Annotated in this window: 42 protein-coding genes (2 of these 42 only partly in view); 26 read left to right on the top strand and 16 right to left on the bottom strand. The window is 67.6% G+C overall.

Features of this window, described 5'->3' with window-relative positions:
• A protein-coding gene (locus tag ACWPXV_RS05045) for a S8 family serine peptidase (RefSeq protein WP_454084204.1) crosses the window boundary here: on the top strand, positions 1–3,269 show its 3' portion. Its footprint begins 1,000 nt before the window's first position; only the last 3,269 of its 4,269 coding nucleotides appear in the window; the start codon falls outside the window, past its left edge; the stop codon is at positions 3,267–3,269.
• Between the two features lie 80 nt (positions 3,270–3,349).
• Here ACWPXV_RS05045 and ACWPXV_RS05040 read toward each other — a convergent pair whose 3' ends face one another.
• Complete coding sequence (locus tag ACWPXV_RS05040) at positions 3,350–4,612, bottom strand: NAD(P)/FAD-dependent oxidoreductase (protein ID WP_454084203.1); 1,263 nt, start codon at positions 4,610–4,612, stop codon at positions 3,350–3,352.
• Positions 4,613–4,626: 14 nt separating this feature from the next.
• Entirely contained in the window at positions 4,627–5,064 is a 438-nt protein-coding gene (locus ACWPXV_RS05035; protein ID WP_454084202.1) for a hypothetical protein, read from the bottom strand.
• A 90-nt stretch (positions 5,065–5,154) separates the two neighbouring features.
• Here ACWPXV_RS05035 and ACWPXV_RS05030 point away from each other — a divergent pair, with 90 nt between their 5' ends.
• Positions 5,155–5,829: a helix-turn-helix transcriptional regulator gene (locus tag ACWPXV_RS05030; RefSeq protein ID WP_454084201.1), complete on the top strand. Its 675-nt coding sequence runs from the start codon at positions 5,155–5,157 to the stop codon at positions 5,827–5,829.
• 42 nt (positions 5,830–5,871) lie between these two features.
• On the opposite strand, the gene ACWPXV_RS05025 is transcribed toward ACWPXV_RS05030, so the two are convergent.
• From ACWPXV_RS05025 to ACWPXV_RS05015, 3 genes are read right to left on the bottom strand one after another with little or no spacing between them, the layout of a single operon-like run.
• Positions 5,872–6,696 (bottom strand): alpha/beta fold hydrolase, encoded by an 825-nt coding sequence (locus ACWPXV_RS05025; protein WP_454084200.1) that lies wholly within the window; start codon positions 6,694–6,696, stop codon positions 5,872–5,874.
• 12 nt (positions 6,697–6,708) lie between these two features.
• Entirely contained in the window at positions 6,709–7,494 is a 786-nt protein-coding gene (locus ACWPXV_RS05020) for a hypothetical protein (protein ID WP_454084199.1), read from the bottom strand.
• Positions 7,495–7,496: 2 nt separating this feature from the next.
• On the bottom strand, positions 7,497–8,726 hold the full coding sequence (locus tag ACWPXV_RS05015) for a toxic anion resistance protein (RefSeq protein ID WP_454084198.1): 1,230 nt from the start codon (positions 8,724–8,726) through the stop codon (positions 7,497–7,499).
• Between the two features lie 1,031 nt (positions 8,727–9,757).
• Between ACWPXV_RS05015 and ACWPXV_RS05010 the strand changes: the two genes are divergently transcribed.
• The 14 genes from ACWPXV_RS05010 (at position 9,758) to ACWPXV_RS04945 (ending at position 36,687) form a co-directional block, all read left to right on the top strand.
• Entirely contained in the window at positions 9,758–9,958 is a 201-nt protein-coding gene (locus ACWPXV_RS05010; RefSeq protein WP_454084197.1) for a helix-turn-helix domain-containing protein, read from the top strand.
• Positions 9,959–10,037: 79 nt separating this feature from the next.
• Positions 10,038–10,625, top strand: coding sequence for a DUF1819 family protein (locus tag ACWPXV_RS05005; protein WP_454084196.1), 588 nt, complete (start codon positions 10,038–10,040; stop codon positions 10,623–10,625).
• 71 nt (positions 10,626–10,696) lie between these two features.
• A complete protein-coding gene (locus tag ACWPXV_RS05000) occupies positions 10,697–11,224 on the top strand; it encodes a DUF1788 domain-containing protein (RefSeq protein WP_454084336.1) in 528 nt (175 codons plus the stop codon).
• A gap of 3 nt (positions 11,225–11,227) precedes the next feature.
• A complete protein-coding gene (gene brxC, locus ACWPXV_RS04995) occupies positions 11,228–14,692 on the top strand; it encodes a BREX system P-loop protein BrxC (RefSeq protein ID WP_454084195.1) in 3,465 nt (1,154 codons plus the stop codon).
• Positions 14,692–18,147 (top strand): BREX-1 system adenine-specific DNA-methyltransferase PglX, encoded by a 3,456-nt coding sequence (gene pglX / locus ACWPXV_RS04990; RefSeq protein WP_454084194.1) that lies wholly within the window; start codon positions 14,692–14,694, stop codon positions 18,145–18,147. The genes brxC and pglX (ACWPXV_RS04990) overlap by 1 nt, the downstream gene beginning before the upstream one ends.
• Positions 18,144–19,727 (top strand): KAP family P-loop NTPase fold protein, encoded by a 1,584-nt coding sequence (locus ACWPXV_RS04985; protein WP_454084193.1) that lies wholly within the window; start codon positions 18,144–18,146, stop codon positions 19,725–19,727. Before pglX (ACWPXV_RS04990) ends, ACWPXV_RS04985 begins: the two co-directional genes overlap by 4 nt.
• Before the next feature lie 2 nt (positions 19,728–19,729).
• On the top strand, positions 19,730–23,116 hold the full coding sequence (gene pglX, locus ACWPXV_RS04980; protein WP_454084192.1) for a BREX-1 system adenine-specific DNA-methyltransferase PglX: 3,387 nt from the start codon (positions 19,730–19,732) through the stop codon (positions 23,114–23,116).
• Positions 23,116–24,360, top strand: coding sequence for a Shedu immune nuclease family protein (locus ACWPXV_RS04975; RefSeq protein WP_454084191.1), 1,245 nt, complete (start codon positions 23,116–23,118; stop codon positions 24,358–24,360). Before pglX (ACWPXV_RS04980) ends, ACWPXV_RS04975 begins: the two co-directional genes overlap by 1 nt.
• Positions 24,357–26,852 (top strand): BREX-1 system phosphatase PglZ type A, encoded by a 2,496-nt coding sequence (pglZ, locus tag ACWPXV_RS04970; protein ID WP_454084190.1) that lies wholly within the window; start codon positions 24,357–24,359, stop codon positions 26,850–26,852. Before ACWPXV_RS04975 ends, pglZ begins: the two co-directional genes overlap by 4 nt.
• A gap of 11 nt (positions 26,853–26,863) precedes the next feature.
• Positions 26,864–29,017, top strand: coding sequence for a BREX system Lon protease-like protein BrxL (gene brxL, locus ACWPXV_RS04965; protein WP_454084189.1), 2,154 nt, complete (start codon positions 26,864–26,866; stop codon positions 29,015–29,017).
• Between the two features lie 631 nt (positions 29,018–29,648).
• On the top strand, positions 29,649–30,671 hold the full coding sequence (locus tag ACWPXV_RS04960; protein WP_454084188.1) for a methionine ABC transporter ATP-binding protein: 1,023 nt from the start codon (positions 29,649–29,651) through the stop codon (positions 30,669–30,671).
• Complete coding sequence (locus ACWPXV_RS04955) at positions 30,671–31,339, top strand: methionine ABC transporter permease (RefSeq protein WP_454084187.1); 669 nt, start codon at positions 30,671–30,673, stop codon at positions 31,337–31,339. Before ACWPXV_RS04960 ends, ACWPXV_RS04955 begins: the two co-directional genes overlap by 1 nt.
• Positions 31,340–31,359: 20 nt before the next feature.
• Positions 31,360–32,205 carry a MetQ/NlpA family ABC transporter substrate-binding protein gene (locus tag ACWPXV_RS04950; protein WP_454084186.1) on the top strand — a complete coding sequence of 282 codons (846 nt, stop codon included), beginning with the start codon at positions 31,360–31,362 and terminating at the stop codon, positions 32,203–32,205.
• Positions 32,206–32,616: 411 nt separating this feature from the next.
• Positions 32,617–36,687, top strand: coding sequence for a LamG-like jellyroll fold domain-containing protein (locus tag ACWPXV_RS04945; RefSeq protein ID WP_454084185.1), 4,071 nt, complete (start codon positions 32,617–32,619; stop codon positions 36,685–36,687).
• A gap of 383 nt (positions 36,688–37,070) precedes the next feature.
• Here the strand turns inward: ACWPXV_RS04945 and ACWPXV_RS04940 are convergent, their stop codons facing one another.
• Positions 37,071–37,706: a hypothetical protein gene (locus ACWPXV_RS04940; RefSeq protein WP_454084184.1), complete on the bottom strand. Its 636-nt coding sequence runs from the start codon at positions 37,704–37,706 to the stop codon at positions 37,071–37,073.
• Between the two features lie 190 nt (positions 37,707–37,896).
• Between ACWPXV_RS04940 and ACWPXV_RS04935 the strand changes: the two genes are divergently transcribed.
• Entirely contained in the window at positions 37,897–38,910 is a 1,014-nt protein-coding gene (locus ACWPXV_RS04935) for a DUF3253 domain-containing protein (protein WP_454084183.1), read from the top strand.
• Between the two features lie 5 nt (positions 38,911–38,915).
• On the opposite strand, the gene ACWPXV_RS04930 is transcribed toward ACWPXV_RS04935, so the two are convergent.
• On the bottom strand, positions 38,916–40,196 hold the full coding sequence (locus tag ACWPXV_RS04930; protein ID WP_454084182.1) for an MATE family efflux transporter: 1,281 nt from the start codon (positions 40,194–40,196) through the stop codon (positions 38,916–38,918).
• A gap of 184 nt (positions 40,197–40,380) precedes the next feature.
• The gene (locus ACWPXV_RS04925) at positions 40,381–41,037 is read right to left on the bottom strand and encodes a methyltransferase domain-containing protein (RefSeq protein ID WP_454084181.1); all 657 of its coding nucleotides are present in this window, start codon (positions 41,035–41,037) and stop codon (positions 40,381–40,383) included.
• Positions 41,038–41,131: 94 nt separating this feature from the next.
• Here ACWPXV_RS04925 and ACWPXV_RS04920 point away from each other — a divergent pair, with 94 nt between their 5' ends.
• Positions 41,132–41,491 (top strand): ArsC/Spx/MgsR family protein, encoded by a 360-nt coding sequence (locus ACWPXV_RS04920; RefSeq protein ID WP_454084180.1) that lies wholly within the window; start codon positions 41,132–41,134, stop codon positions 41,489–41,491.
• A gap of 26 nt (positions 41,492–41,517) precedes the next feature.
• Positions 41,518–41,874 carry an iron chaperone gene (locus ACWPXV_RS04915; RefSeq protein WP_454084179.1) on the top strand — a complete coding sequence of 119 codons (357 nt, stop codon included), beginning with the start codon at positions 41,518–41,520 and terminating at the stop codon, positions 41,872–41,874.
• A gap of 294 nt (positions 41,875–42,168) precedes the next feature.
• Here the strand turns inward: ACWPXV_RS04915 and ACWPXV_RS04910 are convergent, their stop codons facing one another.
• Both ACWPXV_RS04910 and ACWPXV_RS04905 read right to left on the bottom strand, forming a co-directional pair.
• A complete protein-coding gene (locus ACWPXV_RS04910) occupies positions 42,169–42,990 on the bottom strand; it encodes a phosphoenolpyruvate hydrolase family protein (protein ID WP_454084178.1) in 822 nt (273 codons plus the stop codon).
• Between the two features lie 21 nt (positions 42,991–43,011).
• The gene (locus ACWPXV_RS04905) at positions 43,012–44,238 is read right to left on the bottom strand and encodes a Tm-1-like ATP-binding domain-containing protein (protein ID WP_454084177.1); all 1,227 of its coding nucleotides are present in this window, start codon (positions 44,236–44,238) and stop codon (positions 43,012–43,014) included.
• 151 nt (positions 44,239–44,389) lie between these two features.
• Between ACWPXV_RS04905 and ACWPXV_RS04900 the strand changes: the two genes are divergently transcribed.
• The 4 genes from ACWPXV_RS04900 to ACWPXV_RS04885 all read left to right on the top strand — a co-directional run bounded on the left by ACWPXV_RS04900 (position 44,390) and on the right by ACWPXV_RS04885 (position 48,257).
• Positions 44,390–44,620, top strand: a complete 231-nt coding sequence (locus ACWPXV_RS04900; protein WP_251838150.1) for a FitA-like ribbon-helix-helix domain-containing protein — start codon at positions 44,390–44,392, stop codon at positions 44,618–44,620.
• Positions 44,607–45,005 carry a type II toxin-antitoxin system VapC family toxin gene (locus tag ACWPXV_RS04895; RefSeq protein ID WP_454084176.1) on the top strand — a complete coding sequence of 133 codons (399 nt, stop codon included), beginning with the start codon at positions 44,607–44,609 and terminating at the stop codon, positions 45,003–45,005. The genes ACWPXV_RS04900 and ACWPXV_RS04895 overlap by 14 nt, the downstream gene beginning before the upstream one ends.
• Before the next feature lie 81 nt (positions 45,006–45,086).
• Positions 45,087–46,469, top strand: coding sequence for an MFS transporter (locus ACWPXV_RS04890; RefSeq protein ID WP_454084175.1), 1,383 nt, complete (start codon positions 45,087–45,089; stop codon positions 46,467–46,469).
• 183 nt (positions 46,470–46,652) lie between these two features.
• Positions 46,653–48,257, top strand: coding sequence for a peptide chain release factor 3 (locus tag ACWPXV_RS04885; RefSeq protein ID WP_454084174.1), 1,605 nt, complete (start codon positions 46,653–46,655; stop codon positions 48,255–48,257).
• A 124-nt stretch (positions 48,258–48,381) separates the two neighbouring features.
• Here the strand turns inward: ACWPXV_RS04885 and ACWPXV_RS04880 are convergent, their stop codons facing one another.
• Complete coding sequence (locus ACWPXV_RS04880) at positions 48,382–49,008, bottom strand: TetR/AcrR family transcriptional regulator (protein WP_454084173.1); 627 nt, start codon at positions 49,006–49,008, stop codon at positions 48,382–48,384.
• Positions 49,009–49,098: 90 nt separating this feature from the next.
• Here ACWPXV_RS04880 and ACWPXV_RS04875 point away from each other — a divergent pair, with 90 nt between their 5' ends.
• Positions 49,099–49,398, top strand: coding sequence for a hypothetical protein (locus ACWPXV_RS04875; RefSeq protein WP_454084172.1), 300 nt, complete (start codon positions 49,099–49,101; stop codon positions 49,396–49,398).
• Positions 49,399–49,504: 106 nt separating this feature from the next.
• Here the strand turns inward: ACWPXV_RS04875 and ACWPXV_RS04870 are convergent, their stop codons facing one another.
• The 4 genes from ACWPXV_RS04870 to ACWPXV_RS04855 all read right to left on the bottom strand — a co-directional run bounded on the left by ACWPXV_RS04870 (position 49,505) and on the right by ACWPXV_RS04855 (position 55,024).
• Entirely contained in the window at positions 49,505–49,813 is a 309-nt protein-coding gene (locus ACWPXV_RS04870) for a hypothetical protein (protein ID WP_454084171.1), read from the bottom strand.
• Between the two features lie 2 nt (positions 49,814–49,815).
• Positions 49,816–50,346: a hypothetical protein gene (locus tag ACWPXV_RS04865; RefSeq protein ID WP_454084170.1), complete on the bottom strand. Its 531-nt coding sequence runs from the start codon at positions 50,344–50,346 to the stop codon at positions 49,816–49,818.
• Positions 50,347–50,403: 57 nt separating this feature from the next.
• Positions 50,404–51,303: an Ltp family lipoprotein gene (locus tag ACWPXV_RS04860; RefSeq protein ID WP_454084169.1), complete on the bottom strand. Its 900-nt coding sequence runs from the start codon at positions 51,301–51,303 to the stop codon at positions 50,404–50,406.
• Between the two features lie 241 nt (positions 51,304–51,544).
• On the bottom strand, positions 51,545–55,024 hold the full coding sequence (locus tag ACWPXV_RS04855) for a S8 family serine peptidase (RefSeq protein ID WP_454084168.1): 3,480 nt from the start codon (positions 55,022–55,024) through the stop codon (positions 51,545–51,547).
• 205 nt (positions 55,025–55,229) lie between these two features.
• Here ACWPXV_RS04855 and ACWPXV_RS04850 point away from each other — a divergent pair, with 205 nt between their 5' ends.
• Together ACWPXV_RS04850 and ACWPXV_RS04845 are read left to right on the top strand one after the other, a co-directional pair.
• The gene (locus ACWPXV_RS04850) at positions 55,230–55,883 is read left to right on the top strand and encodes an SDR family oxidoreductase (protein WP_454084167.1); all 654 of its coding nucleotides are present in this window, start codon (positions 55,230–55,232) and stop codon (positions 55,881–55,883) included.
• A gap of 91 nt (positions 55,884–55,974) precedes the next feature.
• A complete protein-coding gene (locus ACWPXV_RS04845) occupies positions 55,975–56,382 on the top strand; it encodes a DUF1801 domain-containing protein (protein ID WP_454084166.1) in 408 nt (135 codons plus the stop codon).
• Between the two features lie 60 nt (positions 56,383–56,442).
• Here ACWPXV_RS04845 and ACWPXV_RS04840 read toward each other — a convergent pair whose 3' ends face one another.
• On the bottom strand, positions 56,443–57,671 hold the 3' portion of the coding sequence (locus ACWPXV_RS04840) for a M14 family zinc carboxypeptidase (RefSeq protein ID WP_454084165.1). 577 nt of this gene lie beyond the right edge of the window; only the last 1,229 of its 1,806 coding nucleotides appear in the window; the start codon falls outside the window, past its right edge; it ends in the stop codon at positions 56,443–56,445.

Below are 57,671 nucleotides of genomic sequence, written 5' to 3'. Positions count from 1 at the left end.
TGGACCAGGCTATCGCCGACGGTGTCGACGTCCTCAACTACTCGATCGGCGGTTGGGAGCCCTCGGCCGCCTGGTCGGACCCGGAAGCCCTCGGCTTCCTCGCCGCCCGCGCCGCCGGCATCTTCGTCGCGACCGCCGCCGGCAACGACGGACCGTGGTCCGAGACGATCGGCACGCCCGCGGACATCCCGTGGATCACCACGGCCGGCGCATCGACGCACGACCGCTCCTACGTCAACGCCGTCACCGACCTCACCCGGGCGGACGGCACCGGGCTCCCCGACCTCGAGGGGCTCGGCTTCACCGCCGGGTACGGACCGGCGCCGATCGTCGACGCGGGAGACTACGGCAACCCGTGGTGTGAGCCGGGAAGCTTCCGGAACCGCACCTTCAACGGCGAGATCGTCATCTGCGAGCGCGGCTTCGTCGACCGGCTCGAGATGGGCGAGGTCGTCTCCAACGCGGGCGCCGGGGGGATGATCCTCGCGAACGACGAGGAGAGCGGGGACTCGCTCACCGGTGACGCGCACGAGCTCCCCGCCGTCCACATCACCTACGACGACGCCGTCGCGCTGAGGGAGTGGCTGGCGGAGGGCACCGGCCACACCGGCACCATCGCCGGCGCCACCCTGTCCGAGGACCCCACGAAGGGGGACGTCACAGCCGACTTCTCCAGCCGCGGCCCGAACCGCGCGATGGACCTCATCTCCCCCAGCGTCACCGCGCCCGGCGTCGACATCCTCGCCGCCTTCGGCGCGTCGACCCCCGAGGCCGAGGTCGCTCCACAGTGGGGATTCTCCTCCGGGACCTCGATGGCCAGCCCGCACGTGGCCGGCGCCGGTGCACTCCTCAAGGTGCTCGAGCCGGAGTGGACGCCGGCCGAGATCCAGTCCGCCCTCATGACGACGGCGACGACGGACGTCACCAAGGAGGACGGCTCCACCCCGGCCGACCCGTTCGACATGGGATCGGGCCGGATCGACCTCGACGCCGCAGCGAACGCGGGCCTCGTCCTCGACGAGACGCTGGCCAACTACCAGGCCGCGGACCCGAGCCTCGGCGGCGACCCCGCCGCCCTCAACCTCGCGAGCATGGCCACCAGCCAGTGCCTGCACGACTGCACGTGGACGCGCACTGTCACCGGCGTCGCCGACGGCACCGTCGAGTGGACGGCAAGCGTCGAGTCGTCGCCGGACGTCACGCTGTCGGTCGAGCCCGCGACCTTCACCCTCGCCGAGGGCGAGACTCAGGAGATCGTCGTGTCCGCCGATGTGCGCGGCGCGAGCACCGGCACCTGGCAGTTCGGGCGAGTGACGCTCACGCCGTCGGACGGAGACGTCTCGACGGCCGGTCTGCCGGTCGCGGTCATGCCCTCGACCGGTGTGCTGCCGGCCGAGGTCGTCATCGACACCCGCCGCGACGCGGGCTCGCAGCTCGTGGAGGGTGTGCGGGCGATCGAGCTCACCGACCTGAGCGTCGACGTTGCGGGCCTCACCCCGGCCGAGACACAGGAGCTCGCCCTCCCCCAGGACCCGACGGACTTCGACCCCTTCGACGGGCCGGAGGGCACGGAGGTGGTCCTGGTCGAGGTCCCGGAGGGTACGAGCCGCCTCGTCGTGGAGGTCACCGACGCGACTGCACAGGACATCGACCTTTTCGCCGGGCCCGGCGACACCCCGGGCGAGGAGACCCTCGAGTGCGCGAGCGCGTCGTACGGGTCCGACGAGAGGTGTGACCTGACCGCGCCGGAGCCGGGCACCTGGTGGGTGGTGGTCCAGAACTGGCAGTCCTCGGAGGAGGACGCGACCGACACCCTCACCCTGGGGACCGCCGTCGTCGGGAGCGATGCCGGGAACATGTGGGTCGAGGGCCCGCAGGCGCAACCCGTCGGCGAGCCGTTCGACCTGCGCGTGTTCTACGACGAGCCGGCCCTGGCCGCCGGTCAGCGCTGGTACGGCGCCCTCAGCCTCGGCTCCTCGCCGCAGTCCCCGGGCGACATCGGCATCATCCCGGTGGACCTCAACCGGTTCGCCGACGACGTCACCAAGACCGCCGACGTCGAGACCGCCGCACCGGGTGACACCGTCACCTACGAGCTCACCGTGCAGCCCAACGTCAGCGCGGAGGACCTCGCCTACACCATCACCGACGCCATCCCGGAGGGCATGACGTACGTCGAGGGCTCGGCCACGGAGGGCGCGACCGTCACCGACGGTGTCCTCACGTGGGAGGGCATCTCCCCGACGCCGGCCGGCGTCGAGGGCGAGTACGTCATCACGCGCAGCGACGCCGACCCGCTGTGCGTGAACCCCCTGTCGGAGGACGGCGGTTACGTCGACCTCGAGGAGCTCGGCTTCCTCGCCGACCCCGAGATCGCCGGGGACACCGTGGCGTTCAACGTCGGCGCGGGTGCTCCGTTCAGCTTCTACGGCGTGGACTACGACGGGATGTGGCTGACCGATGACGGGTTCGTCGTCTTCGACGCCGCGACGCACTACGACGGTGAGCCCTGGGTTCCCCAGACGCTGCCCGACCCGCAGGCACCGAACAACCTGCTGGCGATGCTGTGGCAGGACATGGAGATCGTCTACGACGAGGCGACGAACAGGGGCGTCACCGTCGTCGAGGGCGAGACCGAGGTCGGCGGCCTGATCGTCGTCGAGTACGACGACGTCCAGCTCGTCGAGGACCCGGAGAGCACCTACGACGTCCAGCTCGTCGCGTTCCGCGGGCAGGACGACACGGAGGGCAGCTACGAGTTCTACGTGGCCTACGACAACGTCACCGGTCCGGTGGACGGTCCGTTGACGGTCGGCACGGAGAACGCGGACGGCACCTCGGGCCAGACGCTCGTCAACCACGACTCCGGCGAGGGCGTCGTCGCGGACGGCAACGTCGTCTGCTTCAACTACGCCGGCGCGTCGTTCGCCCCCGTCACGGTCCGGTACGAGGTGACGGTCGACGACGACGGGAGCCTGAGTGACGGCGACGTCCTCACCAACGAGGCCACCCACGTCACCGACAACCCCGGTGCCCAGCCGGTGACCGTGGGTGTGGACGTGACGATCGAAGGGGTCGAGCAGCCCACCGAGGAGCCCACGGCCAGGCCCACCGCGGAGCCCACCCCGGCACCGTCCGGTCCTCCAGGCCGACCGGGAGGCGGCCACCTTCCCAGCACGGGCGTCGACCCCGGGCTCCTCGCCGTCGTCGTCCTGCTCCTGCTCGGAGCCGGCGCGGGGGCGGTGCGGATGCGCCGGGCGACGGACTGACGCGGCGACGGCCCGGTCGCAGCAGTGCGACCGGGCCGCGCCAGTGGTGCGGGTCTGCTCGTCCCCCCGGGCGAAGCGGTCTACACCGACGACGCGATCCCGGACTCGACCCGCTCGCCCATCTCGCGTCCGATCTCGCCGAGCGGTACCCGCGTGTCGCGCAGGGCGCGCAGGTCCACCTTCCCAGTCGTGACGATCCGGCGGATGTGTCTCGTCGCTTCCCAGTCGTTCATGTGCATCCCCGCAACCACCTGGCCGCGGCGGAGCCAGAACGCCGTGAACACCCGCGCGTCCTTGTCGCCGCGCACGAGGACGTGGTCGTACCCCTCCGGACCGGGGTCGCCCACGTACTCGATCCCGACGTCGTACTGGTCGGTGAAGAACGTCGGGAGCCGGTCCGCGGGCCGCCCCTCCCCCAGGATGCTGCGCGCCACCGCCTTCCCGTGCGCAACGGCGGTGTCCCAGTGCTCCACCCGCACGCGCCGACGCAAACGCGGATGGTAGGCCCGCGCGACGTCACCCGCCGCGAGGACGTCCGGGTGGGAGGTGCGCAGCCACTCGTCGACGACGATGCCGTCGTCCACCAGCAGTCCCACCTCCTCCGCGAGGGAGGTGTCCGGCAGCGCCCCGACCCCGAGGACGACGAAGTCCGCCTCCACCATGGAGTCGTCGGCGAGCCGGACGGTCGCCCGCCCGCCCTCCTCCTCGACGCCCGCCACCGAGACGCGGGTCCGCAGGCCCACGCCGCGGGAGATGTGCAGGTCCGCGAAGACCTCGGCCACCTCGGCCCCGTGGACGCGCTGGAGCGGCCGCTCACAGGCCTCGAGCACGACGACGTCGCACCCCAGGGTGCGTGCGACGGCCGCCACCTCCAGCCCGATCCAGCCGCCGCCGATGAGCACGATGCGGCGGCCGGGCCGCAGCTGGGCGTGGAGGCGGTCGCTGTCCTCGATCGTCCGCAGGTAACCGACGGTGTCGCCCGACGGGGCGAAAGGAAGGTACCGGGGACGGCAGCCGGTGGCCAGGACCAGCCTGTCGTACCCGACCTGCCCGGCGGAGGTGGCCACGGTGTGGCCTGTAAGGTCCAGCGCCGTGGCGCGGGTGCCGAGCAGGAGCTCGACGTCGTGGTCCTCGTACCAGCTCGCCGGGTGAGCGAGGACGCTGTCCCGCTCGTCGTTCCCCATGAGGTAGCCCTTGGACAGCGGCGGGCGCTCGTAGGGAGCGGTGGCCTCCTCGCCCACGATGGTGAGCTTTCCGTCGAACCCTCCGGTGCGGAGTCCGTCCACGGCCTTCGCCGCGGCGAGACCACCTCCGACGATGACGACGGACCTGGGTGCGTCCACGATGTCCCCCTCGGTCAGCCGAGCCGGTCGCCGGCGCGGACGGGGTGCGGCGCGGCAGCGAGCCGGGCAAGGGCGAGCGCCGCGAGCAGCAGCCCGAAGTCCCGCAGCGCGATGTCGTAGTAGGTGCCCATGCTGAGGAGGTTGACGATGATCCCCAGCAGCCAGGCGGCGACGACGTACCCGCCGATGGCCGGGCGCACGGCGACGAGGATGCCCGCCGCGATCTCCACCACCCCGACAATCATCATCGCCTGGCCGGCGTCACCCGGCACGAGGCGGTCGATCCACGGGGCGAGGTAGTGCTCCCACTCGGTGAGGATGTTGAAGAACTTGTCCAGTCCGAAGAGCACCGGGGCGACGGTGAAGCCGACCCGGAGGATGAGGAACGCCTGATCCACAGCGGTGGTCGACGCGTGGGGCGCAGTGGTCCGCTGGACCGATGTCTTGCTCACGAGAACCTCCCTGTTCTAACGGCTAGTGTCATTGACGATAGACCTGTGAGACTCTACAGACAAGACCTGTGACCGATAGAAGGAGGACCGGTGCGCGACGACGATCTCGCCACCCAGCTCGCCGGCGTCGGCTCCCTCACCGAGCCGACCCGCCGCGCGCTGTACCTCTACGTCGCCGCCCAGCCGGACGCCGTCGGGCGCGAGGCTGCCGCGGCTGCCGTGGGAGTCCCGACGCACACGGCGAAGTTCCACCTGGACCGCCTGGTGGAGGAAGGACTCTTGGACGTCGAGTTCCGGCGCCTCACCGGCCGGACCGGGCCGGGTGCCGGGCGGCCGGCGAAGCTCTACCGCCGCTCGGCGCGCGAGCTCTCAGTCTCCCTGCCGGGACGGCGCTACGACCTCGCGGGGGAAGTGCTCGCGGCAGCGGTCGACCGCGCCGCCCGCACGGGCGAGCCGGTCGCGCAGGCGGTGCACGACGTCGCCGGGGAGACGGGCCGGCGGATGGCGGCAGACGCCGACGGCGAGGAGGACGACCTCGACCGAGCGGCCAGCGTCCTCGCCAGGTACGGGTACGAACCGCGGACGGCAGAGGACGAGATCTGCCTCGCCAACTGCCCGTTCGACCGCCTGGCCGCCACGCACACCACCTTGGTCTGCGGGATGAACCTCTCCCTCATCGAGGGCGTCGTCGACGAGCTCGGCGTCGCCGCGACGCCGGAGCTGGCGCCGCAGCCAGGGTTCTGCTGCGTGCGCGTGCGGCGCTGACTGCGCGCCCCGCGCGCAATTCACCGCCGCGGCCAGCGATATCTATGGACGGCGACGGACGAACTCGACCGTCATCTCGGCGAGCTCGCGAGGGTGGGTAACAGTCACCAGGTGCCCGGCTCCGACGACAGTCCCATGCTCAGCCCTCGGCAGCCCCTGCACGAGCAGCTCCTGTCCCTCGCGGAACCACGCATCGCTCTCGCTGCCGCCGACGACCATCACCGGACAGCGGACGACTGCGAGCTCTGCCGGGTCGGCTCGCCAGGCCAGCAGCGCAGGCAGGTCGACGGCGAAGAACGTCTCGGCATCACGCCCCAGGGCGGCAACCGTGCCGGGATCTCCGAACTCCGGCGCCTCGCGCCACGGCTCCCCGTAGAGCAGGGGCATGAACTCATCGAGCGCCACTGCCGTGCCTCCCGTCGTCGCCGTGGTGATGAGCCCGGCTGTCACCGCCCGGAACTGCTCAGCTCCGGGGCCGTCGATCGGTGGCGGCTCGACGAGTGTCAGGGACCGCACGTAGGACGGCGCCATGGTCGCCAGCGCCAGGGCGACCGCACAGCTGAAGCTCGCACCGACGACATGGGCGGGTTCGGCGCCCAGCCCCTCGATGGCGTCGCAGCAGTCCGTAGCCATGTCGGCGATCGTCGTCCCGGGCTTCCCGGGACCGCTGACGGTGCCGTAACCGCGGCGGCCGACGTGAACCGCCCGCAGGCCCGTCCCGTGCGCGAGCAGCTCGGTGAACGGGAGGAGCTCTTCGCCGGTGAGGGCGGTCTGGATGACGGCCACCGGCTCACCGGTGCCGTAGCTGACTACCTCGAGCGCTGCACCGTCGGCGGTCGTCACCATCCCCCGCGTCCCGGCAGTCATGCGGGTCGCGCCCTACTTGACCCCGAAGTCGAACGCTTCGCGGTGGAGGTTCCCGTACTTCTCACGCAGGAAGTTCCCCGTGGTGGTCAGCTGTGCCGCGATCCGGCTGTGCCGGCTCGCGTGCAAGGCCTCGGCCTGGCCCGCGAGGAGCTGGAGCTGCTCGGTGAGCTCCTCGTTGGGAGTGCGCCCGTTGGGCTGGCGGGTCTCCACCATGTCCGGCGGGATGGCGAGGTAGCTGCGCAGGACCCCGGGCAGGTACTCCCGCACCATGGCGTCCAGCTCGTACTCGAAGCGTGCGTCGCGCGACGGCTCACGCCGCTCCGCGTCGACGACGGCGCCCAGCAGCCGGTGTGTCCGCTCGAAGGCGACGTAGGCGTTGGAGGGAAGCCGCATCCGGCTCTGCTTGGCGAGCGCACCGACCCAGCCCAGCGCCGCAGCGCGGCCGTCTGCACCCTCGACCGCCGCCTCCGGCGGAGGAGAGGCCTCGACCAGCTCTTGCGACGGGGCCCCGGTGAACCGGTGCCACCACCGCCGCCGGGCAGGGAGCCACAGGTCGCGCAGGTGCCAGGAGCGCATGGCCGACACACCCATCGAGGCCAGGGCAAGCACGCCGCCGAGGCCGATGATGTCGAGCACGAAGATGCCCGCCGTGAAGCCGGCGGCGTACAGCAGGCCCTCGAGGATGACGCCAGCCTTCTTCTTCACCCCGCCGATGAGCAGCACGAGGTAGGCGATGAGGGGAAGGAAGACGACAACGGCCCCCACCTTGAGGACATTGCCCAGAGTCAGCCGCGACATCGTCAGCTCCTTGGCTCGGGATCGGTGGTCGAGGCGTCGGAGGAGTGACTGCGCTCGAGCTGCAGCCGGGCACGGTCAACCTGCCCTTCGAGCGCCTCCACCGTCTGCTTGATCGACCGCGTGGCCTCAACCTTGTACCGGTCGATCTCGTCCATCGCCTGGAAGACGTTGTCGAAGGCCTGCTGGAGCTTGGCCGGGTCGACCGTCGCGCGCGACGCCTGCTGCTGGATGGCGGTGCCCTGGGAGCGCAACAGCTCCGACGTGGAGACGATCATGTCCGCGGTCGTCGAGTTGAGGGCCTCGATCTGCGCCAGCGTGATCTGCTGCTGCGCGAGCGCCTGGGACACGATGACGGCCACCCGCAGCGCGGCGATCGTGGTGTCGAGCGCGCGGTCCACACCCTTGATGAGCTCGGTGTTGTTCTTCTTGACGACGTCGAGGGCCAGGTAGCCCTGGACCGAGACCGCCATCTGGGTCATGAGGTCCTGGTGGCGCTGGCGGACGTAGAACAGGGCGTCGGTCTCAAGGGTGGTCGCCTCGTCCGTCTTGCCCTCGGCGCGGAGGCCGGCGATCCGCTGCTCGAGCTCATCACCCAGGTGGCGGGCGAGGACGGCGTAGTTCGCGAGCTGCCCGAGCGCCGCCCACAGCGCGTCGCGCTCGGTCTGGATGGCGGCGTTGTCCATGCGCAGCTCGTCCTGGCCGCCCTTGAGCGCCTTGGTGATGGCGTCGAGCTGGTCCTGCGCGGACTCGTACTTGCGGAAGTACCGCTCGATCGCGTTCCCCCCGGGCAGGAACTTGAGGAGCCGCTTGCCGCCGGTGAGGTCGTGGCGCTTGGGGTCGAGGTCGGAGACGATCTGCCGCAGCTCGGCCAGGCTCGCACCCGTTCTCGACGCCGGATCCTCACCGGACGCCGACGCTGCGGCTGCCGGCCGCTGCAGCATCCGGTTGGAGGAGTCCCCCGCCTGCCGCATCGTGTCCTCGCCGAGCTTGGTCAGCTGCGCGACCTTCGTCTGGAACTCCGGGCTGTGCAGCGGCGCGGCGAGCAGGTCGTCGAGGAACTCGCGGGCGGTGTCCGCGTGCTTCTGCTGCGTCTCCGCGTCCACGAGGATGACGCCGCCGACCTTCTCCGGCTCGCGCACCTCCACCTCAGCAGCCGGCGCAGGCGGCTCGAGCTGCAGCGGGTTCTCGACGGCGGGGGTCTGGTTCTGGCCAAGGTCGAGCGGGTTCGACATGCGATGCACTCCTCGAGCTGGGGGCTAGCAGGCATTCTCTCAGGATCTGCCGACCGTGTGGGGCGAAGGGCTGCCCCGTCGTCCACGCGCGGATGGTCTATGGAGGAAGCGACGTCACATGGCCGGGCCCTTTCTGTCATCGAGGCGGCGGCGACCCCGCCCAATAGCTCACGGGCATCCAACGGGCCAGACGGTGCCCATCGCCACACCTCCACCTTCGCAGCCACGCCCGCCCGAGTTCAGCCCGCGCCCGCCCGGCTTCCAGGAGAGCATGTCGTCCGCGGTGCGCTCGCCGCCCCCTGCCTACGTCGCGGACGAAGCGAGCGCCTCCGGCAGCCCGGCAACGATCGTCGGCACAGCGTCGGCACTGAGGCTCGAGTGGTAGTACATGTCGATTTTCCCCGTCTCGTAGCGCCGCTCACGGGCGCCAATCGAGTGTCGGATAGACCGAGCGGACCGCCCTGCCCAATACCCACGAGTCTCATGAGCGAGGCCTTGACCCGCACCCCTATGACGGGGAGATCACGTCACGCTGTAAAGCGCACGCGACGGTGCCGCGTGAGGCCGGCGTGCCAGATTCCGTGATGGTGGCCTCCTGGAGGAGGCGGTGAGCAGAGGTGTCTACGGCGGTCGTGACCGCCGTCAACGGCGACGGGGCGTTGACCGTGCCTCGAGGCACGCCGGGACCCGCCGGACGAACTCGTCCACTGGCTGAGCCCGGGATGCTAGGCGGGACCGCCGCCCTCGTCGGCGCAGGGGACGCCCAGCACCGCGGCGCATTCCCCGCAGGGCGTGACAGAACTGGTCCGCTCGATGGCCTCGGGAGCCGCCCGGGCGCGCGTCTAGGTCATCCCAGCGTGGAGTGACCGAGTGGGTGAATCCGGCGAGCCGGCCCCGTAGCGGGTCCCAGTCGGCGATGGCCATGTCTGGCCGAGTTGGCCAACAGACCCCAGAAAACCGGCTCAAACCTCCAGTAGGCTCTGACACACCCAACAAGGACCGGTTTCGCTAGAGGGAAGGCCCACGTCGCCATGTCCGAGCCTTGGCTGTCTGCCGACGACATCGCCGCTCACCTCGGCGTCACGAAGGACACCGTCTATTCGTGGATCTCCGACAAGACGATGCCAGCCCACAAGGTGGGGCGCCTCTGGAAGTTCCAGGCGAGCGAGGTCGATGCCTGGGTCCGGAGTGGAGGCGCGACGGTCGCTGGAGACGCACCCCCTCCTGGCTGAAGCAGTCCATCCGACGGTTCTGTCGGACGATCCAGATATGCTGATCGACTTTGCCTAGGCCAGAGAGGAGCCACACGTCATGACCGCAGCCGGGCGCTATGCGCTGTCGTTCACCAGCGGTGCCCTTCTCGTGCGTGAAGCCCTGGTTGCCGCGCCGCTATACCTGCGAGTCCAGGATTGGTCGACGGTCCGTGAACTGATCGAGGAGGACAATCTTCTCCAAGCCCGAACCCGCTCGTCGAGCTTCCGGCTCGCCCGTGAGGTCACTCAGCGACTCTCCGTGCTCACTGACGCCGAGCTCGAACTGCTCATCGACGCCACGCCGACCGAGCGTGGTTATCTGCTGTGGGCCGCTGCCTGCCGCCGTTACCTCCTCATCGGCGAGTTCGCCGATGAGGTCGTGCGCGAGCGGTATCTCGTTCTCGCCCAAACGCTCGGCCACGACGACTTCGACAGTTTCATCCGGGGCAAGGCCCTCTGGCATGAAGAAGTGGCCAACCTCAAGGACACCACCTTGCGCAAACTCCGCTCCACCTTGTTCCGGATGCTCGTCGAGGCGGGCCTGATCGCCGACGACGGTCGTATCAATCAGGCCGTCCTCTCCACGCGGCTCACGGACGCCCTGTCCGACGACCTCCGCTTCTTTCCGATGGGCAGCACCGCGTGACGGGGACCGCTGATCTCCACAGGCAGGAAGAACACCTGTTCGCCGTCCTCAACGGCAAGCGCTTCCTCCAGATGGAGGGCCTGAGCAACGAGGTCCCGTTCTTCATCTACCCGTACCCACCGGAAGCCGCGCTCGAGGTCGCCCAGGTGAAGAAGCGGGTGAAGAATAAGCTCAGCCAGAGCGGCATCACCCTCCGCGAGGTCAACCTCTACGACCTATCGGTCGAGATTCTTAAGGAGCGTGGGGTCTGGGAGCGCGTCCTCGCAGCGGAGCCCGAAATGGACAAAGACGACTTCCGCGAAATGCTCCAGGGGATGCTCGATCCCCAGCTCCACCTGGCGCCGGCGATCCGCTCCCGGGTCGAGGACGGCGCCTTCGACATCTTCTTCCTCACCGGCATCGGTGAGGTATTCCCATACATCAGATCGCACAACGTGCTGAACAACCTCCAGAGCGTTGTGACCGGCAAACCAATGCTCATGTTCTTCCCCGGCCGCTACGAGCAGTCCGACACCCTCGGGTCATCGCTCGTGCTCTTCGGCCGGTTGAAGGACGACCAGTACTACCGAGCCAAGAACATCCTGGAACAGGAAGCGTGACCGATGCTGCTCAACGACATCTTCGCCAAGGACGTCCAACGCCCCATTGAGGGCGTCATCAAGGCCGACGACATGGCGCACCTGGGCACCGAGGTCGAGGAGTACGTCCTCACAAACGAGGCCGCCAAGGGCCTCGAACTCCTCCTGGAGGCGTACACCAACTACACCAACGCCAACGGAGTATGGATCTCCGGCTTCTTCGGCTCCGGTAAGTCCCACTTGCTCAAAATGCTCGCTCACCTGCTTGGCGACGTCGAAGGTCAAGAGTTCGACCGTGCACAGGTCTCCGAGAGCTTCCGCTCTAAGGCGACGGGCGCATTCCTGCCCGCCCTACTGACTAAGGCTAAGCGCATCCCGGCCAAGAGCCTCCTGTTCAACATCGACCAGAAGGCAACGCTCATCGCCAAGGACCAGACCGATGCCTTGCTCAAGGTCTTCGTGAAGGTATTCGACGAGAGTCTGGGCTATTACGGCAACCAGGGCCACGTTGCCCGCTTCGAGCGCGACCTCGACAAGCGAGGCCAGTACGACGCGTTCAAGGCGGCGTTCGAGCGCATCGCCGGTATCCCGTGGTCGCAGGGTCGGGAGCAGAGCGCTCTCGAGGGAGCGAACATCGACGCCGCCTTCGCCGAGGTCGACGGCCAGGCCACTAGTGGCATCATCAAGCAGTACCAGGCCTCCTATGCCGTCTCCATTGAGGACTTCGCCGACGAGGTAAAGGCATGGCTCGATCAGCAGGTCGACGGCTCTCGTCTGAACTTCTTTGTTGACGAGGTTGGCCAGTTCATCGGTTCCGACACGAAACTGATGCTCAACCTGCAGACCATCGCCGAAAGCCTCAACACCAAGTGCGCCGGCCGCGCGTGGGTGATGGTCACCTCGCAGGAAGACATGGACAAGGTCATCGGTGATCGCACCAAGCAGCAGGGCAACGACTTTTCCAAGATCCAGGCTCGCTTCAAGACCCGGGTGAAGCTCACCAGCGCCGATGTTGAGGAGGTGATCCGCAAGCGCCTGCTGGAGAAGAACGACGGCGGCACTGCCTCGCTCACGGCGATCTACGCGAAAGAGTCGGCGAACTTTAAGACGCTCTTCGACTTCACCGACGGCGCCAAGACCTATCGCAACTACGCCGACGAGGCGCACTTCGTCGGCACGTACCCCTTCGTCAGCTACCAGTTCCCTCTGTTCCAGGCCGCGATCGAAGGCATCTCCGACCACAACGTCTTCGAGGGCCGCAACAGCTCAGTGGGTGAACGCTCGATGCTCGGCGTCGTGCAGCAGGTCGCCAAGGACATCGGTAACGTCGAGGTCGGCACCCTGGCCACCTTCGACCACATGTTTGCCGGCATCCGCGCCTCCCTGAAGTCCGCAGCGCAGCGATCCATCGATGTCGCTGAGCGCAACCTCGACAACCAGCTCGCCATCCGTCTGCTCAAGGCGCTGTTCCTCGTTAAGTACGTCGAGAGCTTCCATGCCACGCCCCGCAACCTGACCGTGCTCGTCTACGACCGCTTCGGCCTCGACCTGCCCAAGCTCGCCGAGGACGTCAGGGAGGCGCTGACGCTGCTGGAGACGCAGACCTACGTCCAGCGCAACGGCAATGTCTACGAATACCTCACCAACGAAGAGCAAGTCATTGAGGAGGAGATCAAGAACGTCGACATCGACGCCTCCGAAATCAGCAAGAAGCTCTTCGACGTCCTGAGCACCTCAGTCATGAAGAGCACCAAGATCCGATACGCGAAGAATGGCCAGGACTTCCCGTTCGGCTTCAAGCTCGACGACCAAGTCCATGGCCCGCAGCGAGAGCTCTCGATCCACTTCATCACTCCGGATTACCCGTACGAACCAGAGCAGATTCGAATGCACAGCGCGGGAAAGGACGAACTGAGGGTCATCCTCCATCCCGACGACCGGGTGCTCGCAGACCTGCGCCTGCTGCTCAAGACCGACAAGTACACCAAGCGCAAGCAGACCACCTCGCTGTCTGCGATCGAGGAACACATCCTCCGTGCCAAGGCCACGCAGAACCGCGAGCGAGAAAAGGAACTGGTCCAGCGCCTTCAGCGCGCCGTCGGCAAGTCCGAGCTCGTCATCAACGCGGCCGACGTGCCCGCAACTTCCACCGATGCCTTGAGCCGTATCACCGAAGGCTTCCAGGAACTGATCAGTCGCACATACACCCAACTCAGGCTCCTCGGCGGAGCGATCTACAGCGAGCAGCAGGTTGCCGGAGCCGCAAACCCTGACAGCGGGCTTCTTGATGCAGACACTTTGTTCAGGATTGATCAGCCGGCTCAGGAGGTGCTCTCCACGATCCTGCGCAAGGACGCCCAGGGGGAGCAGGTCACGATGAAGACCATTGTCGACACGTTCCAGGCGAAGCCCTATGGCTGGGATTTGGCATCCATTGAGGTGATCGTCGCCTCCCTCATCGGCAACTCCAAAATCACCCTCACGGTCGACGGGAACGTGCTCAAGCGTAGCGAGGTCGCGGCTGCGCTGCGCAATACTCAGAAGCACGCGCACGAGATCGTCGCTCCGCGGAAGACCTTTGACGAGCGGAAGGTCGCCTCCTTCCGCAAGTTCGTCACTGACTTCTTCGATGAGGGCAACGCCCCGAAGGACCCTCTGGAGTTAGCTCGTCACGGTGCCGACAAGCTCAAAGGCAAGCTCGACGAGTTGAAGGCCACCGTGAGCGGTTCGCGCTACCCGTTCGTGGAGCAACTTCAGGGACCGATCGGTCTTCTGGATCAGACGGTGGGCAAGTCCGACGACTGGTATCTCGCCGAGTTCAATCTCGGCGACGACCTGCTCGAAGCCAAGGACAACGTCCTCGACCCGATCCAGTCGTTCCTCAACGGCGCCCAGCGGTCGATCTACGATGATGCCTCCGAGCTGCTCGCCGCGCACAGCAGCAACCTGAGCTATCTTCCGCCCGGAAGCGACGAGACCGTCAGGAACGCGCTCTCCGACTTCAATGCCTTCAGAGGCAACAAGATGGCCCAACTCAAGACGGCAACCGACAACCTGCGCAGCCAGATCGACGGTGTTGTTGCGGAGAAGCGATCAGAGGTCATCACTGCGATCGAGGGTCGCAAGGGGGTACTCCTCGCGGACGCTTACTACGCCAACGCCACCCCCGCAGCACAGGATCGGGTCGCGCAGCGCGTCGACGCCACTCTGGCTCGAGTCGCATCCGAGACCCAGGTTGCATTGATCCTCCAGATCGGCGCGACCTTCGAATCTAGCGAGTATCCGGAACTGCTTGACCATCTCGCTACCAATCCAAACGAGCCCAATCCGGAGCCCACGCCGGCCAAGCGGACAGTCTCGGTGAAGACCATCTCCGTGCCCGGCGCGTCCGGCGTCCTCGAAACTCAAGATGACGTCGAACGTTATCTCGCAGCTCTGCGCAGCGCCCTCATACATACCTTGAACGACGGAAAGCGAATCACTCTCTGATGGGAACCGCACCATTGAAGAACTTCGCGACCTGGGCCCGCACCGCGCTCATCCGTGAGGTCACCGCACGCATCGCTGCGGTGCTCGCACCGGGTTCCTCTGGGGGAGTCGAGCAGGCGAAGGCTGTCGCTGCCTTGGAGAAGGCCATTGCGGCCTTCGGAGGCGGCAGTGAGGGACGTGCTGCCGTGGCAGACAAGGTCGCCTACACCTGGTTCAACCGCATCATCGCGTTGCGCTTCATGGACGCCAACGGCTACACCGGTATCGGCGTCGTCTCCCCGCAGGCCGGGGTCGAGGTGGGCCAGCCTGAGGTGCTGGCCGAGGCCAAGCGCGGCGTAATCGACGCGGAAGTCGTCAGCGACGCCACCCGCAAGACGGTGGCTGCGTTGCTCGACGGGACGCTGGCAAGTGGTGACCCACAGGGTGAGGCGTACGCGCTGCTGCTGGCGGACTACTGTCGCTACTGGAACAAGGCCATGCCGTTCATATTCGAGCGCGAGGGTGACTTCACCGAGTTGCTGATCCCGGCCAACCTGCTTGCCGATGACTCGGTGCTCAACCGGTCGGTGAAGGTGCTGACTGAGGATGTGTGCCAGGACGTCGAGGTCATCGGCTGGCTCTACCAGTTCTACATCTCGGAGCGGAAGGATGAGGTCTTCGCCGGGTTCAAGAAAAACAAGAAGGCTGGAGCCGCCGAGATCCCCGCCGCAACTCAGCTCTTCACCCCGCACTGGATCGTCCGCTACCTCGTCGAGAACTCTCTTGGGCGCCTATGGATGCTCAACCACCCGAACTCGGGTCTGGTCAGCCAGATGGACTACTACATCGCCCCGGTCGACGAGGAGACGGACTTCCTCAAGATCACCAAGCCCGAGGAGCTGAAGGTCATCGACCCGGCCTGCGGCTCGGGCCACATGCTCACCTACGCCTTCGACCTCCTCTACGCGATCTACGAGGAGGAGGGCTACGCGCCGTCCGAGATTCCTGGCCTGATCCTCACCCACAACCTCTACGGCACTGAGATCGACCCGCGTGCGGGCGCGCTAGCCGCGTTCGCCCTCATCATGAAGGCCCGCGATCGGCAGCGCACCTTTTTCAACAAGCAGGTCGCGCCCAATATCTGCGTCATCGAGCCGATCTCGTTCACCCCTGACGAGTTGGGCTTCCTCACCACCAAGGACGGCGACAAGCACGCGGAGGAGGCGTTCTGGAACCAGTTCGCGGAAGCGGACACGTTGGGGTCTTTGATCCAGCCCGACGCCAACCTCGCTGCCCGGCTGGGGCGCCACCTGGACACGCTCGACGACGAGGGAGACATGCTTAAGGCCGACACGATTGAATCGGGGACACAGGTCGTGATGCAGGCCGAATATCTCGGTCCGCGGTACGCCGTGGTTGTTGCAAATCCCCCTTACATGGGCGGATTTAGCATGGGCGCGCGCCTTTCAGAGTTTGCGAAGTCCAATTTCCCTGTTTCAAAGAGTGACCTTTTCGCGATGTTTATCGAAAGGAATCTTGACCTGGCGTCGCCGCGGGGATACGTCGCGATGGTCACGATGCAGTCGTGGATGTTCCTGAGTTCCTTTACCGCACTTCGCGAGCGCCTCCTCAAGGACGGGACCGTCGCCACAGCCGCGCACCTTGGTCCCAATGCCTTTGGCGCCATCTCAGGGGACGTCGTATCAACCGTCGCGTTCGTCATTTCAAAGGTGATCCGTGAGCACGCAGCGGCCGCCTACTTCAAGCTCGTCGATGGGCCATCGGAGGCGGCGAAAAGTTCGCAACTGTTGGCGTCGGCTCGAGGTGATCATCCGGATCGCTTCGTCGTAGATCAGGCAGATCTGCGGAAGATCCCTGGATCGCCTATCGCCTACTGGGTGGACCACAGCCTTGTCGATCTCTATTCTCAACCGCTCATCGGTGACAGGTTCGAGATCAAGGCTGGCGTTGGGACTCGGAACGACTACCTCTTCATGAAGTTCAGTTGGGAGGTGAGTGCGAGTCGCATCGGACCGGGGCGGCGCTGGGTGCTTACCGACAAGGCAGGTGAATTCCGGAAGTGGTACGCTGGCTTCGTTTACGTAATGGACTGGGAGAACGACGGTCGTCGGATCAAAAACTATCGCAACCCGGATGGGTCGCTGAAGTCCCGGCCGCAAAACGTCCAGTTCATGTTCCGCGAAGGCGTGACGTGGGGGAAGATCGGCGCCGGCGCTGCGAGTTTCCGGTGGCGTCCAGAGGGCTACGGGTTCAACGATGCGGCACCAGCCATCTTCGGGGCCGGAGCATTCGACCTGCTTGCCCAACTCAACTCAAATGTAGGTCGGCGCTTGGTTGAGGTGAAGGGCTCCACGGTCAACGTCCAGACCGGGATGGTTGCTGAACTCCCAATCGTTCCGCTTGAGGAGCCTGTTCGCGACCGCGTCCGCGAGCTGACTCAGCGCGCGGTGCAGATCGCCAAGGACGATTGGGACTCAACGGAAATCTCGCCGGAGTTCAGATCGACGCCGTTCGTGGATCCCACCGGAGTAGGCATCCCGCTTGCAGCCCGGCACCTGCGGGTCGTCAGCGCTCAGGACGCGGCCGTGGCAGAGCTCACCCAGATCGAGACGGAGATCAATTGGATCATGGACTCTGCAGTCGGCGGTGCGACGGGTGCGGATCCCCAGGGCAGCAGCGGTGCCGTCACGCTGCTTGCCGATCCTCGGTACCGCTACGGTCGCAGAAAGCCTGACGAGGTGGAGGCTTTGCGAAGGGCCGATGCCGTCCGAGAGCTCGTCTCATACGCCGTTGGGTGCATGTTCGGCAGATTTAGCCTGGACAAGCCCGGCCTGATCCTCGCCGACCAAGGTGCGACCTTGCACGACTACGTTGCGAATGTACCGTCGCCGACGTTCATGCCGGATGCCGACAACGTCATCCCGATCGTGGATGGCGACTGGTTTGAGGACGACATCGTCGAGCGGTTCCGCCAGTTCCTGCGCGCGGCCTTTGGTGACGAACACTTTGAGGAGAACCTGCGGTTCGTCACTGAGTCGCTCGGGATGAAGAACTTGCGCGACTACTTCGTGAAGTCTTTCTACAAGGCCCACGTCCAGCGGTACAAGAAGCGGCCGATCTATTGGCTGTTCTCCAGCCCCAAGGGCTCATTCAACGCGCTCATCTACATGCACCGCTACACGCCGTCAACGGTCTCGACGGTGCTCAACGAGTATCTGCGCGAATTCCAGGCCAAGCTCAAGGCCAGCCTGGAGCACGCCGAGCGCTCCAATAGCGCAAAGGAAGCCGACCGCCTTCGTAAGATGCTCCTGGAAGTCGACGACTACGAGCACAACGTCCTCTACCCGCTGGCGTCGAAGAACATCGTTATTAACCTCGACGACGGCGTGAGAGCCAACTATCCGATGTTCGGTGCTGCCCTCAAGAGGATCCCCGGATTGGAGGCGACCGAATGAGTGCATCACAACGCCCCGACACAATTCCGGTCATCGTAGACGTTCCTCGAGCGGATCCCGGTCTCGGGTTTCAAAACTATGTAAATGCCGTCGCGGGAGCAATTCTCGGTGGCACACCCGCTCAATACACCGTCGGATTGTACGGGCCGTGGGGAACGGGAAAGTCGTCCATCCTCTTTGCGCTTCGGGAACGACTTGAGGCTGAAAAGCGCGTGACGACGGTGTTGCTGGATGCGTGGCGTCATGAACGTGCCGACAACCTTCTAGGGCCGCTCGTGTACGAGATTCGACGCGCCATGGGTGACAAACCGGACGCGAAAGAGAAGTGGACGCGAATCTTTGGTGGGATGGAGCTCTCGGCATTCGGTTTCGGATTCCGAGTACCGGCCAGTGCAGATCGGGCCGAGGCTGCGCAAGAGTCGATTGCTGCATACATGCGGGGCATAAGCGCACTATCCTCGATCGGCGAGTCAATTCCTGCAGGAGAGCGCGTGGTTGTCTTCGTTGACGACTTGGACAGGTGCAGTCCAGATCGAGTCCTTGAAGTCGTTGAGGCGATCCGCCTGGTGATGGACGTCCCAGGATTCGTCTTCGTTCTTGCCATTGATTACGATGTGCTGGTACGCGCAGTTGAGACCCGATATCCACATGCGGACGCCCACCATTTTGTAGAGAAGATCGTGCAAGTGCCATTCAGAATTCCGAGTATTCGATCGCGCGGCGGTTACCTCGAACAAATCGTTCCCGACTGGGCTCCCTTGAAGAACGTATGGTTTCGGGACATCGCTGCCGACCAGATCGAGTCTCTGGTGTACGTGGCTCTCCGGGACAACCCGAGACAGGTCAAGCGTGTCCTAAACGCCTTCATGGTGGCAAAGCATATCGACTGGGACGGGCTTTATGGCCATAAGGCTAAATCTCTCGCACTGCTAGAGTTGCTAGCCCTGCAGGCCGCATGGCCTAGTATCTATCAGCGGCTGGTCGCAGGACTTGGAGCATACGAGCGGTCGAAGATCGATAATTCGATGCCGCCCAACGCGGTTCTAGGGGCGGTCGACGAGTACAAGGAAATTCTGGCGGAGGTCGAGGCGGCGGAAAGCGAGGGAATGGACCGTCTGTCAATGTTTCTGAATCGCCACCTCACGGCCGATTCATCCTTCTCGATCGTTCTTGCCGCCTCGCGGATGGCTTCAGATTCAATCGTCGGCGAGAGTCGATTGCAGGCAAGTGCGTTTGACCAGCGGGAGTTCTTCGATTACGTCGTCGGGCGGATATCTTCTCTGCCATTTGTGGAGGTTTCCGTCCGCAATGAAGCACTCTCCACTGCGGCGCTGGCATGCGGCCCTCATGAGGTTAAAATTATAGATGTAATGTCCAGCCGAGGGCTATTTACCCTAGCGGTCCCTGCGTCGCTCGTCGATCTGAGTCCCCGTGTGCATTCTTTCGCGAAGTCGGTGGCCGCACCCAAAAGGCAAGGTAAAACTGCACGGTTCGTGTTTGGGGGGCAAGGGGCTAGCGCGTTGGAGGAGTCTCTCGACTCGGCGCGCAAACTGTTGATAGCCATAGCTGGTCAGGATTAGAGATGGAAACCGCACCATTGAAGAACTTCGCGACCTGGGCCCGCACCGCGCTCATCCGTGAGGTCACCGCACGCATCGCTGCGGTGCTCGCACCGGGTTCCTCTGGGGGAGTCGAGCAGGCGAAGGCTGTCGCTGCCTTGGAGAAGGCCATTGCGGCCTTCGGAGGCGGCAGTGAGGGACGTGCTGCCGTGGCAGACAAGGTCGCCTACACCTGGTTCAACCGCATCATCGCGTTGCGCTTCATGGACGCCAACGGCTACACCGGTATCGGCGTCGTCTCCCCGCAGGCCGGGGTCGAGGTGGGCCAGCCTGAGGTGCTGGCCGAGGCCAAGCGCGGCGTAATCGACGCGGAAGTCGTCAGCGACGCCACCCGCAAGACGGTGGCTGCGTTGCTCGACGGGACGCTGGCAAGTGGTGACCCACAGGGTGAGGCGTACGCGCTGCTGCTGGCGGACTACTGTCGCTACTGGAACAAGGCCATGCCGTTCATATTCGAGCGCGAGGGTGACTTCACCGAGTTGCTGATCCCGGCCAACCTGCTTGCCGATGACTCGGTGCTCAACCGGTCGGTGAAGGTGCTGACTGAGGATGTGTGCCAGGACGTCGAGGTCATCGGCTGGCTCTACCAGTTCTACATCTCGGAGCGGAAGGATGAGGTCTTCGCCGGGTTCAAGAAAAACAAGAAGGCTGGAGCCGCCGAGATCCCCGCCGCAACTCAGCTCTTCACCCCGCACTGGATCGTCCGCTACCTCGTCGAGAACTCTCTTGGGCGCCTATGGATGCTCAACCACCCGAACTCGGGTCTGGTCAGCCAGATGGACTACTACATCGCCCCGGTCGACGAGGAGACGGACTTCCTCAAGATCACCAAGCCCGAGGAGCTGAAGGTCATCGACCCGGCCTGCGGCTCGGGCCACATGCTCACCTACGCCTTCGACCTCCTCTACGCGATCTACGAGGAGGAGGGCTACGCGCCGTCCGAGATTCCTGGCCTGATCCTCACCCACAACCTCTACGGCACTGAGATCGACCCGCGTGCGGGCGCGCTAGCCGCGTTCGCCCTCATCATGAAGGCCCGCGATCGGCAGCGCACCTTTTTCAACAAGCAGGTCGCGCCCAATATCTGCGTCATCGAGCCGATCTCGTTCACCCCTGACGAGTTGGGCTTCCTCACCACCAAGGACGGCGACAAGCACGCGGAGGAGGCGTTCTGGAACCAGTTCGCGGAAGCGGACACGTTGGGGTCTTTGATCCAGCCCGACGCCAACCTCGCTGCCCGGCTGGGGCGCCACCTGGACACGCTCGACGACGAGGGAGACCTATTCCTAGCCGCGGCGCTCGATTGGGCTCAGCGGGCAATTCGCCAGGCAGAGATCCTCTCCAACCGCTATTCCGTGCTTGTAGCTAATCCCCCCTACATGGATGCCCGCAATATGGGCGGACTTCTCTACGACTATGTAGCGGAGAACTTCCCGGAAGGGTTCACCGGGATGGATCTCGCGTTTGCGCTGCGCTCGCGCTCTCTCGTTGAGCAGAAGGCATTCATCGGCCTACTGAGCATGGATAGTTGGCTTGGCAACGCCGAATGTGCCGATTTCCGAGACGTCGTTCGAGATGTGTTGTCTCCTCGGATTGTCCTCCACCTCGGATCGCGTGCTTTCCCCGAAATCTCGGGCGAGGTTGTCCAAGTTTCCGCAACGCTATTTCAGAACAACGCTCCAGGGCCCGCAACCACCTTCATCGCCGCTACGGGCGGAGCGACGGTCGAAGCGAAGATCGCACAATTCCGAGACAAATCTCGCCACTTCACGCATGCGCTCGAATGGTTCGATGTCTTTCCGGGGCGGGTCTTCTCGCCGTATTCGGCCTCCGAAGGAGCGCATCGTGCGTTTGCCTCCGCACCATCCATGACTTCGATCGCAGAAGTGCGCACGGGGCTTCAGACGGGAGACAATGCTGCCTTTCTGCGTCGGTGGTTCGAGGTATCAGTCTCTACTATCCGCGTCCCTGGGTCTGAGCGTGACTATCGTTGGGCCCCATATGTGAAGTCAAGTTCGCCAACTCGCTGGTTCGCGCGCGAGGACTTGGTCGTTGATTGGAGGGATGATGGTGCGGAGATTCGAGAACATCCGAGCTCGGTGGTGCGCAACTCGGCGTACTATTTTCGGCCGGGACTTTCCTATGGTGGACTCGCGGGCAGCCTCAAGGCACGGCTTGTGTCAGGCGGCGCCATCTTCGATCAGAAGAACTCGATGGTGTTTCCAGTTGGCGAAACAACCATTGGGCACTTGCTTGCGCTCATGAACAGTGCAGCTTTCGAGGTTTTAGCACGTCTGGTTTCTGCGAAGGGTTTCGGGGTGGGCACTCTCGCTCAGCTTCCCATCCCGAAAGAGGCGTTGGAGATTCCGGAAATTGAAGCGATGGCCCAGCGAGCGATCGATCTTTCGCGCACACTATTTGACAGGGCGGAGACATCAACGGGATTCGTCGGTCTCGACTCGATCTTCATGGGTGGCACTGCAAGGCATCCCTCGCTCCGGCTTAGCGTGGAATCCATTCGCGAGACAGATGCTCGAATTCAGAGTCAGTTGTGGCAGACTGAGGAAGAGAATGCAAGACTATTTCAAACGGCCCTCCTTGCCGGCGCTGCTCAGTCCCCATCGGCGGCGCCGCTTGTCCAACCCTACTCTCTAGGCTCAACAGTCCGAGACCTGATCTCTTACGCCGTCGGGTGCATGTTCGGGCGCTACAGCCTCGACGCGCCAGGCCTGATCCTTGCCGACCAAGGCGCTACGTTGCAGGACTACCTCGCGAACGTTCCGATGCCGACTTTCGGGCCAGAGGCCGACAACGTCATACCGATCGTCGAGGGCGATTGGTTCGAAGGCGACATCGTCGAGCGGTTCCGCCAATTCCTCCGCGCCGCTTTCGGAGATGAACACTTCGACGACAACTTGCGGTTCGTCACCGAGTCGCTCGGGGTGAAGAGCCTTCGGGACTACTTCGTTCGGACCTTCTATAGGGACCACTGGCAGCGGTACAAGAAGCGACCAATCTACTGGCTGTTTTCCAGCCCGAAGGGGTCGTTTAACGTGCTCATCTACATGCACCGTTACACCCCATCCACCGTCTCAACTGTGCTTAACGAGTACCTTCGTGAGTTCCAGGCCAAACTCAAGGCTAGCCTCGAGCACGCCGAGCGCTCTAACAACGCCAAGGAAGCCGACCGCCTTCGCAAGGTCCTGCTGGAGCTCGACGATTATGAGCACAATGTCCTCTACCCGTTGGCGGCACAGAACATCGAGATTGACCTCGATGACGGCGTGAAAGCCAACTATCCAAAGTTTGGCGCCGCCCTCAAGAAGATCCCTGGCCTGGAGGCGAGCTAATGATCTCGTTCGAGGGCCACGGGAGTGAGGTCGTGCTGGTCTATCGGCCGGAGCAATCTGGGCCGGGTTGGCTCGACGAGAAGCTTGACTCGGATGGCAAAGCCACCCTGTCGCGAACCTTCACGGTTCGAAAGTCGGACTTGGTGGCCCCCGATCCGGACGACGAATTCGGGTTCGACGGCGAGGACGCTCGTCGCTTCAAGATCGGATCGATCCACAATGGCTACCGAGTGATCGGAAAGGACATCCTCGGGCTAAAGCACGACCTTTTGTATGCAGACTCCCTCCAGCTTCGCCAGCAGGTGTTCGTCGCCGAGCGCAACATCTCCGTTTTCCGTCGCATTGACGACTTGGTTGATGAACAGATCGTCATCGGTGGATCACTGCCCGGCGCAATCCCCGCTGACGATTTTGCGCGTCTGTTGCACGACTTCCCGACTTCAACGGAGCTTACGAAGTACTCGCGAGCACGCGTTACTCGCGTACTTCGCGAGTACATGGAGACCATGTCGGATGCCGAACAGGGGCTTGCTGACTACATGGATCGCCGGGCACGCTACGGGCCTTCGACGCGGGGCGAATTCCACGGCCGGATGCCCGTCGTGAATGAACTCGAACTTGAGAAGTTCACATACGTTAGGGACCGCCTGGTCGAGATGCTCGACGATGCAGACAACTACCCGGAGGCAGATTGGCAGGTTGCCGTCGCTGACCTCTTCCTATTGTGCTTTCCTCAGTACGTTGCAGTGCTACACAATGTTCACGTCAAGGAGCGCTACTCCAACAAACTCAGGGACACGGATCGCTATATCGACCTGATGCTCGTCGCGGCCAACGGCTGCGTGGACATCATCGAGATCAAGAAGCCGTTCAAGCGGGGGCTCGTGTCGAAGCGCCAGTACCGCGATAACCACATTCCCGTTCGCGAGCTTTCAGGGTCACTCATGCAGGCGGAGAAGTACCTCTTCTATCTCAACAAGTCTGGTCGGGACGGAGAGAATTACATCACCGCGAAGCACACGGGCAATCTGCCGGCGGGCCTTGAAGTCAGGATCGCAAATCCGAAGGCCATCATCCTCTCGGGTCGCGACGACGACCTGAGCGACAGGGAGAAGATGGATTTTGAGTTCGCACGTCGCGGCTACTCCAACGTTCTGGATATCATGTCCTATGATGACCTGCTACGCCGGTTGACGAATGTCATTGCGTCTCTGACCGTTCGCACAGCCGGGAAGTCTGCATGAGTTCTTCCACCATTCGCGAGCATCTTGAGCGGCTCTTCAGCGAGCACCGGGTCGTTTTCTGGCACGACCTGGAGGGCCAGTATGCCTCGGACATCGACAGTCTCGACCTGCCGAACGTCACGACGCTGCGCGTCGCCAATGATGAGTACGCCATCAGGCACCGGCTGCTTCACGAGCACCCGAACGACAAGTTTCTTGTCTACCGCTCGGGCCAGGTGCCCGCCAGCATCGGCAACTGGCTGGTCGACCTCGAACTGGCCTACGGAGTCTTCACCGCAGACCGAAGCTCGCTCATCTCCCATGACCTCGGCCTTACTGCGGACGGCATCGAGGCGGTGGTGCAGGAGCACGAGAAGTTCTTTGCTGTGACGAAGCGCGTCCATAGCCTCAAGGCGCTCCTGGAGCCTGACGACGATGCGGCGCGCTTGCGCGCCAAGATGTCCGCTGTCGTTCTCGGCCAGAAGGGGCACAGCCTGCTGGAGATCACCCGCACACTGCTCGCTGAGAACGCGAAGGTGCAGCACAGCAAGTTGGATGCCCTGGCCGACTTCGGCCTCGACGACTTCTATTGGCGCGGCGTTGCCTCGATCTACGGCTACGCGTCGGCTACGCCGAGCATCGACGACTTCATCCTTTGGATCTTCCGGCAGGCCATCGACGGCTTCGAGTCCGATCGACCAGGGGGACTTCAGAACATCCAGCTCGACTTCGCCAGCCTGCGGAACGACCGCCGCAGCCAAGATGCCATGTCAGTGTTGGCCAAGCGGGCAGCGGCTGACCTGGACTACAAGGCGAGGATCGAAGGCGCGACCTTCCGTGACCTTATCGACATCGACCTGTTCGAGGAAGCCGACCAGAAGATCATCGCCGAGCTTGCTCGAGCCGTCACCGAGCAGACCGTCACTGCGCGCGAGGTGGCCGAGGTAGTACGCGCCCGGCAGAGCAGCGTGTGGATCGACGGCTACCGCCAGCTATACACAGCAGTTGGTGCGGCAGCGGAACTGCTCTCCGAGTTGAACACCATCGACTTCTCTTTTTCCTCGTTCGACGAGGCACTGGAGCGTTATCGCGCCGAGTGGTTCCGCATCGACCAACTCTACCGCCAGTTCACGCATGCACGACGCACCTTCGAGGGGCCACACCCGCTTGAGCCGCTGCGCGAGCATGTTGAACAGCGCTACACGAACAAGTTCGTGTACGAATTGGGGAACGCCTTTCAACAGCAGGTCGATGCCGTGAACCACTGGCAGTCGTCGGCTCTTCGGTCCCAGCGGACGTTCTACCGCGACAATGTCGAGCAGCTCGTCCGCGACGACAAGAAGGCCTTCGTCATCATCTCCGACGCCCTTCGCTACGAAATCGCCGACGAGCTCGGCTCGCGCATCCGCCAAGAAGACCGCTTCGACGCCGACCTCGAAGCGGTTCTCGGGGTGTTGCCCAGCTACACCCAGCTCGGGATGGCGGCGCTGCTCCCGCACAGTACTCTCAGGCACTCGGCCGACGGGAAGACCGTCCTTGCCGACGGTCAGCCAACCAACGGCACCGCGCTACGCAGGAAAATCTTGGAAGGCGTTGGCGGTACCGCGATCCAGGCCGAGGACTTCAAGGCGCTCAGCTCAGTGGAACGTCGAGAGCTCTTCAAGAACAACCGCGTCCTGTACGTCTACCACGACGTGATCGACGCCACCGGAGACAAGCAGGGAACCGAACGGCGGGCGTTCGAGGCAGTCGATCAGGCACTCAGCGAGCTGGTCGACCTGGTGAAGAAGGCAGCTAATGCCAACGCCACCAACATCTTCGTCACTGCTGACCACGGGTTCCTATTCCAGGCCGAGGACCTACCCGAGCAGTTCTTCCTCTCGGAGTCCCCCCAGGGCGACAGCATCCTGGTCAAGAACAAACGCTACGTGCTGGGCCACGGACTGAAGGTCGACTACGCGTTCACCACATTCAGCGGCGCCCAGCTCAAACTCGACAGCGACATCGAGGTACAGATCCCCAAGTCGATCCACCGGCTCCGCCTGCCCGGCGGCGGCTCACGTTTCGTGCACGGGGGAGCGACCTTGCAGGAGGTCGTTGTCCCAGTGCTCGCAGTCAACAAGAAGCGTAAGAGCGACACCCGGTCGGTCAACGTTAAGGTGCTGCCCGATACGGACAAGATCACCACCGGGCAGCTCGTCGTGAAGCTGTACCAGTCCGAGCCGGTCACCGACAAGGTTCAGGCGCGCGTGCTGCGCGCTGGTCTCTACGTCGGCGAGACCCTGCTATCCAACAATCCTCAGCCGGAGTTGACCTTCGACGCCACCTCGGTCGAGCAGCGCGACCGCTACCAGAGCATCCAGTTGCTGTTGAACAAGGATGCCAACGACTACAACAACCGAGCCGTCGAGTTCCGCCTTGAAGAGAGGATCCCGAACACGAACCAGTGGCGTGTCTACGAGAAGGCGATCTACACCCTTAAGCGCTCGTTTACATCGGACTTCGACTTCTAGGACGGGCTGACATGACTGACGACGCCAATCTCCATGTGATCGATGACGACTTCTCCGACAACTTGGCAGAGGAGACTGAAGACCAGGAGCCTGAGCAGTCCGAACTCGACAAGAAGATCAACCAGCACTTCGCCGGCGTCGTGGTTCGTAAAGATCTGGTTAAGGCGGTCAAAGGCAACGCCATCGTCCCGTCTTACGTCCTGGAGTACCTCCTTGGTCAATACGCCGCGTCCGACGACGAGGCCACGATCCAGGCCGGCATTGGTTCGGTGCGCCAGATCCTCGCCGACCACTACGTCCACCGGAACCAGTCCGAGCTCGTGAAGTCGATCATCCGCGAGCGCGGTCGCTACAAGATCATCGACAAGGTCACGGTCACGCTCAACGACAAGGAAGACCGATACGAGGCCGAGTTCTCCAACCTCGGAATCAAGGGTGTCATCGTGGAGGCGGCCACGGTCAACGCGCACCCGAAGTTGCTCGTCGGCGGCGTTTGGTGCATCTGCGACATTGACTACTTCCACTTCGACGATGCCCGTGTCGTTCCCTGGCAACTCGGGTCACTTAAGCCGATCCAGCTGTCCAACTTCGACTTCGACAGCTACACCTCTGCGAGGCGCGAGTTCACCACCGATGAGTGGATCGATCTGCTGATCCAGTCCATCGGATTCAACCCCGAGATGTTCGGTCGGCGCGCCAAGCTCCTTCAGCTCGTGCGACTAATCCCGTTCGTCGAGCGCAACTACAACTTGGTCGAGCTCGGGCCCAAGGGAACCGGCAAGTCGCACATCTTCTCGGAGTTCTCTCCGCACGGCATGCTGGTCTCCGGCGGAGAGGTCACCGTCGCCAAGCTCTTCGTCAACAACTCCAATGGCCGGATCGGCCTCGTCGGCTACTGGGACGTCGTGGCCTTCGACGAGTTCGCGGGCAAGAAAAAGCGCACGGACAAGGCGCTAGTCGACATCATGAAAAACTACATGGCGAACAAGTCGTTCTCGCGCGGTGTGGAGACCTTGGGCGCCGAGGCTTCGATGGTCTTCGTGGGTAACACCTCCCACAACGTGCCACACATGCTCAAGCACTCCGACCTGTTCGATGAGCTTCCCGAGAGTTACCACGACTCGGCGTACCTCGATCGCCTGCATTTCTACGTTCCGGGTTGGGAAGTCGACACGATCCGCGGCGAGATGTTCTCAGACGGGTTTGGGTTCGTGGTTGACTACATCGCCGAGGTGCTCAAGTCGATGCGGAACTCCGACTACTCCGACCGCTATCAGGGGCACTTCAAGCTGGGCTCCGACATCTCCACGCGTGACCGCGACGGCATCCACAAGACGTTCTCGGGCCTAATGAAGATCATCTACCCGCATGGTGAGGCCACGCAGGACGAGATCGAGGAGATCCTTCGGTTTGCCGTCGAGGGGCGTAAGCGGGTCAAGGACCAGATCCTGCGCATCGACACCACGATGGCCGACGTGAGGTTCGGTTACGTCGACAAGGGCGGCGAGTGGCACGCAGTCACGACCCTAGAGGAAGACGAGTACCCCGCTTACTACCACCGGAGCCGTCCCACCCATGGCGAGGGCGACATGACGGAAGCCGGTGTACCTGACGGGGGAAGGGCGGCGGTTTCGGCGCCCGGCGGGGATGCCGCCAGACCCGAGCCGCTCCTCGAGGGCCATCGCGAGTTCCAGGAGAACCAGCGTGGCGTCTCCTACCATACGCTCCTGTTGCCATATCTCGCCGGAGCCTCCGAGATCAAGATCGTCGACCCGTACATCCGGCAGTTCCACCAAGCACGCAACCTCATGGAGCTAATCGAGGCACTGGCCCTCGTGAAGGACCCGGCGGATGAGGTGAATGTCTTCCTCGTGACCAGCGAGAACACTGACGGTTCGGAGAAGCTGCAGAAGCAGATGGAATTTCTTCTTCGCGTCAAGCAAGCGGCTGCCGTCGCCGGGATCACGCTCGACGTGCAATTCGATGGCACGATCCACGACCGTTCGATAGTGGCCAACAATGGCTGGCGCATCAATCTCGGCCGGGGTCTCGACATCTTTCAGTACGTTCCGAGCGACACCTTCGACCTGGCGGCAAAGCTCCAGCACTACCGCCAGCTCAAGGCCTTTGGCGTTACTTACGTTCGCGAGGACGAGAGCGATTGATGACCACGGACGCGCAGGCAATCGACTCCTGTCGGCGGCGCTTGAGAGCTGAGCAGTAACGGCGCCGTCGAAACTTGTCCACTTCTCGACCGTCGATGACAGACTTAGAACGACGCGACGCGCTTGGCGCCTCGCATGAGGCGTACTTGCTTTCCGACTAGGCATAGGACGTTCGCGAGCCCCGTTTCGAGACCGTCCAATTTTCCCGGGTCGTGCGCGTCCGTAGGCGTGCCGGCGCGTCCCACGTGACCGCAGTCGCCCGACAGACGTATGCCCCAGCCTCGGTGGTCTCGAGTCATCAGTACCCGGCTCGTGATGGCCGGCGTCCGAGGCGGGTGATCAACCCTCAGGGGCTTGTCACCTCAAGACCTCGATCCAATACCTGTCGCCCACGTGCTACGTTGACGCCACAACCACAAGGAAGGAATGAACCATGGCGCAGACCTGTTGTCGCTGCCCTGGCTTCGTTCCGCCCGGGCTGCCGCACGCTCCATAGCTGACGCACCCGCATCCGAACGAGGCACGAGTCCGTGCCTCGTTTTTTTGTGCCCACAACTCGCGAAAGAACCGTCGTGACCAGCACACCGCACCACCCGCCGTCGTCGTCCTCGCCGTTCGGCCCTACCGCCCGATGATCACCCTCAACGGCGTCTCCAAGCGCTACGTCACCAAGAACGGCACCGTCGACGCGCTCGTCGACGTCTCCCTCGACGTCGACCAGGGCGACGTGTACGGTATCATCGGCTTCTCCGGCGCCGGCAAGTCCACCCTCCTGCGGATGGTCAACCAGCTCGAGACGCCGGACGCCGGCACGGTGAACGTCAACGGCCAGGACCTCACCGCGATGTCCTCCCGCGAGCTGCGCCGCCAGCGCCGCGACATCGGCATGGTCTTCCAGCAGTTCAACCTCCTGGAGACCAAGACCGTCTACCGCAACGTCGCCATGCCGCTCCTCATCCAGGGCGCATCGAAGGCCGAGATCGACCGCCGGGTGGACGAGGTCCTCAAGATCGTCGAGCTCGAGGACAAGCGCAACGCCAGCATCCGCCAGCTCTCCGGTGGCCAGAAGCAGCGCGTTGGCATCGCCCGCGCCCTCACCACCCAGCCCTCGATCCTCCTGTGCGACGAGGCCACCAGCGCCCTGGACCCCAAGACCACCGAGTCGATCCTCGCGCTGCTCAAGAAGATCAACCGCGAGATGGGCGTGACGATCCTGCTCATCACCCACCAGATGCACGTCATCCAGCGCATCTGCACCAAGGTCGCCGTCATGGAGGCGGGCCGGATCGTCGAGCGCGGCAACGTCCTCGACGTCTTCACCCGTCCCCGCGAACCCATCACCCAGGACTTCGTCCGCACCGTCGTCAACGACCAGATCCCCGCGCCGCTGCTCGAGATGGTCCAGGCCGAGCCCCGCCCCCAGGAGCTGCTACGCCTGCGCTTCGTCGGGGACACCGTCCGCCAGCCGCTGCTCGCATCCCTCAGCCGCATCGAGGGCTTGGAGGTCAACATCCTCGGCGCCACCGTCGAGGAGCTGCAGGAGTCGGTCCTGTGCCTGTTCCTCGTCCAGCTCATCGGCGGCCCCGAACCCGTCCGCCGCGCAGAACAGCTGCTCGATGACGCAGGGATCCTGCGAGAGAGGATCGCCGCCTGATGGACCAGGAGATCTTCGGCGTCACCGTCGACCGGCTGATTCTCGCCGGTGTCCAGACCGTCTACATGCTCGGTTGGGGCATGCTCTTCGGCACGCTCGTCGGCATCGGGCTCGCCCTCGCGCTCGTGCTGAGCCGCCGCGGCGGCCTCATGGAGAACCGCGTTACGTACGCCGCGGTCAACGTGACGATCAACGTCGTCCGCTCCATCCCCTTCATCATCCTGCTCGTCGCGATGATGCCGATCACCCGGGCGATCGTCGGCACGAGCGTGGGCAGCCGCGCGGCTCTCGTGCCACTCATCGTCTACATCGCGCCGTTCATCGCGCGCATGGTCGAGGCCAGCCTGCTCGAGGTCTCCCCCGGCGTCCTCGAGGCCGCCAAGGCCATGGGCGCGAGCAACGCCCAGATCGTGCGCCGCTTCCTCCTGCCCGAGGCTTACAGCTCCATCGTCCTGGCGCTCACCACGAGCGTCGTCGGACTCCTCGGCGCCACCGCCATGGCCGGCTACGGCGGTGGTGGCGGCGTCGGCGACCTCGCCCTCACCTACGGCCGGGAACGCTTCAACACCCCGCTCATGGTGTTCACCGTCGTCATCCTCGTCATCTTCGTCCAGCTCATGCAGGCGGCAGGCAACTACCTGTCCCGCCGCCTGCGCGAACCCCGCTGACCCGAAAGGCACCCCCCCGCATGAAGAAGTTCCGCACCCTCGCCCTGGCGCTGCCGTTCGCGCTCCTCCTCGGCGCCTGCGCCGAGCCCGGCTCGAGCGACTCCGCCGACACCGACTCCGCGTCGGGCGACAAGACCACCATCACCTACAGCAAGTCCCAGGGCCCCTACACCGAGCTCTTCGAGGACGCCGTCGCCCCCATCCTCGAGGAGCAGGGCTACACGCTGCAGTCCCAGGACGTGTCCGACCTCCTCACGGCCGACATCGCCCTCAACGACGGCGACGTCGACTTCAACGTCGAGCAGCACACCGCCTACCTCGAGGCCTTCAACGCCGAGAACGACGGCGACCTCGTGCCGATCAGCCCGATCCCCACCGTCCCCGCGGGCATCTACTCCGACAACCACGAGACGCTCGAGGAGGTGCCCGACGGCGCGACCGTCGCGGTCCCCAACGACGCCTCGAACATGGCGCGCGCCTACCTGCTGCTCGAGAAGATCGGCTGGATCGAGCTCGACGAGAACGCCGACCGCACGATGCTCACCCAGGCCGACATCGTCGCCAACCCGCACAACCTCGAGATCACCGAGATGCGCTCGCTCACCATCCCGCCCGCGAGCGTGGACTTCGACTACATCGTCATCACCGGCTCCATCGTCTACAACGCCGGCATCGACCCCTCGACCGCGCTGGCCACCGAGGACATCCTCGACCACCTCGTCCTCCAGGTCGTCGTCAAGGAGGAGAACGCCGACACCGAGTGGGCCCAGGCCATCGTCGACGCCTACCACTCCGAGGAGTTCGCCACCTACATGGAGGAGAACAACGACGGTCTGTGGTGGATCCCCGAGGAGCTGCAGTCCTGAGCTTCCTCTAGAACCGCACGACGACGACGGCGCACCCGCCCGGGCAGGGCGGGTGCGCCGTCGTCGTTCGTTGCCGCGCCGGGCGGCCCCGTCATTGCAGTCGGTCCTCTGCACGGCGGCGGTGATGATCACCGTCCGAGCCGGCGCCCTTGCGCCTGACGCGGCGGTTCACCGGGCCGTCGGCACCGGGACACCCGACGGTCGGTGCGCGTTCATCGACCCGTCACCCACGTTCGCCACCATCGGGCCGGGCCCCCACATGCCCTCCTGCCGCCGGTCGATCGCGACTCCAGGCACGAGGCACCTCCACGGGCCTGCCGACCTGCGCGCCGTCACGGGTGCAGCTCGACCCGCTGCCAAAGAAGGGCACTCATGTTCGCTGGTTCACGTTTGAGAAGCAGATGGCGGCGGATGGCCGCCACGGGGCTCGGTCTCTCGCTGGCGGGGAGCGTGGCTCTCGTCCCGCTGTCTCCCGCTCTTGCGGCGCCCACACCCCCGCCGCCGGTCGAGGTGCCGGCCGGTGACGTGCTCGACGTCGACTTCGGCCGCGGGACGGCCGACGACCTGGCCCAGGGCTTCGAGGCCACCCCCGTCGGCGGCGTCGCCTTCCTCGAGGACCCTGACCTCGGCCGGACCGTCGCGAGCTTCGACGGCGACGACGACGCGTACCACTACCGCGGCTTCGTCCGGGCGTGGACGGACAGCGAGCTGGCCCGCCCCGCCACGGCATTCACCCAGCAGTGCATGTTCCGGTACACCGGCGACGCCGCCCCCACCGCGCCCCAGTACGCCTGCCGCGCCAACGAGGGCGGCGGCTTCGGCTTCTACCTCACCGGCACCACGCTCACCGCCAACCTGCACACGACGGCGAACAACGACTGGGTCACCGCGACGTACGCTCCCGGCGAGTGGGTCGAGGCCGTCCAGACCTACGACGGGTCCACCTGGTCGCTCTACGTCGACGGCCGGCTCATGACCTCGAAGACCCGCACCGGCGAGATTCGTGTCCCCGGCGCAGCCACCCGCACCTACACGGTCGGGGACTCCCCCGCCAACGCGGCCTGGAACCTCGAGGGCGACGTCGCCGCCACACGCGTCTGGAGTCGTGCGCTGAGCGCCGCCGAGGTGGCAGTCCTGCACGAGGGCAACGTCAGTGAGCCCCCGGCCGTCGAGCCGCGGATCGTCCCCGACCCGAACGTGCTCGAGGTCGACTTCTCCCGCGGCACCGCCAACGACATCGCCCAGGGCTTCGCGGCGACCGCGGTGGGCGACGTCGCCATCGTCGAGGACGATGAGCGCGGGCAGGTGGCCCGGTTCGACGGGAACGAGAGCGCCTACCACTACACCGGGTTCGCCCAGGCGTGGACCGACGACCGGTACGCGCGCCCCACGGACGCCTTCACCCAGCAGTGCACCTTCAAGTACACCGGGGAGGCGACCCCGTCCGGACCGCAGTACCTGTGCCGTGTCAACAACCCCGGTGGCTTCGGCTTCTACATCGACGGCTCGGCGCTGACGGTCAACCTGCACACCACCGAGGACAACAACTGGATCTCAGGTGCCTACACCCCTGGCGAGTGGGTCGACGCCGTCCAGACCTACGACGGGTCGGCCTGGAGCCTCTACGTCGACGGCGAGCTCGTCTCGACCGCCAAGCGCGACGGTGACGTCCGCGTCCCCAGTGCCGCCTCGAGCGCGTACACGCTGGGCGACGCCCCGAACAATGCGAGCTGGAACTTCGAGGGCGACATCGCGGCCTCGCGGGTGTGGGACACCGCGCTCACGCCCTACCAGGTGAGGGCGCTGCACGACGGGTCGGCCGACATCCCCGACGTCGACGTCGTCGAGACCGTCCCCGCCCGCGGTGAGCACCTCACCTCGGAGGTGGTCTTCGAGGCCCGTCTGCAGAACGCCGAGGCGGCGACGGGCTGGGCCTACCTGCTCGACGGTGAACCGATCGAGCCGGGCGCCCGGATCGGTGCCGGCCTCGAGGGTGGCGCGCACGAGATCGTCATCACGGCGGTCGGCCCGCGCGGGGAGAACCTCAAGTGGGTCGTGCCCTTCACCTCGGAGGTCATGCCCACCGGTGGCGGCACCGAGACCGGGCAGGGCTCGGGAACGGTGACGCTCTCGGCGATCGCCACGAGCCCCACCGGCGGCGACGTCACGACGACGTTCACCGAGGCCGAGGTGAGCAGCGCCGGCGCCGGGTTCCAGGGCGTCATCGACGCGATCCCGCAGACCCTCGAGTTCGAGTACCGGGACGGCGCGGACATCTCCGGCACCCAGGAGCCCGACGACGACCTCGTCACCGGCCCGACGGCGAGCGACCGCGCCCTGGTGTTCCAGCGCTTCGACGTCACCGTCCCGGAAGCGGCAGCCAGCCGCGAGGTCGTGTGGAGCGGCGTCGTCGACCCGCACCGGTCCGCGAGCCTGTGGGCGTGGCACGAGAGCCGCGAGGAGTGGGTGGAGCTCACGTCCGGCCGAGGCCGCGCCGAGGGCGACACCCTGCTCCGCGGGACCCTGCGCGACGGCTTCGACGACGGCGGGACCGTGCACCTCATGGTCATCGGCGAGGACCCCTTCGCCGACGACCTGGCCCCGCGGGACGCCTCGGCGGGACTCCCGGAGAACCGGGACCGCTTCGAGGAGCCGGAGGACTACGACTTCGCGATCGCCCACATCAGCGACACGCAGAACATCTCCCAGATCGCCGGGAACGTCTGCCCGCAGTACAACCCGGGCGCTGAGGACGTCATGCGCGAGGCGTACGGCGACCTCACGAGCTGGATCGTGGACAGCTCCGCGTCCCGCAAGATCGCCTACACCGCGCACACCGGCGACGTCATCGAGAGCAACATGACCGCCTACCCGTCTCTGTGTGCGCAGAACGCGGAGCAGGTGGCCGCCGAGCTCGCCTTCGCCGACGAGATGCAGAGCATCCTCGACGACGGCGGCCTCGTCAACAGCGTGCTGCCGGGCAACCACGACAACGCCAACGGCACGGACAACGGCCCCGGCACCGTGTTCAACGAGACGTTCGGGCCCGACCGCTACTACGGGGCGGCACAGGCGTGGCCCGAGGGCGCGTCCTACCACCCCTGGGACGAGGTGCTCGACGAGAACGGGGACGTGCTCACCCCCGGCGTCGACAACGACAACAGCTACGTCCTGTTCAGCGCCGGCGGCCTGGACTTCGTCGCGGTGTCGCTCGGCTTCGGCGTCACGGCCGAGGAGGCCGACTGGGCGGCCTCGGTCTTCGAGCGCTACTCCGACCGCAGCGGCATCCTGCTCGCGCACGCGTACCTCGGGGCGTCCTCCCAGCCGGACGGACGGTCCTCGACCTACACCGGCGACGGCGGCATCCTCTCCGAGCGGGTGGTGGACCGGAGCCCGAACGTCTTCCTCGTGCTCTCCGGTCACGTCCACGGTGTGGGGACCAACGTCGACGGCGACGCCGGGGTGACGGTGGACCGGCGGCACGGCGTCGTCGAGATCCTCGCCGACTACCAGGAGTACCGGGTCCCCGCCGCCGAGGTGTGGCCGGACCACGTGCTCCCCGCCGGCGGCGTCGACCTGGACGACGACGGCGTGGCCGACTACGGGGACGCCGACGGCATCATCCTCGGCGCGAGCTTCCTCCGTCTGCTGCAGATCGACACCGGGAGCTCGACGATGTCGGTGGACACCTACTCCCCGTTCCTCGACAACTTCGGGGCCACGGAGTACGACGGCCACAACCGGTACAACGGGGCGGAGGACAACTTCACCGTGCCGATCGACCTCCCCACCCGCACGACGACCCTCGCCACCGACGGGCTGTCGGTCCTCACGCCGACGGACAAAGTGATCGGCGAGAGCACCGTGCGGTCGGGCTGGCCGGCGAGCGTGGAGTGGTCGGGCCTGACCGAGGGCGAGCTGTACGCCTGGACGGCGACCAGCCGGGACGCCTCCGGTGAGGTCCTCGGCCTGGTCAACCAGTTCGGCAGCCTCTTCCGCGCCACCGCCGCTGGCACCGACCGCGAGGCACCGGTGCTCACGGTGCCCGCATCGACGTCGATCAAGGCGGGGGCGGCCTTCGACCCGCTGGAGGAGGTCACGGCGATCGACAACGCCGACGGCGACATCACAGGTCAGGTCCAGGTGATCGGCGACGTCGACACCACGACGCCGGGCTCCTACGCGCTGCAGTACGTGGTGGCGGACGCCAACGGCAACCAGGCGACTGCCCTCCGGGTCGTCACCGTCACCGAGCCGGCGAGCTCGGGGTCGGAGGAGCCGGGGGCGGGGCCGGACGGGAACGTGCCCGGCGGGGGCGAGGCCGGCCGGGCGGCGGGGCCGGCGGGCGCCGGCGCCGACAGGGACGGACGGGCGCTGCCGACGACCGGCGCCGCGGTGGCGGGCGCACTCGTGGCGGTGACGGTTCTGCTGCTTATCGGTGCGTCGGCGGTGGCGCGCTCGCGGGCTCGCTCGTCGGCCTGACGACGGCACCGGGCAGCGCACCAACCTGGGTGTCGCTGCGCTGAGGAGGCCGGCCACCGCCCGTGAGGGCAGTGGCCGGCCTCCGCCGACATATCCCGTCGTGACAGGAGGCGGAGCTGTCCACTCCACCTCTCCGGGAACCGGCGCGTGCGGTCGCCGCGATCTGCAGTCGACGGAGGAGGCGCCATGCACCGTCGGAACCCACATCACGACATACCGCTGGCACGACGCCCGGCGGCGGCGCTGGTCCCCCGCTCACCTCGCGGGCCCGGTACTGGGAGCGGCGGAGCTGCAGTCCTAGTTCCGTCTAATACCGACCACGACGACGGCGCACCCGCCCTGGCGGGGTGGGTGCGTCGTCGTCGTACTCGTGTGTGTCCGCGTCAGGCGGCGCCGGCCTCGGCGGCGTAGTGGTTCGTCCACACCACCATGTCCTCGAGGCTGATCTCCTCGGGGGTCGCGGTGATGGTGATGACGCCGTCGGACGTGCGCTGGTAGCAGGTGATCGAGCTGCCGGTCTCGTTGGTGCCGCAGCTTCCGGTGCCGGCCGGGGTGTTGTCGGTCTCGATGTACTCGACGAGCGACTCGTACGGGGAGCTGAGCACGTTGCCGTCCACGGCGATCATCACGCTGGAGACCTCGTCGGAGTAGATGCCGGCGGGACCGGTGGACTCCCCGAGCGTGAACGGGCCGATGGCCTGCGGGGGCTTGGCCACTGCGTCGGCGGGGATGACTGCGCCCTCGGGGGCCGGGCCCGGGTCGGGTGCCTCGATGTCGTCCACGGTGGCGGGGCCGGCGGCGGCGCCGTCCGCGGGGGCGTCGCTGTCGCTGGTGTCCTCCTCCGCACCGGTCTCGGTCTCCGGCTCCGGGGTGGTCGGCTCCTCCGGCGTGGTGGTCGCCTCGCTCGCCGTCGTGGGCTCGGCGGCGTCACCTCCACCGTCGGAGTCCTTCCCGCACCCGGTGAGGCCCATCGTGGCCAGGGCGAGGGCGGAAAGGAACAGGACAGGCGTGCGACGCATCAGGTGGATCCTTCGATGTGGAGGGCACGAATGTGCCACGAACTGGCGTGGAACTCGTGAATCGTCGACCAAGAGCGAAAGGGGCCGCCTGCCGGCTGCCGGGTTCTGCAGCGACTTGTGGGCGGCGTCACAGCCGACTCGTCGAGGGCCACCTCGTGCTCGCCCCACGGGTGCGTGTGACGATGCCGTCGTGCGACCCCGCGACGAGACCGACGATCGCCCCGCACTCTCCGGAGTGCTCGTCGTCGTGCCCGCGCGGGACGAGGAGGCCGAGATCGCCGGGTGCCTGCGCAGCGTGGCGACGGCGGCCGAGCGCGTCGACCTGCCCGTCGTCGTGTCGGTCGTCCTCCACCGGTGCACGGACCGGACCGCCGAGAAGGTCGCGGACGTCGCTCGCGGGTACCCGCGCGTCCACTGGGTCAGCGTGGACAGCGAGGCCGAGACCGTGGGCGGTGCACGCGCCGACGGCGTCGACGCCGGTCGCACGCACGAGGCGCTGGCCGACCTGCTGCCGATGGCCGTCTGGTGCGCGAGCACCGACGCGGACTCGCAGGTGCCGCCCGTCTGGCTCACCGAGCAGCGCGTTCTCGTCGACCGTGGCCTGGACCTCGTGCTCGGAACGGTCGAGCCACGTGAGGACGGTTCCCCGTCCGCTCCGTTCTGGCACGCGCCGCACCGCCTCACCGAGGGGCACCTCGGTGTTCGCGCCGCCAACCTCGGCCTGCGCCTGTCGGCCTACGACGACGCCGGTGGCTTCCCCGACCTCGACGAGGGCGCGGACGTCCACCTCGTGCACGCCGTGCGGGGGATCGCGGGCCTGCCCTGGACCAGCACCGACCGCACCCGAGTCGTCACCTCCTCCCGGCGACAGGGCCGGTCCGGCCGCGGGTTCGCCCGCTTCCTCACGCGTCTGGACGACGCCGTCGCGGCCTTCGGCCCGAGCCCTGAACTGCAGGACCGCCTCCGCAGCCAGCTGTTGCAGATCGCCGAGGAGCGCGGAGCGGGCAAGACACTGTGCCCCTCCGACGCGGCCGGAGCGCTCAATCCCGAACGGCATCGCGAGCTCACTCCCCTGGCCCGTGCGGTGGCCAGCACGCTGGCCGACGAGGGGCTCGTGGTGATCACGCAGAAGGGCGTACCGGTCGACGGACGCACGGCCGTGGGCCCCGTGCGCGTGGGCCTGCCGCTGGCCGAGATGCGGTAGCCGCGCTACCGGGCGTCCGACTCGGCGAACAGCTTCGTCTCCCGCCACCGGCCGAACCGGTAGTAGAGGAAGGAGATGGCGCTGCTGACGATGAAGCTCGCCCCCATGCCCAGGGCGATGCCGCTCTCCCCGAGGTGCCGCGCGAACAGGGAGGTGAGCGGGAAGCGCAGCACCCAGAATGAGATGATGTTGAGCACGAGCACCTGGTACATCGCGCCGGACGCTCGCACCACGCCGTTGAGGACGAAGTTGATCCCGAGGAACGGGTAGCACAGCGCCACGATGCGCAGGTACTGGGTGCCGAACTCGACGGCGTCGGGCTCGCGGACGAACAGGGACACCGCCGGCCGGGCGAGCGCCACGACGAGCAGGGCGACCGCCGTCATGATCGCGAGGTTGTACACGACGCCGACGCGGGAGATGCGGCCCACCCGGTCCCACTTCCCCGTGCCGATGTTCTGCCCGGCCATGCTCGCCACCGAGATCCCCAGCGCCTGCGCCGGCAGCATGATGAGCGAGTCGATGCGCTGCGCCGCACCGAAGCCGGCGAGGACGGCGGAGCCGAAACCGGTGACGACGCTGGTGATCGCGGCCGAGCCCGCCGAGATCACCGCCATCTGCAGTCCCGCCGGGATCCCCAGGCGCAGGATCGTGCGCACCTCGGGCCACGCGGGCAGGGTGGGACGGCGCAACGGGACCATCCGCCGTCGGGCCACGTAGACGAGGCCGTAGCCGAACGCGATCCCCTGCGACAGCACGGTCGCGACGGCAGCGCCGCGAACGCCCAGCCCGAGCACGTGGATGAAGAGCGGGTCGAGGACGACGTTGAGCAGCACCGCCACCAGCACGAAGCGCATGGGCGTGCGGCTGTCCCCCACCGCCCGCAGCACGGTGCTGAGGAAGTTGTACCCAAAGAGGAACGGGATCCCGAGGAAGGTGATCTGCAGGTACTCCTGCGCCGGCGCCATGATCGACTCCGGTGTCCCGAGCAGCGCGAGCAGGCTGCCGGAGAACGCGTAGCCGAGGCCGCCGAGCACCACGGACAGGAGGAGCAGCGTGACGACGAAGGCGTTGAGGTAGCGCTCCAGGCCACGCTCGTCCCCGCGCCCCTTCTGCTGGGACAGGATCGTCAGGGCGGCGTTGTTCATCCCGATGACGAAGGACAGCGCGGTGAAGACGATGACGGCGGAGACGGCGACGGCGGCGAGCGCGTCCGCGCCGAGAAGGTTGCCGATCCAGAGGCTGTCGACGAACTGGAAGGACGTCTGGAGCAGGTTCGCCAGCATGATCGGCGCCGAGAAGGCGACGAGCTGCCGGAAGGTGCTGCCCTGGGTGAAGTCGTGCCCCTGCCCTGTCCGGGTGATGCTCCTCAGCCCCCTCCACAGCGCGCGCGGCCCGGTCCAGGGCCGGCGTCACTATAGGTCAGCGCTGGCCGGGGGGCTCGCGGCGCGCGGCGGCTGCGCCGTGCGCTCAGCGCACCAGTGCCGCCACCTGCCAGACCATCCCGGAGCCCTTGAGAACCTGCCGCATGCCCCGGGCCTCCACGGCGCCGACCATCGCCGTCGGCGGGTGCGCGAACGCGCGGTACTCGCGGCCCAGCACGCTGGACGCCGCGTTCTGTGCGGCCACGAGGGCGCGCGTGGCGACGTTCCGGGGTGGGTGACTGAAAGCCAGCCGGCCACGGCAGAGGTCCGCCGCCGCGCCCAGCAACCGCTCGACGTCGGGGTAGCAGCACACGACGCGGTGGAGGACGACGACGTCGGCCGGCTCGACATCATCGGCGTCGGCCGCGATGTCGGTGACGTGCCGGTACGCCCTGTCGGCGACGCCCGCCTCCTCCGCCAGGCGCCTCGCCTCGACGTCGTACGCCGGTGAGAGCTCGAGCGTGGTCGCGCTCGCCGCCCCGCGCCTCAGCAGCTCGATGCCGATCTCGCCGACCCCGCCGCCGATGTCGAGCACCGTGGCCCCGGCGACGCCGTCGGCAGCCAGGAAGTCGACCATCTGCCGCGCGGCCGTGTCGAGACCACGCCGGCGGAACCGCCTCGCCGCGTACCGGGCGAAGCCGGCGCCGAACATCTGGTCGCACCCGTGCGGGTCGCAGCACCCGGCCATGGGACCAGTCTCCACCCGCAGTCGGCAGGCACGGGCGGTTCCGTGCGCGCGTCTCATCGCAGGACGCGCAGCACGCCCGGTCGCTCGGCTTGTCCGTAGGCTGGCTGCCATGGCCGAGCTCACCGTCCTCCACAACACCCGTTGCTCCACCTCCCGCCACGCCGTCGACGCCGTCACGGACGCGGGCGTCGACGCCGAGGTCGTGCAGTACCTCAAGACGCCGCTGGACCGCGCGCAGCTGCTCGACCTCATCGCCAAGCTCGATGACCCGCCCGCCGACCTCGTCCGCAAGGACGCGTTCTTCACCGAGCAGGGCCTGTCCGCAGCCGATTTCACGACGGCGGAACAGGTGGCCGACCTCCTCGTCCAGCACCCGCGGCTCATGCAACGTCCCGTCCTCGTGCGCGGTGACCGCGCCATTATCGGCCGCCCGAAGGACCGGGTCGCGGCGTTCCTCGCCGACGGCTGAGTACCGGACGAAAGGAAACATCAGCAATGACGGCTCCAGCCGACCACGCTGCCTACATCGCTGCGGCGCCCGAGGCCTTCCGGTCCTCACTCGAGCGGCTGCGTGCCCTCCTGGCCCACACACTGCCGGACGCGGAGGAGATCGTCGCCTACAACATGCCCGGCTTCACGATCGGCGGGACGGTCGTCGCCAGCTATGCGGCGTTCAGCAAGCAGTGCGGGCTCTACGTCCTTCCCGATGCGATCGCCGACCACGCCGACGAGATCGCGGCTGCCGGGCTCAAGGCCACGAAGACGGGCGTCACCTTCACGCCGCGCAAGCCGATCCCGGACGACCTCGTCGAACGGCTGGTGAGGGCCTCGCGCGCGGAGGCCGGGGTCTGAAGAAGGGACAGTGTGTGGAGACGTCAGACTGATCCACCACGCGGATCAATCTAACGTCTCCGCACACGTATCCCCTGGCTCGCCGAGCCAGACAGACACCTCGCTGGCAGGAACGGGCCCGGGTGGCGCGACGCCGTCGTCCGATCGACGAGCACACCGTCGCTGCAGCAGTACCGCCCGGGCGAGCAGCGGACAGGCCGGGGAGGGCGCCTCGAACAACGAGGCGCCCGCGCAGGACCGCCGCCGGCGATCGCGAACACCGGCGGCGGCTCCCGCGCTCAGCGGTGGTGACCTTCAGAAGGTGATCGCCTTGAAGTCCTCCGTCTGCGCCTTGATCCCCCGCTCGGTGGGCAGCCGCTCGATCGAGGACGCCCCGAAGAACCCGACCACGCCCTGCGTGTGGTCCAGGACGTACTGCGCGTCGGCAGGCTCGGCGATGGGACCGCCGTGGCACAGCACGAGGATGTCGGGGTTCACCCGCTTGGCGGCGTCGTGCATCTCCTGCACCCGCGCCGCCGCCTCCTCCAGCGTGAGCGCCGTCTGCGCGCCGATCGTCCCGGAGGTGGTCAGCCCCATGTGCGGGACGAGCACGTCCGCGCCCGCCTCTGCCATAGCGGTCGCCTGCTCGGCGTCGAAGACGTACGGGGTGGTGAGCAGTCCGCGCTCGTGGGCAGCCGCGATCATCTCGACCTCCAGCGCGTAGCCCATGCCGGTCTCCTCGAGGTTCTGGCGGAAGACGCCGTCGATGAGGCCCACGGTGGGAAAGTTCTGCACGCCGGTGAAGCCCGCGCGCTTGACGTCGTCGAGGAAACGGCCCATCACCCGGAACGGGTCGGTGCCGTTGACACCGGCCAGCACGGGCGTGTCCTTGACGACGGGCAGCACCTCGTTCGCCATCTCCATGACGATCGCGTTCGCGTCGCCGTAGGCGAGGAGCCCCGCGAGCGAGCCGCGCCCGGCCATCCGGTAGCGCCCTGAGTTGTAGATGATGATGAGGTCGATCCCGCCGGCCTCCGCTGCCTTGGCGGACAGGCCGGTGCCGGCGCCACCGCCGATGATAGGCCGGTTTGCCTCCACCGACGCCCGTAGCCGCGTGAGTGCATCCTGACGTTCCATGCTGTTCTTCCTCTCCTTGGGTCAGCGGCGGATGAGCGCGTGCAGCGCGTCGGCGGCCGCCGTCCCGAATCCGGGGTCGTTGATGGCGCTGTCGACCTCGTGGACGACGACGTCGCTGCCCTCCAGCTCCTGCTTGAGGGCAGCGAAGCACGCGGCGTCCGCCTCGGGGTCGAAGAACGGCCCGCCGTCGATGTCGATCCCTGACACCCCGCGCAGCGGGAGGTAGACCTCGACCGGGCCGGCGGCGCGGGCGAGCTTGCGCCCGATGCGCCGGCCGAGCTCGGCCATCTCCTCGGGCGTCGTGCGCATGAGCGTCACGGTGGGATTGTGCACGATGAAGTTCCGCCCCGCGTACGTCGACGGCACCGTTGCCTCCGGGCCGAAGTTGCACATATCCAGCGCACCGACGCTCACCACCTGAGGCAGGCCGGCCGCCCCCACGGCCTCGAGCCGGTCGGGGCCGGCGGAGAGCACCCCGCCGAGCAGGTCGTCGACCAGCTCGGTGGTCGTGAGGTCGAGAACACCATCGAGGAAGCCGTCGGCCGCGAGCGCCTCCATCGCCCGGCCGCCTGCGCCGGTGGCGTGGAAGACCAGCACCTCGTAGCCGAGCTCGGTGAGCCGCCGCCGAGCCTCGTCGACGGCAGGGGTGGTGAGGCCGAACATCGTCGCGCCGATGAGGTGCGGCTCCTCCGGATCCTCCGGGGCTCCGGCGGTCTCGGCATAGGCGGTGGCCATGCCCGCGATGGCGGCGACGGCGTTGCGCAGGATGGACCGCGAGATGCGGTTGATCCCGGCGACGTCCACCACGGACGGCATGATCGTCACGTCCTTGGCTCCCACGTACGGGCCGACGTCGCCCGCCGCCATGGTGGACACGAGCAGCTTGGGCACGCCCACGGGCAGCGCCTGCATCGCCTGCGAGGCGACGGCGGACCCGGACGAGCCTCCGACGCCCAGCAGCCCGTGCAGCGTGCCTTCCGTGTGCAGGCGCTCGACGACGACAGCGGCGCCCTTGCCCATCGTGGTCATCGCCGCGCCGCGGTCCTTCGCGTCCCGGAGTGCACCGAGATCGGCGCCGGCCGCCTCCGCCACCTCAGCCGCGCCGACGTCGGCGATGCCACCGCCGTCGGAGAAGGTCCCGACGTCGATGAGCACCGTCGCGATCCCGCGCGCTGCGAGCGCGTCGCGCAGCCAGGTGTACTCCTCACGCTTGGTGTCCAGCGTGCCGACCAGTCCGACGGTCGCCATGTGTTGACCTCCTCGTATCGATGGGTGCCCCACTCCATCCTCGGCCCTCACGTGGGCCCCGGGCGGGCAGTTGGTCCCACCAACGGCAGCAGGGCCACCCTCCGCCGCCGTGACGCTTGCGCGCTGGCGCCAGTGGCGCCACACTGGCGCCATGCCGAGCATCCAGATCAAGAACGTCCCCGAGCGCACCCACGCGATCCTGCGTCGACGCGCTGCGGAGTCGCACCAGTCCTTGCAGGAGTACCTGCTCTCCCGGCTCGTGGAGGATGCCGACACTCCCACGCTCGACGAGGTCCTCCACCGTGCCGGCGGCCGGTCGGGCGGGTCCGTGCCCCTCGCGGATGCCGTCGAGCAGCTTGGGCTCGAGCGTGCTCGTCGTTGACGCCAGCGTCCTCGTCACGGCACTGGCCGACGACGGCCCGGACGGCGACAACGCTCGCTTCCGGCTGCGCGGGGAGACCCTCGCTGTGCCCGAGCTCGCCGACCTCGAGGTTCTCTCGGTGCTCCGCCGCCAGCTCGCCGCCGGTCGCCTCGACGCACGCCGGGCGCGCCTGGCACTGACGGATCTGCGCGACCTCCCCGCGCGCCGGGTCCCTCATCTGCCCCTCCTCGACGGCGTGTGGTCGCTGCGAGCCGACCTGACCGTCTACGACGCCGTCTACGTGGCACTGGCGGGTGCGCTCGAGGCGGTCCTCCTCACGGGGGACGGCCGCCTGGCCCGTGCGCCCGGCCTGCCGTGCACGGTGGAGCTGCTCGCGACCGACTGACAGGGGCGGTCCTGTCCACGTGACGGAAGACGCTGTCGACGACAGTGGGCGGCCAGCGCACCCAGGCGCCACCCTGGTGCAGTGGAGACTCTCCCGCTCCGGTCGGCGCGTGGCCGCTGGGTGGTGCTCGCCGCGACGCTCGCGTCGGCGATCGCCTTCCTCGACGGCACGGTCGTCAACGTGGCGCTGCGCCCGATCGCGCTCGATCTCGGCGCGACGCTCGTGGACCTGCAGTGGGTGGTAAACGCCTACATGCTCGCCCTGGCCTCACTCATCCTCGTCGGCGGCTCGCTCGGGGACCGGTTGGGCAGGAGGCGCGTCTTCGTCGTCGGGATCGCGTGGTTCGGCCTCGCCTCGGTCGCCTGCGGCCTGGCCCAGGGCATCGACCAGCTCGTCGTGGCACGCGGGCTCCAGGGCATCGGCGCGGCCCTGCTCACGCCCGGGAGCCTCGCGCTCATCCAGTCCCTCATCGCCGAGGAGGACCGCGCCCGCGCGATCGGCCACTGGTCCGCGTGGTCGGGAGTCGCGGGCGCCGTCGGGCCGCTGCTCGGAGGCTGGCTCGTCGAGGCGCTGTCGTGGCGGTGGGTCTTCTTCATCAACGTGCCGGTCGCCGCCGTCGTCGTCGTCATCGCGGTGCTGCGGGTGCCGGAGTCGCGGGCGGCGGAGCGCCAGGGACGGTTCGACGTGCCCGGGGCAGCGCTGGGTGTTCTCGCGCTCGGTGGCGTCACCGTCGCCCTCATCCAGGGCGGGTGGGTGCCGGCGGCGGTGGGCGCGGTGTCCGCCGTCGCCTTCGTCGCGGTCGAGGCCCGTACACCTCACCCGATGCTGCCGCTCGGAGTCTTCGCCGACCGGACCTTCTCGGTGGCGAATGCCGCCACCTTCCTCATCTACGCCGCCCTCGGCGCGGTGATGTTCTTCCTCGTCCTCCACCTCCAGGTGGTCGCCGGGTACAGCCCGCTCGCGGCCGGGGCCGCGACGATTCCGTTCACCGTCCTGCTCCTCGTCTTCTCGCCCCGGGTGGGGACGCTGCTCGAGCGCACCGGCCCGCGGCTGCTCATGTCGCTGGGGCCGGCGGTCGCCGCCGTCGGCGTCGTCCTCCTCGTCGGCATCCCCGAGGACGCCGCCTACCTCACCGACGTCCTGCCTGGCGTCGTCGTGTTCGGGGCGGGGATCACGCTGCTCGTCACGCCGCTCACCGCGACGGTGCTGGCAGCCGCGCCCACCGCTCACGTGGGCGTGGCCAGCGGGGTGAACAACGCCGTCGCCCGCGCCGCAGGCCTGCTCGCGGTCGCCGCGCTGCCCGCCGTCGTCGGGCTCGGCGACGAGGGCTCGCTGTCCCCAGCCACCTTCGCACCCGGCTACGCCCGGGCGATGTGGTGGTGCGCGGGGCTGCTCCTGTCCGGATCGGCCGTCGCCGGGCTGCTCCTGCCCAGTGGCCCGCGGACGACGGCGCGGCGGGGCTGACGTCACCTACCACCGGTCGGTCCGCAAAGGAGACCGTGCCGAGCACGAGCACCTGGTACGTCACCGCGTGCGAGCGTCCCCGAGGGATGTGACAACCTGACACAGCCACGCGTCGGCAGCTTCCTGCTGCCTCCGAGCGACTGGCCAGACCTAGAACAGCGCCGACAATCGGCGGTGGGAGTGATGCAGCACGTGCTGGAACAACAGGCCGGCGTGACCGACGAGCCCGTGGGCGCGGCAGCACGTCGTCGGACGTTCGCGGTGATCAGCCACCCGGACGCGGGCAAATCCACGCTGACGGAGGCGCTGGCCCTGCACGCCCGGGCGATCACCAAGGCCGGGCACGTGCACGGCAAGGCCGGGCGCAACACGACCGTCTCGGACTGGATGGAGATGGAGCAGGCCCGCGGGATCTCGATCTCCTCGGCGGTGCTGCAGCTCACCTACCGCGACACGGTGCTGAACCTCGTCGACACCCCGGGCCACGCGGACTTCTCCGAGGACACCTACCGGGTCCTGACGGCGGTGGACGCGGCGATCATGCTCATCGATGCCTCCAAGGGGCTCGAGGTGCAGACGATGAAGCTGTTCGCGGTCTGCAAGCACCGCGGGATCCCGATCATCACCGTGGTCAACAAGTGGGACCGGCCGGGAAAGGACCCGCTGGAGCTCATGGACGAGATCACCGAACGCACCGGGTTGACGCCCACTCCGCTGACCTGGCCGGTCGGGATCGCCGGCGACTTCCGCGGCGTGGTCGAGCGGGACAGCGCTGACTACGTCGCGTTCACGCCGACCGCGGGCGGGGCGGAGATCGCCCCCGAGGAACGCATGAGCGCCGGTGAGGCAGCCGCCCGCGAGGGAGACGCCTGGACGGTCGCCCGGGAGGAGTCACAGCTGCTGGCTGCCTCGGGCGCCGAGCACGACCAGGAGATGTTCCTCGGTGGCATCTCCACCCCGGTGCTGTTCGCCGCGGCCGTCCGCAACTTCGGTGTGCGCCGGCTGCTCGACGCGCTGGTGGAGCTGGCCCCTGCGCCCGGCCCCAGGACGGATCGCGAGGGCCGGGCACGCCCGCTGGACGCACCGTTCAGCGCCTTCGTCTTCAAGCTGCAGGCCGGCATGGACACCGCACACCGCGACCGACTGGCCTACATCCGGGTCTGTTCGGGCGTCTTCGAGCGCGGCATGGTGGTGACCACCGCGCGCACGGGCAAACCGTTCGCGACGAAGTACGCCCAGCAGGCCTTCGGCCGCGACCGCAGCCTGGTGGAGGTGGCCTACCCCGGCGACGTCGTGGGGCTGGTCAACGCCTCGAACCTGCGCATCGGCGACACGCTCCACGCCGGCCCCCCGGTCCAGTTCCCCGCCCTACCCACCTTCGCACCGGAGCACTTCGCGGTGGCTCGCGGGGTCGACACGGGCAGGTACAAGCAGTTCCGCCGCGGCATCACCCAGCTCGAGGCCGAGGGCGTGGTCCAGGTGCTGCGCTCCGACCTGCGAGGGGAGCAGGCGCCGGTACTGGCGGCCGTGGGACCGATGCAGTTCGAGGTCGCCGAGAGTCGCATGAGCGCGGAGTTCGGCGCCCCGATCCACCTGGAGTCACTGGGCTACAGCGTGGCGCGGCGCACCACCCCCGCCTGGGCCCCGACGCTGAGTGGGGAGTGGGGCGTCGAGGTCGTCCACCGCGAGGACGGCGAGCTGCTCGTGCTCCTCCCCGACCAGTGGCGAGCGCGGTCGATCCAACGCAACCATCCCGACGTCGTCCTCGAGCCGCTGGTCGCGACGTAAGCGCCACCACCGACGCACCGTCCGGGTGGTGAGAACGCGTCGACGGCAAGGGGAACCGGCCGTCGGCACGGTCACGCGGCGTCCACAGGTCGGTGAGCACCGACTCGCCCTCGTCGGGCCACGCTCACGGGGCGGGTAGGACCAGCCCGGGAATGGTCTGCGCCATCCACTCGATGACCTCGGCGTGGGACCAGCCGCGGCCCTCGCGGAAGGCGAGGTACACCCGCGCACTGTGCAGCGTCAGCAGGACGTCGAGGGCGTACGCCGGGGCCACGTCGGTCACGTTCAACCCGTCCACGAACGCCCGGTACCCCTCGACGCGGAACACCTCGCGCGAGCGGTAGATCTCGGCGAGGTCCGGATCGGTGGCCGCGGCGGCGCGTGCCACCTCGGACAGCGCCGATGCCCGCTCAAGGATCGGCCCCGCGCCGCGGACAAAGGCCTGCAGAGCAGCCGCTGGGTCGCCCGTCGCCGAGGCGGCCTGCTCGGCCCACCCCTGCTCCATCGGCGGCCTGCCCTCCGGGCCGAGCACGGCGGCGTCGAGCGCTGCCGCGAACAGCTCGGACTTGGTGTGGAAGACGAAATAGACCGTCTGCACGGCGACGCCGGCACGCTCGGCAATCATCGCCATCGACGACCCGTGGTAGCCGTTTGTCACGAACAGCGAGGACGCCGCCTCGATGATGCGCCTTTTCGTCACGGCCGCCTTCGCCTTCCTGCTGACGGGCTGACCATTGACCGCACTGACCATGTGTGGAACTCTACTAGATGAGATCACTAGTGACTCACACTAGCGACTCGGCAGCCGACGCGAGCCGGTCGCCTCTGAGAGAAGATCGTGATGAGCAGATGTTCGGTCACCACCGTGTGGTCCCTGTCCGACGACAACGTCGACACCGCCTCACGCGACCGCCAGTTCCGCGAACGGATCGTCCCGGAGCTCCAGGCGTTGCCTGGGTTCGTGCACGGCGTGTGGGCGCGCACACCGGACGGCAGCCGGTCGCAGCAGATGATCGTCTTCGAGAACCACCGCAGCGCTGACGCCCTGCTGGCACACATCGAAGCGAACAAGGCCGAATCGGCCGCGGTCGGCGTCCATCTCGAGTCGCTCGAGATCCTCGACGTCGTCGCCTCAGCCTGACCCGCGAGTCGAGGGCCGTTGGCCCGGGAGAAGCGCCCGGACCAGCGGTCCTCGTGGCGTGGACGGCGCCCCGCACCGTCATCCGCCGCGTCCGCGCGGACGGCGCTCACGGGCGCGGGTCGGTGCGCTTCCACCTCTTCTCCCCGCGACGCGCGCCCATCCCGGCCGCGCACCGCGGGCACAGGGACGTAACGGCGTCGGCGTGGGTGCCCGTGGCGGGCTGGACCTCCGCCCACGGGACGTGCGAGAAGCGCAGCAGCCGCTCGCGGCTCAGGGCGAGCCCGCACACGGTCTGGTTGGTGCCCGGCACCCAGGCGTGGACCTCGCCGGCGGGCGAGCGTGCGCCGTCGAGGTCGGTCGTCTCGTCGGTGGCGACGACGGACGCCGACGTCGGTCGTCCCGGACCCCGGCCCACCGCTAACCCGCCGCCTCGGCGCGGCGGGCGGCGTACTCGGTGAGCGGCAACCGCTCCCCCGGCTCGATGCCGAGGGCGGCGGCAAGCTGGGGGTCGCGGATCGGTGCGGTCTTGGTGCCGGTCTCGAAGAGGAAGGAGACCTCGCGGATCTCGTAGCGGTCCTCGCCGTCGGGCAGCTGCGCTTGGAAGCGGGAGGTCCCGGGGGCGAACTCGCACTCGGCGTAGGCGAACGTCCGCGTCCGTCCCTCGCTGCGGTCTGTCGCCCGTACCGACGCGACGGTCTGCGCCACGGACTGGCCGAAGACGTCGACATTCGCGCGCACGACGTCCGCCACAGTCCCCGGCTGCCCGCCGAGACGCTCGACTCCCGGCCACCCAACCGTCACCGCGTGCTCGACGAACTCGGCCCACGCCACCTTCCCGTCGGCCTTCACGTCGACACCACCGCACGGGGCGAGGTCGTTGAGGTCGCACGCGGACCAGTCGGCCCTGATGCCGGGGTACTCGTCGGTGAACGGAGGGATGATGGCCATACCTCCATCACACGCCCCCGCCGGCGCCTTCGCAAGAGCCGCCGCCCTGTGCGCGGTCTACAGCCCCGTCTGGCTCACCCCGTACTGCGCCTGCTCGCTCGTGAAGCCCTCGTAGATCAGCTGGTCGATCAGCCCGGAGCGGGAGAACGACGAGAACTCAAGATAGTTTTCCGCAGACTTGGCCGCCTGCTCGCTCCAGTCGACCGTGATGTTGTCGACGGCCCACGTAGCGTGCTCGTCCGAGAAGCCCTCGTACTCGAGCTGGCCGATGAGGCCGGTGCGCGAGAAGGCCGAGAAGTCGAGGTAGCCCTCAGCGGACCGCTGCGCCTGCTCCTTCCAGCTGACCGTCACGTGCTCGACGGCCCACTCGGCGTCCTCGGTCGAGAAGCCCTCGTACTCCAGCTGGTCGATGAGCCCGGAGCGGGAGAAGGCCGAGAAGTCGAGGTAGTTCTCCGCGGAGCGCTGCGCGTTCTGCTGCGACACCGTCCCCGCCGCCGCTGCCTCCTCGGCGGCGATCCGCTCAGCCTCCTCCGCGGCGAGGCGCTCGGCCTCCTCGGCCGCGGCCTGCTCCGCCTCCAGGCGCTCAGCCCCCTCGGCCGCCTCCTGCTCCGCCTCCTCGGCCGCCAGCCGCTCGGCCTTCTCGGCCTCCTCCGCCGCAGCCTGCTCGGCCTTGCGCTCCTCGGCGGCGGCCGCCTCTGCCGCAGCGGTGTCCTCCGCGTCCTCGCTCGCCGTCTCGACCGCCTCGGTCGTCTCCGCGGCCGTCGGCGGAGCGGGGTCGTCCCCGCCGCTGACGGCACCGATGGCGAGGAACAGCGCCACGAGACTGACAGGGATGAGGTAGCGCTTCTTGCGGTACCAGGGCCGAGGACGTTCCGGCGCGCCGCCCACGGTGGGTGAGTCGACCGGCGGGCCGTCGTTCCAGGGCGCGGAGTACGGCGGGGGTTGGTGCTGGGACATGGAGGGCTCCGTCTGTGCTGCTGCGATGCCGAGGCGTCGCGTGCTTGCCTGCGGCGTCCTGGCTGGTGCAGCGCCTCGTCGTCCCCCTGCGGCACCACGACGGGCGGTGCCTCCAGCACCTTCACGCTACTCGCGTTACTCCGCGACGTCTGACGAACAAGCGACAGGGCAGCGGACGCACCAGGGCCCGCACCGCGAGCGGTACGGGCCCTGGCAGGCGTCAGCCGAGGAGCTCTACTGCTCAGCCGTTCGGCTCGGCCGTCTCCGACGGCGTGCGGCGCACGCCGAGGGTGTCGCGGCCGTCGCCGTTCCAGTCACCGACGAGCACCTCGTCGCCCTCACGGCCGAACCGCACCGAGAAGTCGGCGTCGCCGCCGGCGAGGGAGTTCTTCACGAAGTACGCGTTGCCGCGGCGCACCGAGAAGGTGTCGGTGCCGTTGCCGTCCCAGTCACCGGCCAGCGTCACGTCAGCCTCGCGGCCGTAGGTGAACGTGCGGTCGGCGTCCCCACCACGCATCGAGTTCTTCACGTAGTAGGTCGAGCCACGGCGCACCGCGAAGGTGTCGGTCCCGTTGCCGTCCCAGTCACCGACCATGATCGCGTCAGTGACACGGCCGTAGGTGATGACGTGGTCCGGCTCGCCCCCACGCAGGGAGTTCTTCACGTGGTAGGTCGAGCCCCGGCGCACGGCCAGCGTGTCGCGGCCGTCGCCGTTCCAGTCACCCACGAGGACGACGTCACCGGGGCGCCCGTAGGTGAACACGCTGTCCGCGTCCCCGCCCCGAGGGGCGTTGTTGACGTAGAAGCGGTTCTCCCGGCGCACGGTGATGGTGTCGGTCCCGTCCGCGTCCCAGTCGCCGATGAGGACCTCGTCGGTGTGCCGGCCGTACTGGAAGACGTGCTCGGGCTTGCCGTCCCAGCCGTCGTTGAGGAAGAAGCCGTACTGCTGGGGCGCCGGCCCCGGCTCCACCGGCTCCGGCTCCAGCGGCGGCACCTCGCCGTCGCCGTCACGGTCGATGGCGAAGGACGGGGTGGACCACTTCTGGGTGTGGGCCGGGTTGTCCGGGTCGCCGAGCGCGCTGAGCGCCTCGACCTCGAGGATGTAGTGCCCGTCCGGCACCGGAGCGCGGCCGCCATCACGCGTGCTGCGCGTGCCGTCCCACGTCCAGGCGGTGAAGGTGCCCGAGTCGCGGCCGACGTGCTGCTCGTAGCGGGCCACCGCTTGCCCCTCGATGGCCTGCGTGCTCGTGCGAGCCCCCTCCGGCATCGGCCGGTAGATCGTGAAGGTCAGGGACTGAACGGGGTGCTCGAGGTGGAGCAGGACGGTGGGCACGTCGCCGTCGGCCATCGTGAACATGGTCCCGTCCGTGTCGGCGAGGTACCAGTCACCACCGGCGGCGCAGTCGATCCCGATGAAGCGGTCGCACTCGGCGATCTGGCCGAGCGCCGGCAGGTCGAGCTCGCCGAGGTTCTCCAGCAGCGGCAGCGCCTGGTAGTCGCCCGCGAAGCCGGCGAAGGGCACGCTCAGCGGCGCGCCGTTGTTCTCCGGCGTCAGGACGATGTACCCGCCGTACTGCGCCAGGTCCAGCTCCAGCGGGGTGATGGAGACGTCGAAGGACGCGCTTCCACCCGCCGGGACGGTGAGCTCGTCCGGCATGACCACGCGGGCCTCACCGTCGAGGAACTCCGGGTCGTCCGGGTCACCGGCCGTGGCGACGGCGTTGAGGGAGGACAGCTGGTACGTCACGTCCTCGCCGCCGTTGTTCGTCACCTTCAGCGTCTTCGTGACTGCGCCCCCCTCGGACTCGCCGAGGGAGAGCTTGCCCGGGGTGACCGTGGCGGTCGACATGATCGTGTCGTCGATGTCGAGCATGCCCGCACCCTGGCGGTGGACCGGCTCGAGGAAGCCCTGGTTCGGCGCGCCGGACCACGTGGCCGGGTCGGCCGAGTTGAGCAGGAGGTCGCGCACGTCGTGCGCGTCCGTGTCGGGGCGAGCCTCCAGCAGCAGCGCCGCCGCGCCGGCGACGTGCGGTGCGGCCATCGAGGTGCCGGAGATGGTTGCGTACTCCCCCTCCTCCAGCGGGTAGGTGGACAGGATGCTGCCACCCGGCGCCCCGAGGTCCGGCTTGAGCGTGAGGTCGGCCGCGAGCCCGTAGGAGCTGAAGCTCGACATGAGGCCACCGGTGACGTTCGGGGCGGAGCCCCGCTCGTCGGTCCAGGTGAGCGTCGCTCCGCCGTCGACCACGGCGGCGTCGGCCGCGAGGCCCGCCTCCTGGGAGATGGAGATGACCGGGATGGTGATCGGCGGCGTGCCCGCGACGGTCGGGTTGATCATGCCGGGCACGTTGTTGTAGATGACGACGGCGGCCGCACCGGCCTCCTGCGCCCGGAACGACTTCGCGTAGAAGCTCGCGTCACAGTCCGGGTTCGCCGGGTCCGCGCCGCGCTCGATGAGGACGGCCTGGCCGGTGAGGTCGGCGGTGACGTCCGGGCAGGCGCGCGCCGCGGGAGTCCCCGGGTCACCGAGCCGGGTCAGCGGCAGCGAGCCCTCGGTGGGCGCCGCCGGGGAGCCGGTGGCAGCGAAGTACGGGTGCTCCTCGCCGTCGATCTCGACGACCGGAGCGGTGATGGAGACGTTGTCGAAGGAGGCGACGCCGATGACGTCCTCTCCCACGCCGGGTGCACCGGCGGACCAGGTGCCGGACTCGCCGCTGTTGCCGATGGAGGCGACCATGACGACGCCCGCGTCGACGAGGTTGTCGCTCGCGACGGCCGTCGGGTACTGCGGCCAGGTGGAGAAGGCCGAGCCGATGCTCTGGTTGACGATGTCCATGCCGTCCTCCAGGGCCTTCTCCATGGCGGCGACCATGATGTCGGACTCGGTGGAGCCCTCGCAGCCGAACACGCGGTAGGCGCCGAGCTCGACGCCCGGGGCCACGCCGCGCACGCCGTCGTTGTCGACGTCGCCGTCGGCGCCGACGATGCCGGCCACGTGGGTGCCGTGCCCGTTGCAGTCGTCCGGGTCGCCGTCGGGCATGGGGACGGGCTGGTACGCGTCGCTCTCCGGGTCGGAGTTGTAGTCGTCGCCGACGAAGTCGTGCCCGGCGACGACCTTGTCCGAGGGGAATTCGGTCTCGCCGTCGACGCCGGCGCCGCCGAGGTCGGGGTGGTCGTAGTCGACGCCCGTGTCGATGATGCCGACGCGGATGCCCTCACCGTCGAAGCCGAGCTCGCTCTGGGCGATGTCCGCGCCAGTCATCGACAGGGCGCTGACCAGCTCGGGCTCGGAGACGGGGCGCTCCGGCGCTGCGACGGGCAGCACCGGGTAGATGGCCTTGACCTGGGGCAGGTCGGCGACGATCTCGGCGGCGGCGTCGTCCATGTCGGCCGAGATGCCGGTCCACAGGGTGCTGAACTCGTGGCGCACCTCGAGCTCGACACCCGCGGACTCCGCCTCGGCGGCGAAGCTGCGCTGGGCGCGCTGGATGCTCGCGGTGCTTCCGCCGCGAGTGGTGGGCTGCGGCGCGAACTCGATGAAGTAGGCGCCCGTGGGCGAGGACAGCTGCACGGCGCTCTGCGCGGCGGTGGTCGCTGCCTCGGCGTCGTCCGCGGTGGCCGCGGGGCCGGTGAGTGTGACCAGCAGCGCGGCGGCGGCGGCGACGCTGAGGCCGGAACGGATGCGGCGTTGCGATCCGTTGGTGGTACGGACAGGTGGTGTCACAGGTATCCCCCGTTGGAAGTGGACATGGGCGCCGGTGTGACGCCCTGCACAGCACCGTAAGTGACCCGTGTGACATCCGCTTTACCGCGAACCATGCCCAAGTTACAGAACGGTAACGATCCCGGCGGCGCCGCCCATGTGCGGACCTCCGGGTGTGCGCCTAGCGTCGAGAGGCACCGGTCCCCCACCTCGAGGAGAGAACACCATGGCGAACGTGACGATCATCGGCGGCCACGGCAAGGTCGCGCTCCTGCTGGCGCCCCTGCTCACCGAGCGCGGGGACGCCGTCACCAGCGTCTTCCGCAACCCCGACCACCGCGAGGAGGTCGAGCAGACCGGCGCGAGCGCCGTCGTCGCCGACGTCGAGCACCTCTCCACCGAGGAGCTCGCCGACGTCCTGCGCGGCGCCGACACCGTCGTGTGGAGCGCCGGTGCGGGCGGCGGCAGCCCCGAGCGCACCTGGGCGGTGGACCGCGACGCCGCCATCCGCACCGTCGACGCCGCCAAGCTCGCCGGGGCGCGCCGCTTCGTCATGGTCTCCTTCGTCGGCGCGCGCCAGGACCACGGCGTGCCCGAGGACAACTCCTTCTACACCTACGCCCAGGCCAAGGCGGACGCCGACGACCACGTGCGCGACTCCGGCCTGGACTGGACGATCGTCGCCCCCGGCGCCCTCACCCTCGACGAGCCCACCGGCTCCATCGACCTCGTGACGGCCGACGACGGCGGGGAGCACAAGACCTCCCGCGCGAACGTCGCCCGCGTCATCGTCGCCGCCCTCGACGAGCCCGCCACCGTGGGCAAGATGATCGAGTTCGCCGACGGCGACACCCCGATCACCGAGGCGCTCGCCCGCTAGTGCGATGGGCCCCGCCCCGGGCGCGCCCCCCCTGCCGGCGGCCGCCTGGGGCGGTCTATCGTGGGCTCACCCCGAGCCGAAGGAGGCCGCCGTGCAGCCCACCGACGTCGACCCGCGTGAGTTCATCGCGGGTGTCGAGAACGCCACCCGCCGGGCCGACGCGGAACGTCTCGTCGAGATCATGCGGGACCTCACCGGCGAGGAGCCCGTCATGTGGGGGCCGAGCATCATCGGCTTCGGCAGCTACCACTACGTCTACCAGTCCGGCCGCGAGGGCGACGCCCCGCTCGCCGCGTTCAGCCCGCGCAAGGCGAACCTCGTCGTCTACCTCATCGGCGGCTACGAGGAGCGCTACCCCGAGCAGCTCGCCAGGCTCGGCCCCTACAAGCCGGGCAACGCGTGCCTCTACCTCAAGCGCCTCGACGACGTCGACGAGGAGGTCCTGCGCTTCCTCATCGCCGACTCCTGCGACCTCACCCGCGCGGAGTACCCCTCCTAGGCAGCAGCGCGCCCCGGGGGAACGGTATCCCCCGGGGCGCGCCGGCCACCTACGCGACTGTCAGTCGCCCGCGTAGCTGAGCTCCGCCGTCGTCGGGGTACGACGCGACGGCGGCTCGGTCACCTTCCCGCACGCGCTGTCGGGCAGCGTGGTGCGGTGGTTCGCCGGGCCGTAGAGCCGCTGGGCACTGGTCCACGGCTCGGCGGCCTGGCCGTCGAGCAGGAGCGGGATGAGCCCGCGCTGCTCCTGGGTCAGCGGCACCATGTACCCGCGTGCTCGCTCCTGGACCCGCCAGCCGTGCGCCTCGATGCGGTCCTCGAGCGTCGTCGCAAAGCCCTCCGGGCTGTCCTCCCGCACTCCGCGGTACTGCTCCTCGGTGAGGAGGTAGCCACAGACCGGCGCCGTGAGGATCTGCTCGGGTCCCGGGATCTCCGGGTTGGGCGGTGCCTCACCGGGGTGCGGGGCGGGGAACGGCTCGACGGTGTAGGACCCGCGGAAGACGATGTCCCCGCGGTTGCGGGCCTGCTCCTGCCGGCCCTGCTCGCCCGCCGCCTCGATCTGCTCCTTGTTGGCGTGGAAGTAGTCGAAGAACTGCTCGAAGGTGTACATCGCCGAGTAGGTCTTGCGCTTGCGGGCCTCGGGCGTCTGGGAGCCGCCGTCGGCGGGACGGGTCTCCCCGCCGGAGCTGCGGGCCTCGAGGAGCACGCCGACGATGTTCTTCAGTCCCAGGGTGTTGCGCAGGATCGTCTCCTGGCTCTGGCCCACCGTGCTGCCGCCCTCACAGCCGTAGGGACAGAACCACCAGCCGTCCTCCGAGCCGCGCTCGTAGAGCCAGTTCTCCACGAGGTCCTTGCTCTGCAGGTGGACCACCTCGGGGACGTTGAGGTGCCGGGAGAAGAGGATGGGAAGGTCACCGGCCTGGTTGTTGCCGTACTCGTGACCGTCGAAGGCGGCGTCCGGCTGGTAGTCACGCAGCATCGCGGTGAAGGCGAAGGTCTCCGGCTGGCGCAGGAGGGAGAAGTCGCGGTTGAGGTCCTGGCCGGTCGCGTTGCCGCGCCGGTTGAGGGCGCGCCCGTCGGCGTTGATCGACGGGACGAGCAGGATGGTGGCCTCGGACAGGAGGTCGAGCGTGCGCTCGTCCTCACCGAAGGCCAGCTGGCGCGCCATGATGAGGCATGCCTCGCGCGAGGACGGCTCGTTGCCGTGGACGTTGCAGTTGACCAGCGCCGTCTTGCCGGCGGCGACCTCCTCCGCCGTCTCCGGCGGGTTGGGGTAGCCGATGACGAACA

The sequence above is a fragment of the Georgenia sp. Marseille-Q6866 genome, assembly GCF_965111665.1.
Note: the sequence above shows the minus strand (reverse complement) of the source record. Positions and strands in the feature narration are given on the sequence as shown.

Excerpts from the sequence above, each read along its gene's own strand:
- ACWPXV_RS04930 (WP_454084182.1), bottom strand. The coding sequence starts at position 40,196 with ATGCTGGCGAACCTGCTCCAGACGTCCTTCCAGTTCGTCGACAGCCTC.
- ACWPXV_RS04975 (WP_454084191.1), top strand. The coding sequence starts at position 23,116 with ATGATCTCGTTCGAGGGCCACGGGAGTGAGGTCGTGCTGGTCTATCGG.
- brxC (WP_454084195.1), top strand. The coding sequence starts at position 11,228 with ATGCTGCTCAACGACATCTTCGCCAAGGACGTCCAACGCCCCATTGAG.
- ACWPXV_RS05020 (WP_454084199.1), bottom strand. The coding sequence starts at position 7,494 with ATGTCGCGGCTGACTCTGGGCAATGTCCTCAAGGTGGGGGCCGTTGTC.
- ACWPXV_RS04915 (WP_454084179.1), top strand. The coding sequence starts at position 41,518 with ATGACGGCTCCAGCCGACCACGCTGCCTACATCGCTGCGGCGCCCGAG.
- ACWPXV_RS04885 (WP_454084174.1), top strand. The coding sequence starts at position 46,653 with ATGCAGCACGTGCTGGAACAACAGGCCGGCGTGACCGACGAGCCCGTG.
- ACWPXV_RS04875 (WP_454084172.1), top strand. The coding sequence starts at position 49,099 with ATGAGCAGATGTTCGGTCACCACCGTGTGGTCCCTGTCCGACGACAAC.
- ACWPXV_RS04960 (WP_454084188.1), top strand. The coding sequence starts at position 29,649 with ATGATCACCCTCAACGGCGTCTCCAAGCGCTACGTCACCAAGAACGGC.
- ACWPXV_RS04905 (WP_454084177.1), bottom strand. The coding sequence starts at position 44,238 with ATGGCGACCGTCGGACTGGTCGGCACGCTGGACACCAAGCGTGAGGAG.
- brxL (WP_454084189.1), top strand. The coding sequence starts at position 26,864 with ATGACTGACGACGCCAATCTCCATGTGATCGATGACGACTTCTCCGAC.
- ACWPXV_RS04940 (WP_454084184.1), bottom strand. The coding sequence starts at position 37,706 with ATGCGTCGCACGCCTGTCCTGTTCCTTTCCGCCCTCGCCCTGGCCACG.
- ACWPXV_RS04955 (WP_454084187.1), top strand. The coding sequence starts at position 30,671 with ATGGACCAGGAGATCTTCGGCGTCACCGTCGACCGGCTGATTCTCGCC.
- ACWPXV_RS05000 (WP_454084336.1), top strand. The coding sequence starts at position 10,697 with ATGGAGGGCCTGAGCAACGAGGTCCCGTTCTTCATCTACCCGTACCCA.
- ACWPXV_RS05010 (WP_454084197.1), top strand. The coding sequence starts at position 9,758 with ATGTCCGAGCCTTGGCTGTCTGCCGACGACATCGCCGCTCACCTCGGC.
- ACWPXV_RS04880 (WP_454084173.1), bottom strand. The coding sequence starts at position 49,008 with ATGGTCAGTGCGGTCAATGGTCAGCCCGTCAGCAGGAAGGCGAAGGCG.
- ACWPXV_RS04920 (WP_454084180.1), top strand. The coding sequence starts at position 41,132 with ATGGCCGAGCTCACCGTCCTCCACAACACCCGTTGCTCCACCTCCCGC.
- ACWPXV_RS05015 (WP_454084198.1), bottom strand. The coding sequence starts at position 8,726 with ATGTCGAACCCGCTCGACCTTGGCCAGAACCAGACCCCCGCCGTCGAG.
- ACWPXV_RS04860 (WP_454084169.1), bottom strand. The coding sequence starts at position 51,303 with ATGTCCCAGCACCAACCCCCGCCGTACTCCGCGCCCTGGAACGACGGC.
- ACWPXV_RS04985 (WP_454084193.1), top strand. The coding sequence starts at position 18,144 with ATGAGTGCATCACAACGCCCCGACACAATTCCGGTCATCGTAGACGTT.
- pglZ (WP_454084190.1), top strand. The coding sequence starts at position 24,357 with ATGAGTTCTTCCACCATTCGCGAGCATCTTGAGCGGCTCTTCAGCGAG.
- ACWPXV_RS04850 (WP_454084167.1), top strand. The coding sequence starts at position 55,230 with ATGGCGAACGTGACGATCATCGGCGGCCACGGCAAGGTCGCGCTCCTG.
- ACWPXV_RS04900 (WP_251838150.1), top strand. The coding sequence starts at position 44,390 with ATGCCGAGCATCCAGATCAAGAACGTCCCCGAGCGCACCCACGCGATC.
- ACWPXV_RS04945 (WP_454084185.1), top strand. The coding sequence starts at position 32,617 with ATGGCCGCCACGGGGCTCGGTCTCTCGCTGGCGGGGAGCGTGGCTCTC.
- ACWPXV_RS04910 (WP_454084178.1), bottom strand. The coding sequence starts at position 42,990 with ATGGAACGTCAGGATGCACTCACGCGGCTACGGGCGTCGGTGGAGGCA.
- ACWPXV_RS05005 (WP_454084196.1), top strand. The coding sequence starts at position 10,038 with ATGACCGCAGCCGGGCGCTATGCGCTGTCGTTCACCAGCGGTGCCCTT.
- ACWPXV_RS04865 (WP_454084170.1), bottom strand. The coding sequence starts at position 50,346 with ATGGCCATCATCCCTCCGTTCACCGACGAGTACCCCGGCATCAGGGCC.
- pglX (WP_454084194.1), top strand. The coding sequence starts at position 14,692 with ATGGGAACCGCACCATTGAAGAACTTCGCGACCTGGGCCCGCACCGCG.
- ACWPXV_RS05025 (WP_454084200.1), bottom strand. The coding sequence starts at position 6,696 with ATGACTGCCGGGACGCGGGGGATGGTGACGACCGCCGACGGTGCAGCG.
- pglX (WP_454084192.1), top strand. The coding sequence starts at position 19,730 with ATGGAAACCGCACCATTGAAGAACTTCGCGACCTGGGCCCGCACCGCG.
- ACWPXV_RS04950 (WP_454084186.1), top strand. The coding sequence starts at position 31,360 with ATGAAGAAGTTCCGCACCCTCGCCCTGGCGCTGCCGTTCGCGCTCCTC.